General features: G+C 62.7%; 46 protein-coding genes (2 of these 46 only partly in view). 17 read left to right on the top strand and 29 right to left on the bottom strand.

Annotated features, from left to right (window positions below; all coding sequences use genetic code 11):
• The 3 genes from EKO19_RS01330 to EKO19_RS01340 form a co-directional block, all read right to left on the bottom strand.
• A protein-coding gene (locus EKO19_RS01330; RefSeq protein ID WP_157995056.1) for a YcaO-like family protein crosses the window boundary here: on the bottom strand, window positions 1-600 show its 5' portion. It extends 510 nt beyond the left edge of the window; 600 of the gene's 1,110 nt are visible here — the first part of the coding sequence; it begins with the start codon at window positions 598-600; its stop codon lies beyond the left edge, outside the window.
• A gap of 186 nt (window positions 601-786) precedes the next feature.
• The gene (locus EKO19_RS01335) at window positions 787-2,238 is read right to left on the bottom strand and encodes a hypothetical protein (protein WP_129774614.1); all 1,452 of its coding nucleotides are present in this window, start codon (window positions 2,236-2,238) and stop codon (window positions 787-789) included.
• A gap of 56 nt (window positions 2,239-2,294) precedes the next feature.
• The gene (locus tag EKO19_RS01340; RefSeq protein ID WP_129774615.1) at window positions 2,295-4,481 is read right to left on the bottom strand and encodes a hypothetical protein; all 2,187 of its coding nucleotides are present in this window, start codon (window positions 4,479-4,481) and stop codon (window positions 2,295-2,297) included.
• Between the two features lie 295 nt (window positions 4,482-4,776).
• Between EKO19_RS01340 and EKO19_RS01345 the strand changes: the two genes are divergently transcribed.
• Together EKO19_RS01345 and EKO19_RS01350 are read left to right on the top strand one after the other, a co-directional pair.
• The gene (locus EKO19_RS01345) at window positions 4,777-5,124 is read left to right on the top strand and encodes a YciI family protein (protein ID WP_129774616.1); all 348 of its coding nucleotides are present in this window, start codon (window positions 4,777-4,779) and stop codon (window positions 5,122-5,124) included.
• Between the two features lie 9 nt (window positions 5,125-5,133).
• Window positions 5,134-6,354, top strand: a complete 1,221-nt coding sequence (locus tag EKO19_RS01350; RefSeq protein ID WP_129774617.1) for an RNA polymerase sigma factor — start codon at window positions 5,134-5,136, stop codon at window positions 6,352-6,354.
• Between the two features lie 5 nt (window positions 6,355-6,359).
• Here the strand turns inward: EKO19_RS01350 and EKO19_RS01355 are convergent, their stop codons facing one another.
• The 10 genes from EKO19_RS01355 to EKO19_RS01400 all read right to left on the bottom strand — a co-directional run bounded on the left by EKO19_RS01355 (window position 6,360) and on the right by EKO19_RS01400 (window position 20,031).
• Window positions 6,360-7,232: a formylglycine-generating enzyme family protein gene (locus tag EKO19_RS01355; RefSeq protein WP_129774618.1), complete on the bottom strand. Its 873-nt coding sequence runs from the start codon at window positions 7,230-7,232 to the stop codon at window positions 6,360-6,362.
• Between the two features lie 119 nt (window positions 7,233-7,351).
• The gene (locus EKO19_RS01360; protein ID WP_129774619.1) at window positions 7,352-7,708 is read right to left on the bottom strand and encodes a hypothetical protein; all 357 of its coding nucleotides are present in this window, start codon (window positions 7,706-7,708) and stop codon (window positions 7,352-7,354) included.
• A 20-nt stretch (window positions 7,709-7,728) separates the two neighbouring features.
• On the bottom strand, window positions 7,729-9,840 hold the full coding sequence (locus EKO19_RS01365) for a phospholipase C/P1 nuclease family protein (protein WP_129774620.1): 2,112 nt from the start codon (window positions 9,838-9,840) through the stop codon (window positions 7,729-7,731).
• 8 nt (window positions 9,841-9,848) lie between these two features.
• Window positions 9,849-10,454: a carboxypeptidase-like regulatory domain-containing protein gene (locus EKO19_RS01370; RefSeq protein WP_129774621.1), complete on the bottom strand. Its 606-nt coding sequence runs from the start codon at window positions 10,452-10,454 to the stop codon at window positions 9,849-9,851.
• 3 nt (window positions 10,455-10,457) lie between these two features.
• Window positions 10,458-11,429 (bottom strand): hypothetical protein, encoded by a 972-nt coding sequence (locus EKO19_RS01375; protein ID WP_129774622.1) that lies wholly within the window; start codon window positions 11,427-11,429, stop codon window positions 10,458-10,460.
• Between the two features lie 385 nt (window positions 11,430-11,814).
• On the bottom strand, window positions 11,815-12,972 hold the full coding sequence (locus tag EKO19_RS01380; RefSeq protein ID WP_129774623.1) for an acyl-CoA dehydrogenase family protein: 1,158 nt from the start codon (window positions 12,970-12,972) through the stop codon (window positions 11,815-11,817).
• Window positions 12,973-12,975: 3 nt separating this feature from the next.
• Window positions 12,976-15,141, bottom strand: coding sequence for a 3-hydroxyacyl-CoA dehydrogenase NAD-binding domain-containing protein (locus EKO19_RS01385; protein WP_129774624.1), 2,166 nt, complete (start codon window positions 15,139-15,141; stop codon window positions 12,976-12,978).
• A 4-nt stretch (window positions 15,142-15,145) separates the two neighbouring features.
• Window positions 15,146-16,351, bottom strand: coding sequence for an acetyl-CoA C-acetyltransferase (locus EKO19_RS01390; protein WP_129774625.1), 1,206 nt, complete (start codon window positions 16,349-16,351; stop codon window positions 15,146-15,148).
• 11 nt (window positions 16,352-16,362) lie between these two features.
• Window positions 16,363-18,576, bottom strand: a complete 2,214-nt coding sequence (locus EKO19_RS01395; RefSeq protein WP_129774626.1) for a TonB-dependent receptor — start codon at window positions 18,574-18,576, stop codon at window positions 16,363-16,365.
• 102 nt (window positions 18,577-18,678) lie between these two features.
• A complete protein-coding gene (locus tag EKO19_RS01400) occupies window positions 18,679-20,031 on the bottom strand; it encodes an MFS transporter (RefSeq protein ID WP_157995057.1) in 1,353 nt (450 codons plus the stop codon).
• Window positions 20,032-20,141: 110 nt separating this feature from the next.
• Between EKO19_RS01400 and EKO19_RS01405 the strand changes: the two genes are divergently transcribed.
• The 3 genes from EKO19_RS01405 to EKO19_RS01415 are packed head-to-tail and all read left to right on the top strand — an operon-like array spanning window position 20,142 to window position 22,878.
• Complete coding sequence (locus tag EKO19_RS01405; RefSeq protein WP_129774628.1) at window positions 20,142-21,281, top strand: epoxide hydrolase family protein; 1,140 nt, start codon at window positions 20,142-20,144, stop codon at window positions 21,279-21,281.
• Window positions 21,278-22,108, top strand: coding sequence for an alpha/beta fold hydrolase (locus tag EKO19_RS01410; RefSeq protein WP_246038806.1), 831 nt, complete (start codon window positions 21,278-21,280; stop codon window positions 22,106-22,108). Before EKO19_RS01405 ends, EKO19_RS01410 begins: the two co-directional genes overlap by 4 nt.
• Window positions 22,105-22,878, top strand: a complete 774-nt coding sequence (locus EKO19_RS01415) for an enoyl-CoA hydratase/isomerase family protein (RefSeq protein WP_129774629.1) — start codon at window positions 22,105-22,107, stop codon at window positions 22,876-22,878. Before EKO19_RS01410 ends, EKO19_RS01415 begins: the two co-directional genes overlap by 4 nt.
• A 53-nt stretch (window positions 22,879-22,931) precedes the next feature.
• Here EKO19_RS01415 and EKO19_RS01420 read toward each other — a convergent pair whose 3' ends face one another.
• The 6 genes from EKO19_RS01420 to EKO19_RS01445 are packed head-to-tail and all read right to left on the bottom strand — an operon-like array spanning window position 22,932 to window position 30,526.
• Entirely contained in the window at window positions 22,932-23,714 is a 783-nt protein-coding gene (locus EKO19_RS01420; RefSeq protein WP_129774630.1) for an SDR family NAD(P)-dependent oxidoreductase, read from the bottom strand.
• Window positions 23,715-23,720: 6 nt separating this feature from the next.
• Window positions 23,721-25,349, bottom strand: coding sequence for a class I adenylate-forming enzyme family protein (locus EKO19_RS01425; RefSeq protein ID WP_129774631.1), 1,629 nt, complete (start codon window positions 25,347-25,349; stop codon window positions 23,721-23,723).
• A 3-nt stretch (window positions 25,350-25,352) separates the two neighbouring features.
• Complete coding sequence (locus EKO19_RS01430) at window positions 25,353-26,051, bottom strand: SDR family NAD(P)-dependent oxidoreductase (protein ID WP_129774632.1); 699 nt, start codon at window positions 26,049-26,051, stop codon at window positions 25,353-25,355.
• The gene (locus EKO19_RS01435) at window positions 26,048-27,793 is read right to left on the bottom strand and encodes an acetyl/propionyl/methylcrotonyl-CoA carboxylase subunit alpha (RefSeq protein ID WP_217705069.1); all 1,746 of its coding nucleotides are present in this window, start codon (window positions 27,791-27,793) and stop codon (window positions 26,048-26,050) included. Before EKO19_RS01435 ends, EKO19_RS01430 begins: the two co-directional genes overlap by 4 nt.
• A 37-nt stretch (window positions 27,794-27,830) precedes the next feature.
• Window positions 27,831-28,946, bottom strand: a complete 1,116-nt coding sequence (locus EKO19_RS01440) for an NADH:flavin oxidoreductase (protein WP_129774633.1) — start codon at window positions 28,944-28,946, stop codon at window positions 27,831-27,833.
• Window positions 28,946-30,526, bottom strand: coding sequence for an acyl-CoA carboxylase subunit beta (locus EKO19_RS01445; RefSeq protein ID WP_157995058.1), 1,581 nt, complete (start codon window positions 30,524-30,526; stop codon window positions 28,946-28,948). The genes EKO19_RS01440 and EKO19_RS01445 overlap by 1 nt, the downstream gene beginning before the upstream one ends.
• A 132-nt stretch (window positions 30,527-30,658) precedes the next feature.
• Here EKO19_RS01445 and EKO19_RS01450 point away from each other — a divergent pair, with 132 nt between their 5' ends.
• Genes EKO19_RS01450 through EKO19_RS01460 form a run of 3 tightly spaced genes read left to right on the top strand, consistent with a single transcriptional unit; the run spans window position 30,659 to window position 35,433 of the window.
• Window positions 30,659-31,870, top strand: a complete 1,212-nt coding sequence (locus EKO19_RS01450; protein WP_157995059.1) for a cytochrome P450 — start codon at window positions 30,659-30,661, stop codon at window positions 31,868-31,870.
• An 8-nt stretch (window positions 31,871-31,878) separates the two neighbouring features.
• Window positions 31,879-32,670: a nuclear transport factor 2 family protein gene (locus EKO19_RS01455; RefSeq protein ID WP_129774636.1), complete on the top strand. Its 792-nt coding sequence runs from the start codon at window positions 31,879-31,881 to the stop codon at window positions 32,668-32,670.
• Window positions 32,671-32,709: 39 nt separating this feature from the next.
• Window positions 32,710-35,433 carry a LuxR C-terminal-related transcriptional regulator gene (locus EKO19_RS01460; protein WP_129774637.1) on the top strand — a complete coding sequence of 908 codons (2,724 nt, stop codon included), beginning with the start codon at window positions 32,710-32,712 and terminating at the stop codon, window positions 35,431-35,433.
• A gap of 4 nt (window positions 35,434-35,437) precedes the next feature.
• On the opposite strand, the gene EKO19_RS01465 is transcribed toward EKO19_RS01460, so the two are convergent.
• Complete coding sequence (locus EKO19_RS01465) at window positions 35,438-35,845, bottom strand: PaaI family thioesterase (RefSeq protein ID WP_129774638.1); 408 nt, start codon at window positions 35,843-35,845, stop codon at window positions 35,438-35,440.
• 119 nt (window positions 35,846-35,964) lie between these two features.
• Here EKO19_RS01465 and EKO19_RS01470 point away from each other — a divergent pair, with 119 nt between their 5' ends.
• From EKO19_RS01470 to EKO19_RS01505, 8 genes are read left to right on the top strand one after another with little or no spacing between them, the layout of a single operon-like run.
• On the top strand, window positions 35,965-37,128 hold the full coding sequence (locus EKO19_RS01470; protein ID WP_129775948.1) for an acyl-CoA dehydrogenase family protein: 1,164 nt from the start codon (window positions 35,965-35,967) through the stop codon (window positions 37,126-37,128).
• A 1-nt stretch (window position 37,129) separates the two neighbouring features.
• Window positions 37,130-37,570 (top strand): hypothetical protein, encoded by a 441-nt coding sequence (locus tag EKO19_RS01475; RefSeq protein WP_129774639.1) that lies wholly within the window; start codon window positions 37,130-37,132, stop codon window positions 37,568-37,570.
• Entirely contained in the window at window positions 37,567-37,971 is a 405-nt protein-coding gene (locus tag EKO19_RS01480) for a MaoC family dehydratase (protein ID WP_129774640.1), read from the top strand. The genes EKO19_RS01475 and EKO19_RS01480 overlap by 4 nt, the downstream gene beginning before the upstream one ends.
• Window positions 37,968-38,972, top strand: a complete 1,005-nt coding sequence (locus tag EKO19_RS01485; protein WP_129774641.1) for a zinc-binding dehydrogenase — start codon at window positions 37,968-37,970, stop codon at window positions 38,970-38,972. The genes EKO19_RS01480 and EKO19_RS01485 overlap by 4 nt, the downstream gene beginning before the upstream one ends.
• The gene (locus EKO19_RS01490; protein ID WP_129774642.1) at window positions 38,969-39,745 is read left to right on the top strand and encodes an SDR family oxidoreductase; all 777 of its coding nucleotides are present in this window, start codon (window positions 38,969-38,971) and stop codon (window positions 39,743-39,745) included. The genes EKO19_RS01485 and EKO19_RS01490 overlap by 4 nt, the downstream gene beginning before the upstream one ends.
• Before the next feature lie 9 nt (window positions 39,746-39,754).
• Window positions 39,755-40,804, top strand: a complete 1,050-nt coding sequence (locus EKO19_RS01495; RefSeq protein WP_129774643.1) for an aminoglycoside phosphotransferase family protein — start codon at window positions 39,755-39,757, stop codon at window positions 40,802-40,804.
• 5 nt (window positions 40,805-40,809) lie between these two features.
• Window positions 40,810-41,973 (top strand): CaiB/BaiF CoA transferase family protein, encoded by a 1,164-nt coding sequence (locus EKO19_RS01500; RefSeq protein ID WP_129774644.1) that lies wholly within the window; start codon window positions 40,810-40,812, stop codon window positions 41,971-41,973.
• Window positions 41,974-41,982: 9 nt separating this feature from the next.
• On the top strand, window positions 41,983-42,846 hold the full coding sequence (locus EKO19_RS01505) for an SDR family oxidoreductase (RefSeq protein ID WP_129774645.1): 864 nt from the start codon (window positions 41,983-41,985) through the stop codon (window positions 42,844-42,846).
• A gap of 17 nt (window positions 42,847-42,863) precedes the next feature.
• On the opposite strand, the gene EKO19_RS01510 is transcribed toward EKO19_RS01505, so the two are convergent.
• Complete coding sequence (locus tag EKO19_RS01510; protein ID WP_157995060.1) at window positions 42,864-43,556, bottom strand: TetR/AcrR family transcriptional regulator; 693 nt, start codon at window positions 43,554-43,556, stop codon at window positions 42,864-42,866.
• Window positions 43,557-43,609: 53 nt separating this feature from the next.
• On the opposite strand from EKO19_RS01510, the gene EKO19_RS01515 reads away from it, so the two are divergent.
• Entirely contained in the window at window positions 43,610-44,482 is an 873-nt protein-coding gene (locus EKO19_RS01515) for an SDR family oxidoreductase (protein ID WP_129774647.1), read from the top strand.
• A gap of 2 nt (window positions 44,483-44,484) precedes the next feature.
• On the opposite strand, the gene EKO19_RS01520 is transcribed toward EKO19_RS01515, so the two are convergent.
• From EKO19_RS01520 to EKO19_RS01555, 8 genes are all read right to left on the bottom strand, one after another.
• Window positions 44,485-46,617 (bottom strand): PQQ-dependent dehydrogenase, methanol/ethanol family, encoded by a 2,133-nt coding sequence (locus EKO19_RS01520; RefSeq protein ID WP_129774648.1) that lies wholly within the window; start codon window positions 46,615-46,617, stop codon window positions 44,485-44,487.
• 15 nt (window positions 46,618-46,632) lie between these two features.
• A complete protein-coding gene (locus tag EKO19_RS01525) occupies window positions 46,633-48,270 on the bottom strand; it encodes a flavin-containing monooxygenase (RefSeq protein ID WP_129774649.1) in 1,638 nt (545 codons plus the stop codon).
• Between the two features lie 60 nt (window positions 48,271-48,330).
• Window positions 48,331-49,113 (bottom strand): enoyl-CoA hydratase-related protein, encoded by a 783-nt coding sequence (locus tag EKO19_RS01530; RefSeq protein WP_129774650.1) that lies wholly within the window; start codon window positions 49,111-49,113, stop codon window positions 48,331-48,333.
• Window positions 49,110-51,380 (bottom strand): acetate--CoA ligase family protein, encoded by a 2,271-nt coding sequence (locus EKO19_RS01535; RefSeq protein WP_175596922.1) that lies wholly within the window; start codon window positions 51,378-51,380, stop codon window positions 49,110-49,112. Before EKO19_RS01535 ends, EKO19_RS01530 begins: the two co-directional genes overlap by 4 nt.
• Before the next feature lie 10 nt (window positions 51,381-51,390).
• Window positions 51,391-52,515, bottom strand: coding sequence for an NAD(P)H-dependent flavin oxidoreductase (locus EKO19_RS01540; RefSeq protein WP_407676629.1), 1,125 nt, complete (start codon window positions 52,513-52,515; stop codon window positions 51,391-51,393).
• Window position 52,516: 1 nt separating this feature from the next.
• A complete protein-coding gene (locus tag EKO19_RS01545; protein WP_246038841.1) occupies window positions 52,517-54,658 on the bottom strand; it encodes an acyl-CoA dehydrogenase family protein in 2,142 nt (713 codons plus the stop codon).
• Entirely contained in the window at window positions 54,658-56,142 is a 1,485-nt protein-coding gene (locus EKO19_RS01550) for an acetyl-CoA acetyltransferase (RefSeq protein ID WP_129774654.1), read from the bottom strand. Before EKO19_RS01550 ends, EKO19_RS01545 begins: the two co-directional genes overlap by 1 nt.
• A gap of 63 nt (window positions 56,143-56,205) precedes the next feature.
• Window positions 56,206-57,671, bottom strand: the 3' portion of a protein-coding gene (locus tag EKO19_RS01555; RefSeq protein ID WP_157995061.1) for a TonB-dependent receptor. The gene runs 967 nt beyond the window's last position; only the last 1,466 of its 2,433 coding nucleotides appear in the window; its start codon lies off the right edge, out of view; its stop codon occupies window positions 56,206-56,208.

Consider the following 57,671-nt stretch of genomic DNA (forward strand, 5'->3'; position numbering starts at 1 on the left):
GGGCACACATTCGCGCACCGAAGTCAGATCGACCACGGGAACACGATCTCCTTGCCCCACCGTGGCCAACGCCACTGCACGCGAATAGGCATCGCGCTCAATACATTCCAACAGGGCGAATACGAGTGCTTCCTCGAGCGTCGCCCCAGCCGCGAGTCCGGTAGTGTTGGCCGCGCACAGGCGCACCGCGCTCTCGCTCGGTTGATAGGGAAAGAACACCGCGTTGGCGGGCACCCATAGAAAATCGCCGTCGATCGTCCGGCCTTCGCACCAATCCACTGTTTCGGTGCCGCTGAGTCCATCAGGAAGGATCAGCGCCTCGGGAGACAAGACTCGACCATCGAGAGCGCTCGCCGGCGCCGTGCGAATCGCGACCCGCCCGCGGGGCTCGGCGCAATAGCGTTCGAGCGCTTCCGCGAGCGCCCCTACACGAGCATGTAACTCGTTGCTGCCTTTGCCCGTGCTGACACTGACAGACTCACCGATCGGATCCCTCCGCACGGCACTGGCGGTTGCAATCCCAATTCCATCGAGTCGTGTGATGCTGCCGGTCCGTGCCACACCGAAAGTGGGCGCGGACGATTCCAGGATGGCTGCCACGCGCTCGATTGGCAGCGCGCGGCACCAGCTCTCAGCTCTTGGAGGGAGGGGCACCGGCACCGCCCGGCGTCGCACCCGCTCGCTCGATCTGCAACCACTTTTCGGATTGCTGTGTTGCCGACCGAGGCTGTGAAAGCGGCGCGGGTGTCACGGCCCGGGTTTGCGAAAAAGAATGGTTTGACCTGTTCACGAGCTTACTCCTGTAACTGCCGCTGCCATGGTATGCGCAACGACCATCTCCGGATTCCACAAATTGTTCATCAGCATGCGCTGATAGTAAGCGGCCTTGGGATCGAACACCTCCGGTTCCAGCCGGACCGACACACTCTCCCCGAGCAGGGCCTGTGCCTGAGCCATGTACGGCTCCAGTTGCATGCCGACCTTTTCCTGCCGGTAGCGCTCGCCGACTCTCAGAAAATCTTTCAGCCGCTGCCGTAGCGGAGCATTTTCCTGATCTCTGACCCGCGACACCAGCAACTCGCCCAGCAGTCCGCGTTCACGCACATCGACAGCCCAATCCTCGATCGCATGCGCGATGTCCAGACCGCCAGCGCGGCGGAACACCCACTCGCTCGACGGAAGGGCGAGCAGAACCCAGCGTCCCAAATAACTCCGCAACGCGCCTTCGTACGATTCGAGCTCGAAATTGAAGCGTCCAGCCCGAATCACGGCGTGATCCATCGTTTCGAGCACCGACTGCAGAGCTTCATCCTCGTTGTGCGCAGAGGCTTCGGTCCGCGGCTGCCGCTCCTCCGCGACATCGTGACCGTCCCAGCTCCAACCCACCGTGGCAACTTTGCCCAGCTTGCCAAGGCGGTAAGCGGCGGCGACGCGCATCGCAGGATATTCGAGGCTCGTTTTGTCCAGCAGCTCCTTGGCCTGGCGCAAGAGCTTGCGCGCCGTCATGCGATCCATCTGCGAAGCGGGCGCGAAGGAATAATGATGAGCCAGATCGATGGCACCGGAGGCCCAGAGAATGGCCTCCGCGCCCGAGGTCATCTTGTCGGCGAGCAGCACGAACTCCGGCCCGGTTTCACGACGGCTGTTCGGATCCGGATACTGGAAGTTCACCAAGCAATTCGTCAGCCGTTTGCGGCGGTCGCTGCCGGGCCAGGTAGCTGCCAGCGAAGTGAATACTTTCTTGTCACGAGTTTCCGATCCACCGTCATCGTGCACCAGCGTACGAAGCATCGCCTCGTAGTGCTCGTCGGCAACGGTTCGAATACCTGTGCCACGAAGCTCGGCCAGTGCCAGCAGAGCCGCGTGCCGCAAGTGAAAGCGCGGACGATCGTGTGGATGAAACGGCTGATCGCCGGACGGACGCAGCGATTCCAATGCCTCTGTCAGACTCGGTATCGGGGGGACGGGCTCTTGCTTGCTCGATTGACCGTCAGTGGCGCCGATACGCTCACGCCCTTTCGGCGTGATCTCCATGAATCGCTCGCGACCTTGTCTGGTCTCCGTCGCCCAGCCGTTCTCCATCAACTGCTTCGACAGCCGCGAAATCATGGAGCGCGTTGAAGTGTTGTCCTCGCCGTAGATCTCCACAGCCAAACGGCTCTTGATGCGACTGCCACGCGCCAGCAACCGAAGCGCGCGCTCGCATTGCATGTTCAGCGTTTGAGTTTCGGCCACCATGCCGGAATGCTACGGTGTGCCACCCCTGGAGTCAATCGTGAGTCAACTATCATCAACTATTCTAAAGTATGTAAAACTGACGACGCCGAGGCTGGGACTTCGAGCGGATGCCAGACATTAAATGATTGAATGTAAAGGTAATTCGCCGCCAGCTCTCGAGCCAGGCGCCAGACCCGAGGCACCCCCTTCGCCACGACGGCAATGCGTTGGCGTGGCACGCAGGAATCGACAATGGTCAAAAGGTGACCCGAGTCCCCAGCGGCATCTTCGATCCCAATAGTCTGCAGACGCTCATGCAGCGCTTGCTCGAGCCTGCGGCGACTCGGGCGCTTTGGAAGCGCCATGGGTTTCTCGTCACGCACGTACTTGAGGCGATAAGGCGCCCAATGTCGTGCCACGCAGGTGTGCTGAAGCAGCGGTGCCCGGGACGACCAGGGTGTGCGCGGCAGGACCCAATTCCGTTCCAGCAACTCCGTTTGCTGTGGACGCCGATCCCACAAATCCGCCAGATAACGGTCAGCGGCCCAGATCACCTGAATGGCCTCGTTGCGATTGAGCTCCGCGCCAAGTCGCCAGCCGCGGTCTTCCTCCGCCATGGAGTCGTCCCTCGCTACCGGGCGGTTCCCGATCAATTGTGCGACCTGGGTCAGCAGCGAGGCGACGTCGTCCGTCACCAATGGATGTTCGATGTCGAGCAAATTTGCGGTCGGCGTCTCTTCCTCCTCTGGACAGACACACGAGACCAACCGGGACAGCATGCCGATCACCGTTCGCCCACCGATGGCCGGCAGCACGGACTGGATGCGACTGCGCAAGCGTGTTTCGAAGTTCGTTTGCATACCGTCCTGGTCGACCGGGTCGTCCGTCGTTTGCTCGAGTTGCGCCAGCCGCCGCCACTTTTCCTTCGCCGACTCGATGACACTCCGTTCGAAACCCATTTGCGTCAGCGTGACCCACGACGCGGCAACCGCCTCCCGCCCCCACATCGCATGCGTCTGTTTCTGCGGCCCATGGCGCACGACGATCGCATCGAACTCCCCCGAGGATTCGCCCTTTGCAAATCGCACGTCGAACGTCTCAGGATGTGGCCTGGGCTGATCGGCGTCGATCGCGGCGGTGTCTCTCGGCTCCCACCGGGCCGGCCCAGCTCGATATTCCGTGCGCGGATCGCGCATCAGCAATTGTGCCGCGAGAAATTTGCTCACCCTCCAAGCGGGACTGACGAGCGCCCCTCCGCCTTCGCGATTGGTCAGGACCACGGAGGTCGTGGCGCGCCGTGAGTCCAGCAAACGCCAGAGGGCACGGTCCCATGCAATTCTCTTGTATCCCTCAGTCACGTCCAGATCCGTTCCAAGGCGCGCCCGCTCCTCGACTTCCTTGATTCGATGGTCGATCTCAGCGGCAAAAGGCTCCATATCCAGCAAGCAGTCCCGGAGATGATGATGACGGAAGCCCTTCACTCGCACGCGCAGCAGGTCTGTCAGCCCACCATCGCCCGTGCCCGAAATAAGATATTGCATCTGACGGCCCGTCGGTCGTTCGCGCTCCAGCGTGTCGTCGAGCCAGTACAGGCTCGCCTCGGTATCCCGTATGCGGGCCTCGCTGCCGAAACCCGTCGCAATGATCACCACATCGAAGACATCGCATCTGGCAGCTTCCCTGGCATCGTCAGTCAAAGGAACCCAAGTGACGTTCCACTCCCCGCCGCAGCTATGCACGCGAACGCCGCGTGCAATCTGGTGCCCGGGGTACTTGAGGCGCTTCCTGGAGCTCCGCGAACCTTGCAGTGCTTCGAAGGAGAGATACTTCTGATGCAGCAGCTCTCCTATGTCGCTTGCATAGCCCGCGTACCAGTTCATCACCGGAAAGTTGGTGCCGGTACATTTCCATCTGGGATCGGGCCACCAGCGAAACAGATTGGGATGGAGCCATCGCGTGCGGCAGCCACGCAGATTCCATAGCAGATCGTTGGACTCGATCACCGTTACCACGGCCTCCCGCGTAATCGCATACGCGGCAGCAGTGAGACCTGCGGCGCCACCACCCACGACGCAGACGCGATTTCCGCGCGCGAGTCTTCCCTCAGCAAACAGAGAATGAACCAGATTCAATGCTCGAGCCTGCTGAGACGACACCGCGATCCGTTCGCCCACGCACAGCGAGCCGATGACGAACACGCCCCGGTAGCCCTGATTGGTTTCGTCGGTGAGCTCGTACAGATCCAAGACGTCTTTGGTATTCATATTATTTATCGTCCCGCCAGGTCGCCGAGCCCGGGATCGATATATTTCACCACAGACCCGAGCGATGAGTCGGGAACATTCTGGGACCCGAGGGTCTCGTCGTAAAACCCGTTGGTAGCAGCGAATTTCTTGCTGTCGCCCGGTCACGGATGCGGAGCGCAAGGCCCTGATTGAGTATATGAAGACTTTGTAGCCAAATTTGTCCTCGGCGACCCGACGGTGTCGATTTGCGTCGACGCCGTTCGTATAGGCAGGTCAGGCGATATCGGATCGCCTTCAACCCGAGGACCCGACCGTGAAGCATTATCTGTTGAGCATCTATCAGCCCGACGGCCCGCCGCCCCCGCCGGACATTCTCGAACCCATCATGCGCGACGTGAACGAGGTGATCCGCGAAATGAAGGCGGCCGGCGCCCTCGTGTTCGGCGGCGGCCTGTACCCGGCATCGACGGCCACGGTGTTGACGTTCAAGGACGGCAAGATGCTGACCACCGATGGGCCGTACATCGAAGGCAAGGAACACCTCGGCGGCTTCGACATCATCCAGGCGCCCGACCTGGATGCGGCACTCGAGTGGGGCCGCAAACTGGCACGCGCCATCACCCTGCCCATCGAAGTCAGACCGTTTCAACACAACGGCTGACGACGAGCGATGGCGCTGTCGCAAGCGGACATTGCCCGCATCTTTCGCGCGGAATACGGACGCGCGGTGGCGGTGCTGACGCGCGCATTCGGCAACATCGACACTGCCGAGGAAGCCGTGCAGGACGCCTTCGCCACTGCGATCGAACGCTGGCCCAAGGACGGGCCACCGCCGAGCCCCGCGGGCTGGATCATCACGACCGCACGCAACCGCGCCATCGACCGCCTGCGTAAAGACAGCTCGCGACAGGAGCGGCATGAGCAGGCGGTCCTGATGCAGTCGAAAGAGCCGATCGATGAGGACGACCCCGTGCACGACGATCGCTTGCGCCTGATCTTCACGTGTTGTCATCCGTCGCTCGCGACCAATGCGCAGGTGGCACTCACCTTACGATTGCTCGGCGGTTTGACCACGCCGGAAATCGCCAAGGCCTTCCTGATTCCCGAAGTCACCCTGGCACAACGCCTGGTGCGCGCCAAAGGAAAGATTCGTGACGCCGGCATCCCCTATCGAGTCCCCGAAGCGAGCGAACTCCCGGCCCGCCTGGTTCCCGTGCTCGCCGTCCTGTATCTGATCTTCAACGAAGGTTACGCGGCGACTTCCGGCACCGGGCTCACGCGCGGCGAGCTTTGCACGGAAGCCATCCGGCTCACTCGCGTGCTGCTGAGTGAGCTGCCGGATGAACTGGAAATCCAAGGACTGCTGGCGTTGATGCTGTTGTCGGACGCTCGCCGCTCAGCGCGTGTAGATTGCGATGGCCAATTGGTATTACTGCGGGATCAGGATCGCAGCCGATGGGATCCCACACCGACCCTCGAGGGCTTGAGGCTCGTCCAACGCTGCTTACGTCACAATCGACCCGGGCCTTACCAGATACAGGCAGCAATCAATGCGGCCCACGCCATCGCCGCCCACACCGACGAAACGGACTGGGCTCAGATCGTTCGACTCTACGATCAATTGCTGGCGATCCAGCCGACGCCGGTAGTGGCGTTGAATCGCGCGGTGGCGGTCGCGGAGGTCGATGGACCTCAGGCAGCGTTGCAACTGATCGATGCCCTCACTGCCGAGCTCGACCGCTTCTATCTGTTTCACGCGATCCGTGCCGACCTGTTGCGGCGTCTCGATCGCAACGAGCATGCAGCGGCATCGTACAGAAACGCCATCGAGCGCTGTGAGAACGAGGCGGAAAAGGAGTTCTTGAAACGCCGCCTCGCCGAGCTGAGCTGAGGCGATCAGTTCAGATCGCGGGCAACGCGGAAGCCCAGGCCGAAGTAGCGACCCTCGACCGGACTGCGCAGGCGATAAGTCGTTCGTAACAAACGACCCGGATCGCCCCAGCCACCGCCACGCACGCCGCGCCGATCGGTCAGCGAACAATTGGCGGTACGCGCACTGCCATCGGCGGAAGCGCCGTTGTAATTGTCGTTATAGCAATCCTCCAGCCACTCCCAAGCATTGCCTTTAACGTCGTACAGACCGAGCGCATCCGGTGCAAAGCTGCCGACCGGCGCGGTGGTCAGCCAACGATCCTTGCCCTCGGCGAGCGAAGTACAGCAATGCGCTTCGGCACCGTAGTTGGCAGTGTCATGACTGACTGAAACCTTACCGGCCTGCGCGATGTACTCCCATTCGGCTTCGGTGAGCAACCGATAGTGCTTGCCTGTGCTCTTGCTCAGCCACTCGACGTAGCGCTTGGCATCGTTCCAGTTGATACACACCACGGGATGATTCGATTCCTGCGGGTAGCCTGGCTGGCGCCAGTTCCACCCGGCCTTGTTCTCCCATTTGCCCTGCCACTTGCCGTCTTCGTAACCGTGGCAACTGTTGCCCGCGTCGTGGCCGGTGCTGTCGATGAACTTCGCGAACTGCCCGCGCGTGACTTCATAGACACCCACCGCAAAGGGCCTGGCGATTGTTACCCGATGCCGGGGGCGCTCATCATCTTTCGCCTCGGCGTCGCCATCGGCGGCTCCCATCTCGAAGCTGCCCGCGGGCACCACCTTCATCTCGGGACAATCGGCGCAGTCACGAATCACCTGCGACGCATCGGCATGCGCGACCGACGACAACGCTACGATCAGCATCGCGAGCCAGCAATGGCGCATCGAGCTCTCCCCAGGATTCGTGGTGTTCTACGACTGGGAAGTGTGGTCGCGCGGCCCACTGGTATGGGTGCAAACGGCTACGGGCTGGTGATGGCTCGGCACCAGCCGCGCGCCCTCAGCTACGAGCGGTAGTCGACCAGGATGCGATTCGACTCGATCTGCCACGTCGCAGCGTTGCAGTTGCCATAGACGGTGACTCCCTTCCCAGCGATTACCGCCGCCAGCACCATCGCCAACCAATCCTTTTCCTTATTCACGGGAGGCGTGATGAGCACCGAGGTGGCACTGCAGCTCGAGCTGCGCCCCGGGACTGTTATCGCGATCCCGCCGTTGTTCACCTGAAGCAGGATCTGTCCGCTCGACGATTGCTCGATCAGATCGAAGCGCTCGCTGACCCGGTCGAACCAATCCGCCGCCGACGCCGGCACGGAACCGAGCAGGCCGAGCGTGGCGGCGAAAGAGATAATGGCTTTCATGCTGAACCTGTGATGAAGAATCATTGGATGGAGATCCAGGACGTACCGCCACTCAAGTAGTGCCGACCCGCCCGGTCATTCCAGAACACACTGCCATTGCCGCTGCAGGTGAAACCCGGCGTGCCCCAGGTCGTGATCGTCGTTTGCAGCACCACCTGCTGATGGGTACCGGCAGTGACAGTCACAGGCGAGCTGGTGTCGCCAACGCCCGGGCTGAAGTGCAGCGTCCCCGCCGGCGTTCCATTGACGGTGATGCTGGTATAGCCCGTGTTACAACCGGCACCGCTGGTCGCCCCGACACCGAACGTGATGGAAATTCTGTCCTGGATACGATCCGAGTTCGTGAGCGTCTTGTTCGGGCAGGACACCGACGCGGTCCAGAGCGTCGCCGGGTCTGTGTTACCCGTGACCCGGATGCGGAACTTCGATGTGCCGAGCGAGGCGGGATTGAACTGATACGTCCAGTTGCGCCAGCCGCTGACCATATTCGTGGTCGTGACCACCAGCGTCTGCGCGGAATTCTCGGCGCGAATCTCGAACTTGTCCGGAATCTGGTAGGCCTCGAACTCGATCTGCACCGGCCCCGCCTCCGACCCCATCTCCATCAGCTGATTGAAGCCCTCCGACGAACCGCCCGCGGACAGGGCCTGGCCGCAAGGAACGGGGGGCGCCGAATAGTCCGTCACCCTGCCGGCGGTACGCAGCATCGACTCGCTGCCGATGGTTCCTACGAAGACGGCAACGACTTTGCTTGCAGTGTTCGGCGGTTCTGCCAGCGCCGGTGTCGACTGGCCCGCGGCCACCGTACCTCCCCACGTCCCGCCGGAAACAGGGAAACGCTGACCAGTGGTGGTCTGGTAGTACAGCTCGAACTGGCCGCTCATCGTTTCCGCCGCTTCATTTCTAATGACCCAGCCCGGCCCGGACGCCGCGCGGCTCACGCTGAGCTTGCCCGCGAAGAAATGATTGATCAGCCCCGCGGAAAAGCTGACGGCTCGTGGCAACAGCACGGGATACTGCTGTTCATAGACATAGGAGTTGACTCCGAACAGCATGCTGAAGCCACTGTTTTGTAACATCCGGTCGACCAGCGATTGGGTCGCCAGCACCCGGTTGGGTTGGGAACCGAACGCGTATCCATCGTAGATCGGCCCCGTCACCACCTGCATGGGACCGGTGAGAGTATTGGTGTCGCGCAACCGGATCGTGACAGTTCGCGTCTCGATGGTCTTGCCCTGACCGTTCGGCAAGGGAAACTCCGGATTCGCCAGCACGGTGCTGCCGTTGGATTGAAAGCCGGTGCTCTGACTGACGAAGTTCTGAGAGGTGTACTCCGCCATCCCCACATACATCGGCGAGCCGGCCCCCGAAGTAACCCAGTAGTCGCGCGCACGCGCAAAGCTCGGCACCGGATAGGGATTGTTGTTGACGATCGAGGCGATGTTCACCCTGGCGTAGCCTTCGGTGTAGGCCTCGATCCAGGCGCGCTCGGGAGGATTGATGGGAGAATGAGCTTCGTTACGTGTGTGCGCCGGCTGCGCCATATCCTGCACGTGATGCACGACGTGGCCGAGCGTCTGTAACACCATGCCCATCGAGTTGTCGCGATCCGTGGGATTGGGCTGAATGAGTGCTGCATACAAGTTCGCCTGCGCATCCCGATATGAGAAGTTCTGTGGCCGGCCGCCCGCCGCGAGACACGACACGTATCTGGTGGTCACCTGCCCGTTGTCCTCCAGCGCCCAGTCGGGCGACGGGTGCCCGAGGACACCGCCCCACTCGAGCGCCCGCCCGCCGTGCTGTGGATCGAAGAAATGATTGAATGGGCGCGTCCAGTCGGAGGGGCAAAGGCCCGCAGTGTGATAGTCCTCCGCTGCGGCACCGTATGCCACGACTTCGCGAGGAAGTCGCACGCCTCCAGTGACGGGCACACCGTCGACGGTTATCTCGCGATAGGTACCCGAGGGATTGAAACCAAGGTCCGTCAGCAGCGACGGATCCGACAAGCGCGAGCGATCGAAGGCCAGTGCTGTCAGGGTGGTATGCGTCGACGGCTCATAAGCGAGCGCCGTACCGACCGTGCCGAGCACACCCACAGCGACCCAGTTCATCCATGACAGAGTTTTTTTCATATTGAAGCTCAGTGCGTATCGGTCGTACACCAATAGCTCCGCAGCGGCAGATCGCTGCGGACGCCGGCCGCATCGAACTCTGCCCTGAGTTGCACCAGTGCATTGAATAAGCGCGGCGCCGCCCGCCAGTCGCAACGGTCACCGCCGAGATTCACATCGAGAGGCGTCCAGAAAGTGCTCATTCGGGACGCATACTCCGCCGGGGCCCCCTCGACTCTGCGCATCAGCAGAGTCCGCGCATGCGAGTCATCCTCAGTGTTCGCTTCACGAACGACCACCAGAGGGTCGTAGCCGCTCTTGAACACCCGAACGGTCGGCTCGGAGAGTGCAACCGTGGTACCAGGAGGCGGACGCTTCGGCCCCCACGCGGGAATTTGGAAGCGGCCGCGCGCGTCGGTCACGCGTTCGAAAATCGCCAGCTGTCCCTGCGGGTAACCTTCCATTCCTTTGATCTGCCAGTTCACCAGTACGATGGCATCAGCAAGCGGCGCGCCAGTCCCCTCATCGATCACCTGGCCCTCGATCGGTCCGGAGCACCATGCTTTGGTGCAGCCACTCAGGCCGAGCAGCACACAACCCAGCAAGCTGGCCACGGCTCCGACACGAGCCCCCATGAATCAAAATTCCTCGAGTTGCCAGCGATTGCTCGACTTACGAAACACGATCACATGCAGATAGGTGCTGCCGCTGTAGGTCTGCGTGACGGCATATTCGGCAAAGTTGTCATCGGTGCTCACTTCGCGCGGCTGACCAAGTGTCGAAGTGAAGGTCGTAACCGCGGAGCCGAGATTGGTGAGGCCCGCCATATACTTTGCCTGCGTGACCGGCGAAATGAACTGTTGCGCCGACGTAAGATCCCCTGCGTCCAACGCCGCGCAGAACGCACGCCACGCCATCATGACTCGATCCTCTTCATCCTGAGGCGCAGCAAACAAGCCATCGACGCTGGCGGCAAACACCGTATCGATCGTGCCGTTGGTCCGTAACACCAGATCCGCGCGGCCGTCTCGATTCGTATCGACCAACGACACACTGTGGGTCGAGCCACTGATATCCACGCCGAGGTTGGCGACGGAAAGCTGTTGCAACAGGACTGGTGCGCCCGTCGACGAAGACGTCACGATGACGAAATTCGGTGCCCCGCTGGTCCGACCTCGCAACAACATCGCATTGTTGCCGTTGCCCAGCACATCGCCGAACACCAGATCGTGGCTGCTTGCCTGCCAGGCCGGGTGGTTGAGCAGAGCCGGGCTGGGATTGGTCACCAGCGAGTAAGACCCACCCGATGACAGCAACACGAACGTCGGACTGGCCGATTTGATCAGGATCGGTACCAGCACATCGATGTCCACGAACGCCAGATTGACCTTGGCCTTGACCAGCAGATCCGGAGTTCCATCGCCATTAACGTCCCCCATGGAGACGAGATACTGTGCGCGCTGTAACGCGAACTGGTATTGCTGCGGAATGGCTTGGGCATGCAGCGCGCGGAGCGGCAGCAAAACCGCGAACACGGCGCCCGCGATGACCACACTGCTTCCCAACCGCGCCAGCCATTTCCTGTGTGATGTTTTCAGCTTGCCTGCCATGGTGCTGGATCTCGAATTGTTGACGCGCCCGATCGATTCCCGACCCCAAAAAATCGGCAGCCGCGATCCGCCCGCGAGTGCGAGCCCGCCACGACTTGGAAACGATCAAGGGAGCTGCGCGGTGACCTGGTCGACGCCCTTCCCTAGCTCAGATCCATCATCCCTGACTTCGGCCCGCGATTGATTTTTCTGTATTCAGTTTGGAATCGTTGCCGAGCCGCTGTCAATATTCTTTGCGCCCCGGCCATCGAAATCAGGGATTCACCGAAAGAAACATCGCAGGATGTAGAGCGATCAACGGACGCGTTGACAACGGCACGCGGCTGTAGCAAGTTCGCTGCCTCGTCTCAGTGGAACAAGAGCGCAGCGCTCGGAGGCAGGATCGCTACTTCAGCTTCCGCTCATCCAACCCCAGGCTGCGCCCGATGATCTCCTTCATGATCTCCGAGCTGCCGGCGAAAATCCGGGACACGCGAGCTTCGGTGTACATCCGGCTGATGCGGTACTCCTCCATGTAGCCCGCGCCGCCGTGGAGCTGGACGCAGGCGTCGACGACCCGGCCTTCGACCTCGCTGGCCACCAGCTTGGCGCCCGCGACTTCGTCGGCGGTCAGGCGGTCGGCGTTGTATTCGAGCACGCATTGATCGACGAACGTCTGTGCCGAATCGATCTCGGCCCGCAGGCCGGCCATCACGAAGCGGCTGTTCTGAAACATTCCCACCGGTCGGCCGAACGCGCGACGATTTTGGATGAACTCGAGGGTGATATCGAAAGCAGTCTGCGCCGCCGCCATCGAGTCGATCGCCGCGATCAACCGCTCGCCGACCAGAAACTGCTGTAAGAATCCGAAGCCTTTGGTGGCATCCCCAAGTACGTTGCGCTTGGGCACGGCGACGTTGTCGAAGAACAGCTCGGACGTGTCCTGCGCTCTCAGCCCCATTTTGTGCAAGCGATTGCCGCGCTTGAAACCGGGCATGCCGGCTTCGACGACGAACAGTCCGATGCCGTAGCGCTGATCGGGCACGGTGCGAGCGGCGACGATGATCAGATCGGCCAGCTGGCCATTGGAGATATAGGTCTTCGAGCCATTGAGCAGCCAGTGCTCGCCCTGATCCACCGCGGTTGCCTTCATACCCGCGAGATCGCTGCCGGCGCCCGGCTCCGTCATGGCGACGGCGAGGATCGACTCGCCGCTCGCGCACTTGGGCAGCCAGCGCAGCTTCTGCTCCTCGTCGCCAAGCCCGTCGATGTAGGGCGCGACCAGCCCGGAGTGCAGGTTGATATAGAAGCCCGGCTCGCCGTGCCGGATGTTTTCTTCGTAGACGATCTGCTCGTAACGAAAGTCCTCGACGCCGGCGCCGCCGTACTTCTCGTCGGCCCACATCAGCAGATAGCCCTGCTCGCCGGCCTTGGTGTAGGCCCAGCGATCGACGTGACCCTGCTCGCGCCAACGCTCGCCGTGCGGACCTATTTCGTTACGAAAGAAACGACGGACAGTTTCCCGGAATGCATCGTGCTCGGGTTCGAAGATCAACCGGCGCATGGTTCAGGCAGCAGCGGTGCGCGGTAACGCAGTTTCATAGAAAGCCTCGCCCTGTTCCGCTCTTGCTCGCAGCCAATCGGAAGGCGCGAAGCGAGCGCCATAGGTGGACGCCATGCGTTCGGCCTCAGCGACGAACTTCTCCATGCCCACGGTCTCGATGAAGGACAGCGGACCACCGGTCCACGCCGGAAAGCCCCAGCCCAACAGCGCGCCCACATCCGCATCGGCCGGATGCGTAATTACGCCCTCTTCCAGACACCGCGCGGTCTCGAGCGCCTGGATGTACAGCAACCGATCGCGAAGCTCTTCGACGCCGGGCTGTTTTCGCGCCGGCGGAAACGCGGCCGACAGGCCGGGCCACAGGCGTTTCGGCGCGTCCTTGGGATAGTCATAAAAGCCGCCGCCATGACGCCGCCCCGGTCGCTTGATCTCATGGAGCATGCGTCTCATCACATCGTACGCGCACGGCCGCTTGAAGTTCGCACCGAGCGCGGCCTCCGCTTCCTGCACGATCTTCCACGGCAGCTCGATAGTCACCTCATCGAGCAAGGCCAGCGGACCGACCGGAAAGCCGGCAGCCATCGCCGCATTCTCGATGCGCGCGGGCTCGATGCCCTCCTCCAGCATGCGCATGCCTTCGTGAATGAAGGTCTGAAACACCCGGCTGGTATAGAAGCCGCGTGAGTCGTTCACGACAATCGGAGTCATGCGCAGCTGCCCGACGAAATCGAGCGACTTCGCGAGCGTCTCCTGACTCGTACTTGCGCCGACGATCACCTCCACCAGTGGCATGCGATCGACGGGAGAAAAGAAGTGCAGCCCGATGAACTGCGCCGGCCGGGACGACGCCTCGGCCAGGCGGCCGATCGGCAGCGTCGAAGTATTGCTGCCGAAGATCGCTGATGCGCCCAACACCGCCTCGGCCCGCTGGGTAACCTCGGCTTTCACCCCGACATCTTCAAAGACAGCCTCGATCACCAGCTCGCAGCCCGCCAGAGATTCATAACTCGTCGTCGGCTTGATCCGCGCCAGTATGGCGTCAGCAGCGTCTCTGCTCTGCTTGCCGCGCTCAACTGCTTTGTCGAGCAACTTCACCGAATACTGCTTGCCCTTCTCGGCCAATTCGAGCGAGCTATCCAGTAGCACAACTTCAACGCCCGCCTGCGCCGCGACGTATGCGATGCCCGAGCCCATCATGCCGGCGCCGAGCACACCGAGACGAGTAACGGCCGACTTCGCCACGTCACGCGGCCGCCGCGCGAGCTTGCTGGCCTCGCCGCGATTCACGAACGACGTGCGGATCAAATTTCTCGCCACCGGATCACAGAGCAATCGCGCGAAGTGCTTGGACTCCAGCTGCAGCGCCTTGTCGAACGGCAACAGCAGGCCCTGGAACAAACAATCGAGGATGGCGATAGGCGCGGGAAAGTTGCGTCGAGTCTGAGCCGCGATCTGCGCGGGACGCTCGCTCATCACCTTGACGACCGTGGGATTCAGCAAGCCATTGCTGCTTCGATAACCTTTGACATCCCACGCACGCACGGGATTGGACGAATTCAACAACCAGCCGCGAGCGGCGGACAACAACTGCGCGGCCGGCACGACTTGATCGACCATGCCCAGCTGCAACGCTTCCGTCGGCGGGACACTGCGCCCGTCCAACAACAACGCCGCTGCCTTTTCCAACCCGACCATGCGAGCCAATCGCTGCGTGCCACCGGAGCCCGGCAGCAAACCCACCGTCACTTCCGGCAAACCGACCACGGCCTTGGGATCATCGACGATGACGCGATGATGACACGCCAGCGCCAGTTCATAACCGCCGCCCAGCGCCAGTCCATTGATGGCGGCAACGAACGGCTTGCCGCACGTCTCCAGCCGGCGATGCATCTGAACCGAGGGTTTCTGGCTGAATGCATACGCCTGTTTGAGCGTGAGCGCGCCGCCAGCAATGCCGAGAATGTATTTCAGGTCCGCACCCGCCATGAACGCAGGTTTGGCCGAAGTAATGATGGCGCCCTTGATCGATGCGTCCGCGGCGACACGCTCGATCGCGGCGATCATGTCGTCGATGAACTGCGGCGACACCACGTTCATCGGCTTGTCCGGCGCCTCCAGGGTGATCAAAGCGATGCCATCGGCATCCACGTCGAGCCGTAACGTCTTCATCCCGTCAAACCCTTTCGATGATCGTGGCAGTGCCCAGGCCATTGCCCGCGCACAGAGTGATCAAGGCCGTGCCCAGCCCGCGCCGCTCCAGCTCATCCAGCACGATGCCGAGAATGATGGCGCCAGTGGCCCCGAGCGGATGTCCCATCGCGATCGCGCCGCCATTGACATTGACCTTTTGCGGATCGAGATCGAGCGCGCGGATGTATCGCAGAACAACGGCGGCAAACGCCTCGTTGATCTCGAACAGATCGATGTCCTTCAGCGACATCCCGCAGCGCTTGAGCAGCTTATGTGTCACAGCCGACGGCGCCGTGAGCATGATGGTCGGCTCGCTGCCGATGGACGTGAATGCCTTCACTCGCGCACGCGGCTTCAGGCCGGCGCGTTCGCCAAAGCTCTTGTTGCCCACCAGCACGGCTCCGGCACCATCGACGATGCCGCTGGAATTGCCGCCATGATGTACGTGTTGAATGGTCTCGATCTGCGGATAGCGTTGAATGCCGACGGCATCGAAGCCCATCTGACCCAGACCGACGAACGAGGGCTTGAGCTTTGCCAGGCCTTCGCGAGTCGTCTCGGGCCGCATGTGCTCGTCACGATCCAGCACCACTTCGCCGATGAGATCGCGCACCGGAACGACCGCTTTGCTGAACCGTCCCTGCTGCCAGGCCAACGCCGCGCGCCGCTGACTTTCCACGGCGTAATCGTCCACGTCTTCGCGAGTGAAGCCATCCAAGGTCGCGATCATGTCCGCGCCGATACCCTGTGGCGCGAAGTAGTTGTGATACGCGAACCAAGGATCGGCAGACCAGGCGCCGCTGTCCGCCCCCATGACGGTGCGTGACATGGACTCAACGCCGCCGCCAATCGCCGCATCGGACGCGCCCGTCATCACTTGCGCGGCCGCCGCGTTCACCGCTTCCAGCGCCGAGGCGCAGAAACGATGCACCTGCTGACCCGCGACGCTTTGCTCATATCCCGCCGCCAACACCGCCGCCCGGCCGATGTTTCCTCCCTGCTCGCCTACCGGCTGCGCGCAGCCAAGCACCACGTCGTCAACGAGCCCCGTATCCAGACCGTTGCGTTCAGCCAGTGCCTGTAGCACCTGCGCGGCCAGCTGCACTGAAGTGATCTCATGCAGCGAGCCGTCGGGTCGCCCGCGACCTCGCGGTGTGCGGGCGTGATCGAAAATAAATGCGTCAGTCATACTCTCATCAACTAGAAGTCGTACCCGATCCGCAAGCCGTACGTGAGCGGCGCGCCGATGAAACGGTTGGCGCCGAGCGCGCCCAGTGTCGAACCCCAATAGGAATATTCTTCCTTGGTCAGGTTCTTGCCGAACAGCGACACCTTCCACTGGTGGTTCAGGCTCACGTAATCGATGCTCGCATCGACCAGCGTGTAGGCCGGACCGGAGACCGTGTTGGCGTCGTTGAAGAATTCCTTGTCGGTGTACGAAACACCGCCGCGCAATGACAGCTGCCCGATCTGATCCAGATCGAATGTATAAGCTGCGCTCGCGGCGAACGTCTGTTCCGGCACTCGCACGAAGTCCAGGCTGGTATCGAAGCCCGCGACCGCCGAATCGTAGCTGGCGTCGGTGTAGCCATAGCCCGCGGTCAGCACCAGGTGATCCGTGGCCTGAGCCACCACATCCAGCTCGATGCCTTGAATGGTCGCGTCGGCCACGTTGAACGTGGATTGCACCACACCGTACACCGGGTCGACACCGAGCACCGTACGCTGCAGATCCTTGTACTTGTTCACGTAACCGGCAGCGTTCAACCGGACCGTGCCATCGAACAGCTCACCCTTGTAGCCGAGCTCGAACGCATTCACCTCTTCCGAATCGAACGGTTCGAAAATCACGTTGCCGCGCAGACTGTAGCCGCCGCTGCGGAAGCCGCGCGTCGCGCTGCCATAGACCAGGTGGCCGTCCGCCGGCTTGAAGCCGAGCACGACCTTCGGCGAGAAATCGCTCCAGGTATGCTCATCGCTGGGGCCGTAGTTGAACGTGCAATCGCCGAAGCCGTAGATCGAACGGTCGGCGCACAACGTCAGCGCCGAACTGAACGGCACACTCTTCGCTTCCTTCGTTTCCTCGGTGTAGCGGCCGCCGAGCGTCAAGGTCCAACGATCGGCCAGCTTGATATCGACTTCGCCGAACGCCGCGTACGACTCCTGATCGAGGTGAGCGCGCGTCACCGTCAACGTGGCGTGACGATTGAGATCGCGACCTTCGGAATGCGTGTAGTCCTGCTTGAAGTAGTACAGGCCCGCGGTGAAGTTGACGCGGCCGTCGTATTCGGAGGAATAGAGCAGTTCCTGGCTGAACTGGTCCTGGTCGAAAGCGATCGATTGATTGAAGTAGCTGAACTGCGAACCGTCGAAGTCGGTAGTGTTCTCGACCTCGACTTTGCGCACGCCGGTGATGGACGTGATCTTGCCGGCCAGCGCTTCCCAATTCATTTCCAGCACGCCGAAGTTCACTTCGATGTCGGAGTAGCCGGGATTGTCGAGTTGCACGTCCCAGAAATTGCGAGGCTGGCGGAAGCCGTCGTTGTACGGGCCGTTACCCGGCACTTCCCAACCGACCGCCGCGGTGGAGTCGCCGTCCTGCTGGTAATTCTCCAGGATCAGCGAGGCGGTGAAGTTATCGGTCGGCGTGGCCAGGATCGTGCCGCGAATCAAGGTCGAGTTGTTCTCGCCGAAGTCCTTGCCGTTGGCGAGATTCTTGTAATAGCCGTCGAGATTGCGATCGAGCACGGCGAGCTTCACCGCCAGCTTGTCCTTGATCACCGGCCCTTCGATCTTGCCGGAGATATCGAAGCGACCGTAGTTGCCGACGACAGTCTGCGCGGCCAGATCGAAATCACCGGAAGGACGAGCCGTGCGAACCAGTACCGCGCCGCCCGTGACGTTGCGACCGAACAGCGTGCCCTGCGGTCCCCGCAGAATTTCCACCGACTCGACATCGAACGTATCGAGCATGGCGCCGTAGTTGGAGCCCCAATAGACGCCGTCTTGAATGATGCCCACCGCCGGCTCGTCCGAAGCGGTCGTGCCCGACACGCCCATGCCGCGGATGGTGAAGTTCTGGCCACCGACCTGGCTGGTCGGCTTCAGACCCACGCTCGGCGCGAGCTTGCCGATGTCGTCGAGATTGTCGGCGAACACGGCTTCGAGCTGTGCCGCACCGAATGCCGAGATAGCGAGCGGCGTATCCTGGACCGCTTCATCGGCGGCGCGTTTGCGAGCGCTCACCAGGACTGTTTCCAGCAACACCGACGTCGACGCATTGGCAGATTCCGTAGTGCTCTGCGCATGCGTCAGATTGACCGGGGCCATCGACACGGCCACTGCCGCTGCGGCGAGCTTCCAGGGGGCGCCGCTGACGCGCTGCTGGAAATGACGTTTGTTGTATTGACTCATCCCCCACACCTCGACGATTCGTGACTTTGTATCGGATATGAAACTAGGCCCTCCCTGCCGCCAGTAAACCTACCCAAAGATAGGCCAGGAAAGGGGACAGATTTAAAAATCCGTCCCCACTCGACTCCGCTCCAACGCGCGCCGATAGTGCGGTAACGCCGAGAACAACAGGACCGCGGCGCCAGCCGCACTGATCGCGCAAACGACAGCGAGCGACAATCCCACTTTCGACGGATCGCCGAACACGCGATCGGTGACGACGGCCACCACAGTCGGCGCCGCGCCCAATCCGATCACGGACAGAACGAACAAATAGAGCGACGCCACGATGCCTCGCATGCGATTGGGTGTCGCCAATTGCAAAGCGGTCGCCGACATCGCCTGGGGCAGACTGAAAAAGAAAGTGCCGCCCGCCGCCGCGATCAGCGCGCCTGAAAATCCCGGCATCAACGGCAGGATCGCGGTGAAGATCACCAGGCCGATGCACGCGATGGCAGCGACCCGAATGGGACTGTCAGCGTGACCCCGCCGCGCCAGCCATCGATCCACGAACGGCCCGCTGAGCACGCCCGCCGATCCCATGATCAACACCAGCACGCCATATCGCAGACCCACCGTCGTAGGATCGGCACCATGCGCACGCATCAGGAACGATGGCATCCACGCCGGCAACGCGTAGAGCACGATGACGATCAACGCCATGCCCAGATAGAACCGCACGTAGAACGCACGCCCCTGCCATAGAAACTCGATCACTTCCCGAATCGAGAAACTCCGGTCCCGAGTACCGATGGTCTGCGCGCCGCGCGACGGTTCGCGAATCGTGAGCAAGGCCATGGCGAGAACGACGCCGGGCAAACCGATCATGACAAACGTCAGTTGCCACGGTTGCAGATGGGCCAGCATCGGGGCGAGCTCACGCAAGGTGCCCATCGAACCGATCACCATGCCGCCGGCGATCATCGCAAGCCCGCCGCCAATGTACGGCCCCATCAGATAGATGCTCATTGCCCGGGGCAAGCGCTCGCGATTGAAGTAATCCGCAATCAATGACCACGCCGCCGGAGCGAGACAAGCTTCCGCCGCGCCGACCGCCGCACGCGCCAGGAACAGTTGCCAGTAATTCTCGGCCAGTCCGCACAGCGCCGAGAAAATGCTCCACGTGCCCACGCCGAACACCAGGATGTTGCGTCGATTGCCAACATCGGCCCAGCGGCCGAACCAGGGCGAGAACGCGATGTACGAGCCCATGAACGCAATTCCCTGCAACAGGCTCAGCTGCGTGTCCGTCAGCAGCAGGTCGCGCTTGATGTCCTCCACCAGCAGGTTCAGCACCTGCCGGTCGATGAACGCCACCGTATACGCGAACGTCAGCAGGAACAGCACGTACCAGGCATAGTTGCCGCGATCTCGCGTCGGCACGAGCGCGGCTTCGGTGGGAGTGATGGAGCTCAACGTGCGATCCACAGCTGGAAACCCAGCCTTACCATGCGGATTGCCGCCGGTCCCGGTCTTCTATCTTTAGATAGGCAACAGCGACGATAGGGCTTGGCATGGTGGCCACGATGCCGGAACCGCTGAAAATCCACGTTGCCGATGAGGAGCTGCGCGACCTGAAGGCGCGGCTGTCCCGCCCCCGGTGGCCGGACCAGCCCGAGGCGGCCGCCGCTTGGCGCCAGGGGACGGACCTCTCCTATATAAGAGAGCTGGCCGCTTACTGGCGCGACCGCTATGACTGGCGCCGGCGCGAACAGGCCCTGAACGAGCTGCCCAATTACAGCGCGTCGCTCGACGGCATCGATCTGCACTTCGTTCATCGACCCGGCGTCGGCCGCTCGCCGCTGCCGCTGTTGTTGTTGCACGGCTGGCCGAGCTCATTCATCGAGTTCGAGCGGGTCATTCCCATGCTCACCGATCCCGCTCGTTTCGGTGCCGACCCGGCCGACTCGTTCAGTGTGGTGGTGCCTTCGCTGCCCGGGTACGGCTTGTCGTTTCGCCCGAATCAGCCGCGCTTCGATATTGCGCAGATTGCCGCCACGTTGACCAAACTCATGCGCGAGACGCTGGGATATCGACGCTTCGGCGCGCACGGCGGCGATTGGGGCGCGCACATCGCCACGCGACTCGGTCATGCACACGCTCAAGCGTTGATGGGCATTCATCTCACCATGCTCGTTCTACCCCGCCCGCGATCGGTCGAAACGGACGAGGAACGCGCCTATGTCGATACAGTGGCCCGCTGGAATCGCGAAGACTCGGGTTACGCCGTGATCCAGGGCACGCGTCCACAAACGCTGGCCTATGGCTTGACCGATTCGCCGGTCGGACTGGCGGCGTGGCTGGTGGAGAAATTTCGCGAATGGAGCGACTGCGACGGCGACATCGAGCGTCGCTTCGACAAGGACACGCTGCTGGACACGATCACGCTCTACTGGCTCACCGGCTGCATCAACAGCTCATTCGGTTTATATCACTCGATCCGGCACGCCAAGGCGACTGAGCCGACGCGTATTGAAGTCCCCACCGGTTACACTCGCTTTCCCGAGGGCGCACTGCATCCGCCCCGCTCGCTGGCCGAGCGCGCTTACAACATTCAGCACTGGAGCGACATGCCCGCCGGCGGACATTTCCCTGCCATCGAAGAACCCGCCGCGCTCGCGCAAGAGATTCGCGAGTTCTTCCGACCCTTGCGCACGTTCAAGTGAAGACACAACGTTTCCAAGGCCACGGCCTGCAAATGACCGCCGACGTCGGCGGCGATCCCGCATCCCCGGCGGTCGTGCTGCTCCATGGTGGCGGCCAGACTCGGCACGCCTGGGGCAGCACCGCGCGCGCGTTGATCGACGCGGGTTGGTACGTCGTTTCGCTCGATCTGCGCGGGCATGGCGACAGCGAATGGGATCCGAACGGCGACTACTCTCTCGACCTGCAAGTGGAAGATCTGCGCTCGGTGCTGAAGCAGCTGCCATCGCGCCCAGCGCTGGTCGGCGCATCGTTGGGCGGGCTGGTCTCGCTGCTCACGGTCGGCGAAACGCAGGAGCTGGTCGCGAGCCGGCTCGTGCTCGTCGATGTGACGCCCATGCTCGATCCCGAGGGCGAGGCGCGCGTGCTCGGGTTCATGACTGCGTATCCGCAAGGTTTCGCGAGCATTGAAGAGGCGGCGGATGCTGTCGCTGCTTATCTGCCACATCGCCCGCGTCCGTCGAGCACGGCAGGTCTACAGCGCAATCTACGGCTGCGGCCGGATGGTCGTTACTACTGGCACTGGGATCCGCGACTGTTCGATCGCCTGCGCGCCAGCCCGCAATTTCAAGCTGCCCGCTATGAAGCGGCCGCCAGGAATGTGCGCGTGCCCGCCCTGCTCGTTCGGGGCCAGCAAAGCGAGCTGGTGTCGCCCGAGAACGTGAAGCATTTTCTGGACCTGATACCCAGCGCCCGATACGTGGACGTCGCCGGTGCCGGCCACATGGTAGCCGGCGACCGCAACGATGCGTTCAGTGCCGCCGTGCTGCAATTTCTGGAATCCTCATGAGCCTCGAAAACAAACGCGTCGGCCAACTCGATCTCGCCCGCCATGGCGCGGTCACGCTGCTGACCATCGATCGGGTCGAAAAACACAACGCGCTCACTGCGGAATTCTGGGGCGATCTGCGACGCGTGCTCGGTGAGCTCGAAGCGGATCAGCAGACGCGGGCCATCGTGCTCACTGGTGCTGGCGACAAGGCGTTCTGTGCCGGCGGCGATATCGCGGGTTTCGCCTCGCTCACGACATTGGAAAGCAAGCGTGCGTATCAGATCGATGCAATGAATGGGTTCGCGGCGTTGGAGAACTGTCCGCTGCCGGTGATTGCAGCGGTGAATGGCCTGGCATTGGGTGGCGGATGCGAGCTGACGTTGGCGTGCGATAGCGTGCTCGCTTCCGATCGCGCGACCTTCGGCATGCCGGAGGCGGCGCTTGGATTGGTGCCAGGCTATGGAGTGCTTCGAGCACCGCATGTCATCGGCCGGCAGATGACCAAGCTCATGGTGATGGCCAGCGAAACCCTGGACGCTCAGCAAGCCCTGCAGGCAGGGCTCGTACAGCGAGTCATTCCGCATGCAGAGCTGTTGCCTAAGGCATTGGCACTGGCTGAGAAGGTCGCGAGCAACTCAGCGATGGCCCATGCCGTCGGCAAGCGGCTGATCAATCGTGGCATCGAGCGCGCGGAGTTTGATTACTCCGTCGAGGCGCTGACGGTTCTGCAAAGCTCCGCCGAAACGCAGCAGCGGGTGCGAGCTTTCATCGATCGGCGCAAGAAATAGCTCACGCCGCCGCGACCTGTCTCGCACGTCACCGGCACCCGCCGTCGTCTCTGTCACACGTCGTGCGCGCTACCTGAGCCGGCCATGGTCATGAACATCAGGTTCGCGCCGCCATCGACCATCAAATTCACGCCGCTGATGAAGCTCGCCCGCGGCCCGAGCAGAAACGCAATCGCTTGAGCCGTCTCCTCAGGCTGCGCAATCCGATGAAGCGCAATCGCACGCTCTCGTTTGGCACGCTCGACTGAATCGGCATAGACCTTGGCGGTCATCGGCGTGAGCGTCGAGCCTGGCGAGACGCAATTGCACCGGATGCCATCGCCGCCCCACTCCACCGCCATCTGCTGAATCAACATGACCAGCGCCGCCTTGCTCGCGCTGTACATACCCAACGGCGGCGTGGGCATGATGCTCGCGAGCGATGAAGTCGCAACGATCGAGCCACGCGAGGCTTTCAACAACGGCCGAGCCGCCTGGGCGAGCAGCAGCGTCGCGCGAGTATTCAACGCAAGCACCTGGTCATAGTCGGCGACCGACAGCGACGCCAACGGCCCGACCTTGATCATGCCGGCGTTACTCACCAGCCCGTCCAACCCACCAAACGCCTCATTCGCCTTGCTCACAATGCGCGCCGGCGCTTCAACGTCCAATAGATCCGCAACCCCGGTGACAACCTCAGCGCCGTCATCGCGCAGTTGAACGGCAGCTGTCTCCAACGCCTCCGCGTTCCGCCCGGTGATGAGCAACTGCGCCCGTCCATTCCACGGCTCAGCGGCAAGCAGCCGCGCCGTCGCCAGGCCGATCCCACTCGCACCGCCAGTGATGATGATTCGCATGACGCCTCAAGCCGCAGGCGTTCGCAGCTGCTCGCGCAACTTGAACTTCTGAATCTTGGTCGCGGACATGGGCCACTCGGTGACGAAGCGCACTTCGCGCGGCACTTTGAAACTCGCGAGCTTGCCTTTGCAGAACGCGATCAGCTCGGCAGCCTCAGCCTGCTTGCCCGGCAACAGCTCCACGAACGCAACCGCCACCTCACCATAGTAATCGTCGGCCTTGCCGACGACCTGCGTCATCTTCACTGCCGGGTGACGCCCGAGAAAAGCTTCGATCTCCGCGGCGGCGACGTTCTCGCCACCGACTTTGAGCATGTCCTTGATGCGGCCGAGAAAGTAGACAAACCCTTCCGCGTCGAGCATCCCGCAATCGCCCGTGCGCACCCAACCACCGTCGACGATGGTCGCTTCGGTCGCTGCCTCGTCCTTGTAATAAGAATGGAAGGAGTTCGGCCCACGAAACTGAATCTCGCCTTGCCCGCCAGCCGGGGCTACGTTGCCTGCCTCATCGATGATGCGCACTTCGACGCCTTCGATCGGCGTGCCATTCGTGCGCAGTCGCTTCTCTTCAACCGCATCGGCGCGAGTGAACGACACATACCCGCAAGCTTCGGTCATACCGAAAAGCTGAAGAGTCAGAATGCCTGGTGGCAGATACTCCTGCATCAACTTGTGAGTCTCATGTGGAGCGACCGCCACCATGCTGCGCGCATTCGCGAACGCCGCCTTGTCGTAGTCCGGTTCACGCAGCACCGGCAGGATCAGCGTGAAGAATCCCGGATACAGATGCTCGATGCGATGATTGCGAATCAAGCGCAGCGCCGCTGCGGCCTGGTGATGAATCGAAGTCGCAAAGGCAGCGCCGCGCGAGACGGCGGTCGCCGTGAGCCCAATGCCGCCGACGTGAAAGCACGGCATGGGCACCCACACCTTCTCACCCGGCTGCAAATTCACGGCATACGGATATGTGTTCACCCATGTGGCATAGATGCCTCGATGGGTCAGCTGACACGCCTTCGGCGCGGCGGTCGTTCCCGACGTGAACAGCATCACCGCGATGTCATCGATCGTCGCAGACGCCGCGCATTCCTCCAGCGCCGCATCGGACACACCGCTGCCTTCCGCCGTGAAAGACGCCAGCGACAGGAACGGCACTCGCTCGCTGTTTCCCACCAAAATGATGTTTTCGAGATGCGGCGCGCTGGCCAGCCGCAAGCGACCGTTACTCCGCCCTTCAGACAGATCCGGCAGCGTCTCCCACAGCAAGTCGCCAAAGTTCACATGCTCATCGATGCGATCCGTGGTGAACAACAGGCGAATGTCCGAGAAGCCCACCGCATACTTGAGCTCATGACTCTTGTACCGCGCATTGATCGTGACCGTGATGGCCCCGAGCAACTGAATCGCAAAATGCACGACAAAGAACTCGGGGCAGTTCGGCATGAACACGCCGATCCGATCGCCTTTACGAATGCCGCGCGCGTACATTCCCTTGGCAAGCGCCGTCGCCCGGCTCAGCAGCTCCTGGTATGTCAGCGTCTCTTCATCGACGATGATACAAACACGCTCACCATGAATGGCCGCCTGCTGTCGCAACAGCGCGCCGTGCGGAAGAGAATTGACGGGTCTGCTCATTGCTTACAATCCGCCATTCACATCGACAGTGCTGCCGGTGATGTAGCTCGCCTCGTCGCTGGCGAGAAATGCCACGACGTTCGCGATTTCCCGCGGGTGCGCGGCACGTTTCAACGGCGTGGTCTGCAAATACTTTTCCTTCACTGCGGGCGGCAAGGCCTTACCCATGCCCGCATCGATCAGCGCCGGCGCGATGGCATTGATGCGAATGTTGTGTTCCGCGAGCAGCCGCCCAAACGTCGCCGTCATGTTGATGACCGCCGCCTTCGAGGCGCCATAGTCGATCTGCGAACTGCCGCCGCGACCCGCGATGGATGCGATGTTGACGATGTTGCCACCGCCCGTGTCCTTCATCTGCTTCGCGACCTGCTGGCACAGGTACATCACTGCGGTCACGTTGACCGCCATGGTGCGCTGGATCTGCTCCGGCGACAGGTCCCACATCGACACCGGATTGTAGTAAGCCGCATTGTTCACCAACAGCCGCAGCGGCCCGATTTCGCGACGGATCTGATCGAGTGTCGCGCTCAGTGTGGCGAGGTTGGAGAGATCGCTCGAATAGTGCTGCCAGGGGCCCGCAGAGCTCGGAGCACGCAAATCCAGGCCGACGACTCGATAACCCTCATTGGCCAACCGGGAGGCGATGGCCGCGCCCAGTTCGCCACTGGTTCCGGTGACGAGCGCATTTCTGTCCGAACTCATGATTCCCCCGAAGAAAGCCGCACCAACAAACTGCCACGAGCGGTCACGTCTCCTGCGACCACGAGCACAGCCTCCACTATGCCCGCCCGCGGCGCGACGACCGGCAGTTCCATCTTCATCGCTTCCAGAACGACCAGCACGGCGCCTTTGGCGACAGCCTCGCCTGCTTTGACACACACCGCCACCACCGCTCCAGCGATGGGCGCCACCGGTTCTGTTTCCGACTTTTTCTGATCCGTGACTCGAGCCGTGCCGCTCGCTGCCTGCACCGTACGCTGCTCGCGTCGCGGGCCAAAGACGGCAATCTCGATCGCTCCCTGAGTCGTCGATAAGCGCACCCGGCGCTCGTTGCTGGTGCCAACCGACGCGGCACTGTTCGGTGTTTCCGGACGCGTCGCCTCCTCCGGACGCCAGCTGCGTTCCGCCGAGCCGGTGTCGTGCGTGACGGCGATGAACTCCGGCTGGCCCAGCACTTGTCGCAAATAGGGCGCGGTCGTCATGACACCGCTCACATTCAACGCACCCAATGCGGCGCTCAGCCGAATGCGGGCGGTCTCGCGATCCGGCCCCCAGGCCTGCACCTTACCGAACATCGAGTCGTAATGACCGACTACGGTATCGCCGGCCTCGACGCCGAAATCAAGTCTGAGCCACGGCCCCTGCGGCAAGGACATCGCATCGATGCGACCGGGTCGAGGCTGAAACCCTTCCCACGGATCTTCGGCCGCGATCCGGGCTTGCATGGCGTGGCCATGAATTTCTACGTCCTCTTGCGAGAAGCGCAGTGGTTCGCCGCGAGCGATTCGGATCTGCTCGGCGACGATATCGATGCCCGTGACCAATTCAGTGACGCCGTGCTCGACCTGCAGGCGCGTGTTCATCTCGAGAAAATAGAACCGCTCGGCGGCGACGTCGACCAGGAACTCGACGGTGCCAGCGCTGCGGTAGCTCACGTCTTTCGTTAGTCGGATGGCGGACATCGCCACTGCTTGCCGTAAAGATTCGGGCAAGGCCGGGGCCGGCGCTTCTTCGATCAACTTCTGATGTCGGCGTTGAACCGAGCAATCACGATCGCCCAGATGCACGACGTTGCCATGCGCATCGGCGAGCACTTGCACTTCAACATGACGTGCCGATGCAATGTAACGCTCCAGATAAACCTCGGCCCGGCCGAACGCGGCATTGGCCTCACGCCCCGCGGATTGCAGAGCCGTCGCGAGTTCGTCGGGCCCGCGCACGATGCGCATGCCACGACCGCCACCGCCGAAGCATGCCTTCACGACCAGCGGATAGCCGATTTTCTCGGCGATATCCATGGCACTGGACGCGTCTTTAATCGTGCCCGATGAGCCAGGTAGCAGCGGCACTCCGCTGCGACGGGCGGCATCGCGAGCTGCAACCTTGTCACCCATCTGCGCGATGGTGCCCGGCTGCGGGCCTACGAAGATCAGGCCCGCGTCGATGACCGCTTGCGCGAACTCGGCATTCTCACTGAGCAGACCGTAACCGGGATGCACAGCATCGGCTCCAGACTCGCGCGCGACCGCGACGATCTTGTCGATGTCGAGATACGACTCACGCGCCGGCGCGGGACCGAGTCGATGAGCTTCGTCCGCGAGCCGCGTGTGTAATGCGCCAGCGTCAGCGTCGCTGTAGACCGCGATGGCTCGAACGCCAAGCTCGCGACAGGCCCGAACGATGCGCACCGCCACTTCGCCGCGATTGGCAATCAGAAGCTTCAAACCGATCTCTCCAATACCTGCCGCGTGTATGCGAGCATCAGAACAATCTCTCCAGCACCTGCGGCGTATACGGCCGCAATTCATCGAATCTCTGCTCGCGCACCTTGCGCGCCCATTCATGGTCGGCGAGCAGCGCTCGCCCGACCGCGACCAGATCGAACTCGCCTGCTTCGAGCCGTTCGAGCAAGCTGTCGATGTTCGCAACTTCGGCCTGCTGATTGAGTGCTCGGTCCCCGCGAGTGACCAACTCTTTAGACAGCCCCACACTGCCAACAGTCATCGCCGGTTTCCCAGTGAGCCGCTTGGCCCACCCCGCCAGATTGAGCGTCGAGCCAGCGAACTCCGGTTCCCAATAGCGCCGCTGCGAGCAATCGAACGCGTCGACGCCAGCCGAAGCCAACACCTGCAACAACTCACCCAGCTCTTCCGGCGTGCGCGCCAGCTTCGCGGCGTAGTCCTGCTCTTTCCACTGAGAGATACGGAACATGAGCGGGAAATCAGCGCCAACCTCGCGGCGAATGGCCTGCAACGTCTCAACCGCAAACCGCGTACGGCCCTCCAGATCACCGCCATACTCATCGTCACGCCGGTTGATCGGCTCCCAAAAGAACTGATCAAACAGATAACCGTGCGCACCATGAATCGCCACGCCATCGAATCCCAACTCGCGCGCAGCCAGCGCCGCACGGGCAAACGCTTCAGTCACACCTCGAATCTCTTCCTGACTGGCCGGCGGTGCCACCGCACGCTTGTCCGGCAGAAACAGCCCCGACGGACTCACACTCGGCAAATGTTTGTTCGGATACTCCTGCGATGGCCGCCTGGAGACACCGACGTGCCAGAGCTGCGGCATGATCCTGCCGCCAACCTCATGCACCTCCTCCACCACTCGGCGCCACGCAGGCAGAGCGTCGCCATGAAACTGAGGCACGCGCACCGAATAGGACGCGACCGGATGATCCACCGTCGTCCCTTCAGTGATGATGAGTCCGCAATCGTTAGCCGCACGCCGCCGGTAATAAGCCGCGACATCGGCGCCCGGCACGCCTTCCGGTGAATGCCAACGAGTCATGGGCGCCATGACGACGCGATTCGGCAGTCGCAGTCCGTTCAGCGTGAACGGTTGAAACAGCGCGTCGACCGGCCGGCTCATCACCAGCGCCCCGTCACTCGCACCGGCCGATCTCCCCAGGCAATGTCGATGGCTTGCGAGATCACATCGCGGGTCTGCGCCGGCTCGATCACATCATCGAGCGACAGATGCGCGGCGGCTTCCCAAGGCTCCGACTCGGTCACCCATTCTTGAATCAGTTGTGCCGCAAGCTCGGCTGCCGCCGCCTCGCCCTGCTCCCTCGCCACTTGATCCAAGCGGCGTCGATATACCGTCTGCACGCCGGCCTCCGGCGCCATGAATCCCATCTCGGCCGTCGGCCACGCGAATTGAAAACTGGGATGGGTCGGTCGTCCGCCCATCGCGAAATGACCGCCGCCGTAGGCTTTGCGAATCACGACACCGATCTTCGGCACCTTGGCATCGGCAATGCGCGACACCAGCTTCTCGTACGCATGCAGGATGCCGTTGCGCTCGGCTTCCGTACCGATCAACAAGCCAGGCACATCGTGCAGAAACACCAGCGGCAGGTTGAACGTGTCGCACAGATGCACGAAATCGTGTTCCTTACGCAGCGCATGCGGATCGAGCGCGCCGGCACCGATCAACGGCTGATTCGCCACGATGCCCACCGGGTGACCATCGATGCGCGCCAACGAACAAATCAAACTCGGCCCCCACTCCGCGCCCCACGGCAGAATGCTGGCCTCGTCGGCAATGGCCTCGATCACCTGATTCATGTCGTACGCGGACTTCGAGCCGGTCGGCACGATCGTTGTGAGATCGCCAGGCGGGCGTGCCGGTGCGCGGGCCGGTGCAACCGGCGCGGGCAACGACGCATTCGCGGGCAAGAAGGAAAGAAAGGCGGCGATCGCATCCATCGCCTCGCGCTCGTTATCGACCGCGAGCAATGCATTGCCAACGATGAGCGCCGCGGCCGGCCCACCGAGCTCCTGATCGGTGACTTCCTGAGCAATCGCCGCTGAGACCACCGACGGCCCGGACAGCGCGACCGAGCCGGTCTTCACCATCACCACGAAATGCGCCGTCGATGCATGCAACGCCGAGTCGCCGTACGACGGCCCGAGAATCGCCGCCGCTCTGGGCACCGGCGCCTGGCCTTCAGGCGATTTCACAAACGTCTTGAAATCGAGCGGCAGATGGCTGAAGCGCCAGCCCATCACATCGGGAATGCGCCCGCCGTCGGCATCACACAGCAGTACCAGCGGAAAGCCGAATCGTTGCGCCATCTCGATCAGCCGGCCCTGCTTGCGCATGCTGGTGGGCGCCGTCGTTCCGGCGAGCACGCTCGAATCGATGCCAACCACCCCGACCCGCCGGCCATCGAGCCGTGCAAAGCCGGTGACGACCGCGTCGCCCGGCACATGCCGTTCGGTGCGTCGTTCCGGCAGGCCGAGGGCGCCGATCTCAAACCACGATCCGTGGTCGACCAGCATCGCGACCCGCTCACGGACCGGCAGCCGGCCCGACGCCCGATGCCGCCGCAAGCCCTCTTCCCCACCCATTTCCCGCGCGCGCTGTTGTCGGGCGCGCAAATCGTCGACTTTCGCCTGCATGCCGCCCGATTCGGGGCGATTCACGCTGTTATCTGACCTGTTCATGGAGGTGGACGCTAACCGCAGGCCCGCAAAAGGAGGGCCTATCGTTCGATAGGTGCCCCTCCCAGGCCCGGATCGCAGGCTGTGCTCCAGCATGGCGGACCATTGTCCGCCGGCATGCGAACAGGGGATACGATGAGCTGCCCGATCACCATGCGATCGCTGGAGAACGCCGACCCGTTTCCGGCTTACGAGACGCTGCGCGCGCAGGGCCCGGTGGTTTGGGACGAGTCGCTCAAGGGCTGGCTGGTGCTGGACTTCGAGCTGTGCCGGCACGTCGAATTCAACGAAGCCAGCCAGTTCCGGAACATGTACGCCGACGCCGACCCGCTCATCGTGGAGCTGAAAGGCGGCGCCGCCAACATCACGGTATCGCAAGGCGAGCAGCACTCGCGCATGCGCCGCTTTCACCAGACCCTGCTGTCGCCCAAGGCGTTGCAGTCCTATCGCGACCAGATCGTCACCCCCATCATTCAGGCCATGCTCGAGCGCGTGCTCGCCAAGGGCGGCTCGGCCGATCTCGCCGCCGACTTCGGCGATGAAATTCCGCCGCGAGTCATCTGCGCCCTGCTCGGCATGCCGTGGCAGGACGAAGGACTGATTCGCAAGACGCTCGAGCTCAATGAAGAAATCATGAAATGGATCGGGCGCGGCTACTACGACGAAGCCAGCGTGCGCGACGCCCGTGCCGCCTCCGCCGCCATCAACGAGATCCTGCTGCCCTTCATTCGCGAGCGTCGGGAACGGCCCCAGGACGATTTCATCAGCCGCGTGTGGCGCGAAGCTCCGCACGAATACGGCGAGCTTTCCGAAAGCGATGCGCTCGCCATTTGTCGCGAGCTGTATCTCGGCGGCGCCGACACCACCGTCCACGGCATCGCAAACTCGCTGTACTTGCTGTTGTGGAATCCGGAGATGCGCGCGGCCGTCGAGCGGGATCGCGAACAGATCGCCGGTGTGATCGAGGAAGCGCAACGTCTCTTCGGCTCACCGCAATGGCGCTATCGCCGCGCCAATCAGGACTGCGAGCTCGGTGGCGTCGAGGTGAAGAAGGATCAGATGATCGTGCTGCTGCATGGAGCCGCGAATCGCGATCCCAAACGCTTTGGCGAATGCCCTGCCGCGCCGGACCTGGCGCGGCCAAGACTGCGCGATCACCTCACATTCAACTACGGCCCGCGCAGCTGCGTGGGCATGGGGCTGGCGCGCATCGAAATGAAAGACGCGCTGAATGGCGTGCTCGATCGCCTGCCCAATGTCCGCCCCGATCCGAACGCCGAGCCGCCGCGCTTCGCCAATCTATTCATGCGCTCGTTCCGTCCCTTGCACGTGCGCTTCGACAGCTGAGATCTCGAATGAACAAGTTCGTGGCGCTGATGCGCCGTTACGTTTACGACTACACCAATCGCCACGACTTCGCGGTCTGCGACGAGATCATGGTGCCCGGCTACACCCTGCACATGGGCACCTATGACTTGACTGGACGCGACACTCATTACAAGCCCGCCACCCACAAACAATTCCAGCAATTTCCGGGACTGAGCCTGACGGTCAACGAGATCGTCACCAATGGTTCGCGCTTGAGCCTGCGCTTCTCGGAGCACGGCGCATCGATGCGTCACAACGGTGCGCTCGCTTCGTGGGCCGGTATCGGCTTGTACAAATGGGACGGTGAACGATTGACCGAGAACTATGTCGAACAGGACTACTACTCGCGACGCGAACAGCTCGCGAGCGGTCAACCGAAGCCGGTCGAGTCGCCCGCGCTCGCGCCTTGGGATACGACACCGCAGCCGGAGAATCGCGAGGCGGAGAACCTGGTTCGAAAAGTGTTGAGCAATGGTGATCTCACGGCAACACCGGGCATCGAGTTCGACGACGCGTGGACGGGCGCGCCACTGCAGAAAGTGTTGCAACCTGACGGCGCTGTAATCGACGACCTGTTCTCGGCGGGCGACAAAGTTGCGTTTCGTATCACTCAGTCGGGCCGACTGCTGGCGGATTTCGCGCCGGCCGAGCAGGTGGGCACGCCTGCGTTCCTGCACATGACCGGCATCGTCACGGTGCGCGACGGGCGGATCGTCGGCGGTCGCGTGATTCGAGACCGACTCGGATTGTATCGAAGGCTTCATGCCAGCCAGCACTGAGGCTATGATGTCCAAAACACGGATCCGGGGGGAGCCGTTGTGGGAATTATTCGAACGCGGCTGACGCCGCCGACCGAGCCCGCCAGTCTGATCGCCAGGCCGCGGCTGTTGAAACGGCTCGACGAGATCGAGCACACCGGCCTCACTGTCGTGCTGGCGCCCGCGGGTTATGGCAAGACGACACTGCTGGCGCAGTGGTATCGCACGCTGGTCTCGTCGGGTCGCGCATGCGGCTGGCTCACCGCCGATCCTTCCGATGGCGATACGGTCGGCATGCTCACGTACATCGCGGCCGCGCTGTCCGACGCTGGCGTGTCGCTCGAGCCGCGCCTCGAACGCATCCTGCGTACCGATGTCTTTCCGTCGAGCGAATTCCTGACGAACGTGATCATCGAGGCGCTGGAGCGCAACGGCGGCACCGTCTATCTGTTCATCGACGATGCTCATCTGCTCGCGCCCGAACCCATTCATGCGCTGGGCCGCCTGATCGAACAGGCGCCGCCGACGACCTGTTTCATCACCGCGTCGCGTTCGCTGCCCGATCTGCATCTGGCCCGTGCCCGGGCGCGAGGCCACTTGCATGAAGTGCAGGCCGAGGATCTGAAGTTCACGCCCGACGAAACGCGGCACTTCATCACCGAAGGCGATCATTCGCCGCTCGATGAACAGGACTTGTCGACGTTGCAACTGCGCACCGAGGGCTGGATCGCCGGTCTCAAACTCGCCACGCTCGCGCTACGTCGAGGCACCGCGCCGAAGGAATTGCTCGCCACGTTCAGCGGCAGCAATCGCTCGGTTTCGGATTTCTTCGCCGAAGAAGTGTTCTCGTCGCAGCCCGAATCAGTACGCGAGTTCCTGCTCAAGACCTCGGTGCTGGATCGCTTTTGTCCCGCGCTATGCGAAGCGGTGACCGGTCAGCCCGATGCGCGCCGTCAGCTGTATGAAATCGAGGAACGAGGGTTGTTCCTGTTGCAGCTGGACCAGGAACGCCACTGGCATCGCTATCATCATCTGTTCGCGACGTTCCTGCAGCGCCGTCTGCATGAGTACGACGCGCTGGCGCATCGCGATCTGCATCTGCGTGCGAGCGACTGGTTCTGGGAAACCGGCTCGCCGGTCGATGCGATCGAGCACGCGCTCAAAGCCGAAGCACCGGAGCGCGCGGCCGAGCTGCTGGAGCGACGCTGCCAGGAACTCACATACGTCGGCAAGATCCGACTGGTCGCCAAATTCGCGGCGCAGATTCCGCAGGCGATCCTGCACCGATATCCCGGCGTACTGCTGACCGTGGCTTGGCGCCAGACGCGCGCCCTGCACTTCGAAGAAGCCGACGAGTTGATTCGCATCGCTGGCGAGCGCCTGGACCAGATGGCTGCCGCGAACGAAGTGCCGCCCGCAGAGCTGCGCCGTCTGCGCTATCTGCATTTGCATCGTGAGATGGTGCTCACCGCCGCGCGCGATCGCATGGCCGACGTGGAACGTCGCTGCCAGCATCTGCTCGATGAGTATCCGGAAGAACAGCATCCGTACCTCAAGGGCACGATTTACGGTCATCTGCTGGCCGCCCGGCGCGATCAGTTCAAGCTGTCGGACTACGAGAAGCTGTTCGCGACCTCGCAAGGTTTTTTGAAACGCTCGGTCTACAGCTTCGCGGCCGTGGGTTTGCAGGCCGGCATCGGTCCCTTTCAATTTCTGGCCGGCAAGACCGCGGCCGCGCGCGCATTGCTGGAACAGGGCCGGGATGAAGGCGTTCGCTATAGCGGCCGCCATTCCTCGGCGACCGCTGTTTGCTCGCTGCCGCTGGCTCAGCTCGTGTACGAAAACAACGAAGTCGATCTGGCGGCGGAACTCGTCGATGAGGCCATGCCATCAGCGGTGGGTTACGGATTCGTCGATCAACTGGTCTCCGCGTTCGTCACTCGCACGCGCGTCCTGCATGCTCGGAACGACATCTCCGGCGCTTTCCAGATATTGGACGATGGCATGACCATCGCCGTCGAGCGCGACTTGGAGCGATTGAAGCTGGCGTTGCTGGCCGAGCGGGTCCGGCTGTTGATCGAGACCGGACAGCCCGACGAAGCCACGCGTCACGCCGCACTTCATGGAATTTCCGTGACGGATCGCGCTCCGACGCCGGGCGATGCCGTGACCACCCGCGATGAATATCGCGCCATCATCTGGGTGCGCGTGGCCTGCGCGACCGATCATCTGTTCGAAGCGACGACGGTGGCCCGCCAGTGGCGCAGCTTCTGTGCGGCCCGTGGCGCGACGCTGTCCTTGGTCCGTTGGGACATTCTGCTCGCTTGCATCCATTTCACCAGCGGCAACAAGCTCGCCGCTCAACGCGCGCTGCGCGAAGCACTGACGCACGGTGCGAACGTGCGCTGCGTTCGGAGCTTCCTCGACGAGGGTGCGATCATGCGCACTTTGCTCGAAACGGTTGAGCCGTCCGAGTCGACCCATCCCACCGACGCGTTCGCCGATGAGTTGCGGAGCCTGTTCGACGGCGGCGATCATCGTCCGCAACGCGCGCCGGATGACGCTACGACCGATGAAGGCCTGTACGGTCGTTTCAGTCAGCGCGAACGGGAGATTCTGAGCCTGGTTGCCTCAGGCCTGCGCAACAAGGAGGTCGCGGAGCGTCTCGGCATGACCGAGGGCACCATCAAGTGGTACCTGCAACAGGTCTACGACAAGATCGGTACGCGTCGTCGGCAGCGCGCGGTGGAACGAGCGCGGCAATTCGGGTTGATCGCCTCGTGAGATCTCAACGAGCCGCCGCGTAAACGCAGCGGCCGGTCGCCAATAACTTGCCCGCCGCGCTGTGGACTCGGACGTCCACCGTGACGATCCTCGACCCGGCTCGCAGCATCTCGGCCGTGATCATGAAATCGCCCTCGATGGCGTTGGCGTGAAAGTCGACGCGCATGTCGATGGTCGGGCCGCTCTGCCCTTTCGCCGCCAGGATGACCGCAAACGCACTGACATCGATCACGCAGGCGAAGATGCCTCCGTGCGTCATCCCCTTCCCACCTTCGAGCTCGGCGCGCCAGGGCATGCGCAACTGTGCACGTTGCGGTGAGGCTTCCACCGCCCGGATGCCCAGCCAGCGATTGAACGACGCCGAGGCCAGGCGCTCGTTGATCGCCTCCAGAGTCAGGACTGATTCGCTCATGATTCGGATTAAACAGCAATCCTGCCGCGGGCGGGAGCGCTATCTTTCGATAGGTGATGGGCCCCCACCGCCGCCTCGACACTGCAACCCTCGAAACTACGCAGGTCGGGAACAGCGTGTTGAACTTCGAACTATCGGAAGAACATCTGGGCTTCCGCGACATGGTCCGTAAATGGGTGGACAAGGAAGTGCCCAAGAGCTGGGCACGCAAGCTGGAGCAGGACGAACATAGTTATCCGTTCGAGCTCTGGGACAAGTTCACCGAAGCCGGCTTCCACGGCATCGGCATCGACGAACGCTACGGCGGCCAGGGCGGCGACCTGTACATGCAAATGATCCTGGCCCGCGAGCTGGCGCGCTCGCTCGGCGGCCTGGCCTGGATCTGGGGCATCACCTCCTTCGCCGGCGGCAAATCCATCGGCGTCTACGGCACGCCCGCGCAGAAAGAGAAATTCCTGCCACAGATCACCGCCGGCAAGCTGCGCGCCGCGATCGCTTTCACCGAACCTGGTGGCGGCACCGACGTGCTCGGCGCGCTGCGTACCGAAGGCGTGCGTGGCGACGGCGGTTGGATCATCAACGGCGAAAAGATCTGGAGCTCCTCGGCTCATGTCGCCGACTATCTGCTGCTGCTCGCCCGCACCGATCGCAATGTGAGCAAGCGCCATCACGGCGTGAGCCTGTTCTGGATTCCCACCAAATCCCCGGGCGTGAAGATCACATCGCTGCCCAAGCTCGGCATGCGCTCGATGGGCTCGTGCACCGTCCATCTGCAAGATGTATTCGTTCCCGACGAGCTGGTGCTGGGCGAACCCGGCAACGCCTGGTACATGCTGCTGCCGACGCTCAACAACGAACGCATCATGGTCTCCGCCTTCTGTCTCGGCGTGCTCGATGGCGTGATGGAGGATGCTCTCGACTACGTCAAGCAACGCAAGGCGTTCGGCAAGTTCATCGGCGAATTCCAGGCCTTGCAGCACTACATCGCGGACATCGCCATGTGGCGCCAGCAGGTCGAGCTGATGATGCTTCATTGCGCCTGGCTGCAGACCAACGGTCGCAATGCTCACATGGAGTCGAGCATGCTGAAGGTGACTGCTTCCGAATATGCGAATCGAGCTGCCGACCTCGGCATCCAGATTCTCGGCGGCATGGGCTACTCGGCGGAGACCGACATGCAGCGTTACTGGCGCGACTCACGGCTGTGGCGCATCGGCCCGATCACCAACGAGATGGCTCGCAACGTGATCGCCGAAGGCCTCGGCCTGCCGCGCTCGTTCTGACATGAGCGGCGAACAACCGCCGGCCGTTGCTGGTACACGCCTGCCCGGCGGCGAATATCGGATCACGGCCGAAGAGAACCGCACTCTGTGCGAAGCACTTCATACGCAGCCAGCGAGCGACGGTCGCGCGCACGAGATCTATTCGTACATCGCCACGCAATCGGGTATGGGCCTGAGCGTCGACGGACTGCTGGCGATCTGTGAGTTCGACGCCGCGGACGGCCCGATGCTCGGCAGCAGCAACGCTCGCTATCTCGGCGCGCTGCGGACCGATGAAACTTATCGAGTGAGCGGCGAGATCCTCAGCCTCAATCGCAAGCAAAGCAAAAAGCTCGGCATCATGGATGTGCTCGAGTACCGGCTCACGATGACGCGCGCTTCCGGAGACCCTGTGTTGGAAGTGATCAATATCTGGATCCTGCCCCGGCGGGCACTCTCATGATCTCGCTCGGCGACGCCCTGCCCGCGTGGCGCATCGAAGCCGTCAGCCCCGAGAATATGCGACGGCTGGCCGAGACGCTACGCGATCCCAATCCTATTCATCTCGATCCCGCGGCGGTGGCCAAACTCGGTCTCGGCGATCGAGTGATCAATCAAGGCCCGGCGAACCTCGCGTACATCATCAATATGCTTCATGCCGCGTTTCCTGGAGCACAGTTGCTCCAGCTGGACGCCCGCTTCCTCGCGAATGTCTTCGGCGGCGACGCTGTCGAGGCCGGTGGACGGGTCACTGCAATCGCCGACGATGGCACACGCATCAGTTGCGACACCTGGCTCAACGTCGACGGACGCGGCCCCGCAGTCAGTGCTCAGGCACAGCTGCTCCTTGGAGCGAGCAAATGAAAGCGTTGATGCTGACCAAGACCGAAGGACCTGGCTCGGTCGAACTGCAGGATATCGATCAACCGACGCCGGCGCCCGGCGAAGTGCGGGTCGCGCTTCGAGCGGCGTCGCTGAACTATCGTGAGCTGTGGATCAGTCGCGGCCAATATCCCGGGATGAAGTTGCCTTCCGGCCTCGGCGCGGATGGCGCGGGCGTCATCGATGCCGTCGGTGCTGGCGTCGATTCGACACATGTCGGCCGCGAAGTCGTGCTCTACCCTGGCCAGGGCTGGGGCGACAATCCGAAATATCCCAGCAAGCATTTCGCGCTCTACGGCATGCCGCTCCCCGGGACGCTCGCCCAATGTATCTGTGTGCCGCTGGAGAACGTGCTGGATAAGCCGGCGTCGCTGAGCTTCGAAGAAGCGGCTTGTTTACCCACTGCGGGACTGACTGCGTGGCGCGCGTTGCGGGTGAAGGCCAATCTGATCTCCGGCGAGACGGTGCTCATCACCGGTATCGGCGGCGGTGTCGCCGTCGCGGCTTGCGTGTTCGCGGTCGCCATGGGCGGCAAGGTGTTTGTAACGAGCAGCGCCGAGGAGAAGATTCGTCGAGCTGAACAGCTCGGCGCAGCAGGCGGTGTCGTCTACAAACAGGATAAGTGGGGCAAGGCGCTCGGCAAGCTCGCGGGCGGCATCGATGTCGTCGTCGACGGCGCAGCCGCCAGCTCACTGTCACAATACGTTCGCTGCCTGAACATGGGCGCGCGTGTCGTGATCTACGGCTCGACCGGCGGTGTCGACGCTCAATTCTCCACGCCCGATCTGTTCCTGCGTCATGCGACGATCCTTGGCACCGCCATGGGCACGCCGACGGATTTCAGAGAAATGATCGCGTTCGTCGCACACCATCGGCTGCGCCCGATCATCGATAAACGCTTCCCGCTGGCACAGACACGAGACGCATTGCTCGCACTCGAAAGCAGTCACGACATGGGCAAGATCGTCGTCAGCATGTCATGAGCGCTCTATTCGACATCCGCGGCAAAACCGTTCTCATCACCGGCGGCGTGCACGGCCTGGGCCGCATGATCGCCGAGGGCATGCTACGGGCCGGCGCGAAAGTGTATGTCACCTCTCGCAAAGCCGACGCGGCAGCTGCCGCCGAATCCGAGCTGCGACAGCTCGGCGACTGCGTCGCCCTCACCGCCGATCTGGTGAACGCCGAAGCCACCGTCGCACTCGCCAATGAAATCAAATCGCGCGAGCCTCGCCTGCATGCCGTCATCAACAATGCCGGCAAGACCTGGGGCGCGCCGCTGGACCACTTTCCCGACAAAGCCTGGAATCCGATCTTCGCGGTGAACGTGCAGGGGCCGTTCACGCTCGTGCGTGAGTTGCTGCCGATTCTGGCAGCGGCCGGCTCCGAGGAAGATCCGTCGCGAGTGATCAACATCGGCTCGCTCGCGGGCGCCGTGGTCGAACGCATCGACGCGTTCTCTTACTCAGCCAGCAAGGCGGCGATCCATCATCTATCCCGAGTGCTCGCGGCGGAGCTGGCGGAACGTCACATCACTGTGAACGTCGTCGTGCCCGGCTACTTCCCCACGCAGATGACGGCGCACATTCGCAGCGACGAGGATCAAACCCACGAGCTGCTGGAGCGCATTCCCCTCGCTCGCCTCGGCCATGCGGACGACATCGCGGGCCTGTGCATTTTCTTGTGCTCGCGTGCCGGCCGATACATGACCGGCGCCGAGCTCTACGTCGACGGCGGCATGAGCGGTTGTCGCTGAGGAGATCCGATGGCGCAACGCTTGCCCGCCTCGCTGGACGACATCACGGCCGAGTGGCTGAGCGCCGCGCTCGCCTCTCGCTATCCGGGTGTCAAAGTCAACTCTGTATTCTTCGGCACGCAGATCGCCGGCACTGGCATGAAAGTCCGGCTGCTGCTCGATTACAACGCTGCCGGTCACGCAGCCCGGCTGCCCGCCACGATGTGGATCAAAGGCGCGCTGCATGAGTACGCCAGGAACATTCGCGCTGCGTTTCAGCGTGAAGTGCTGTTCTATCGCGAGGTCGCGCCGCTCGGCATCGTTCGCAGCCCCAAGGCCTACTTCGCCGAGAGTGACGAAGAAGCCGGTCAGGGCATCGTGCTCATGGAGGACCTATTGGCGAGCCACGCATCGTTCGGCGATCCCGTGCACCCTGCCCCGCCCGAGCTGGTCGCGAGCACGCTGCGCATGGAGGCACAACTGCACGCGCGCTGGTGGCAAAGCCCCGACTTGAAACAATTCGGTGAACGTGGCGGCTCGCTGCGAACCGACGGCGTGATCGATCGACTCATGGCGCCAGTGAGCTGGAACGCCGCCATGTCGATGCCACGATCGCGCGGCATCCCGCAGGCACTACGCGATGGTCCGCGTGTGCACGATGCGATCCACAAGATGCTCGCGATGAACGATCGACTGCCGGAGTGTTTGCTTCACGGCGATCCGCATCTCGGCAACATGTACTTCCCGGTCGAAGGCGGCATTGGATTCCTGGACTGGCAGCGAATGATGCGCGGTCCCTGGATCTGGGATGTGGCGTACACGCTGTGCGGCTTCCTCAGCGTTGCCGATCGACGCCGTCACGAACGCGAGTTACTTGCCAACTATCTGGACGAGCTCCGCAAGGCCGGTGGCGACGCGCCGGGCTTCGAAATCGCCTGGCAGTTGTATCAAGCTCAGCTGTTCTACGGCATGGTCTGGTCGGTGGTGCCACCGGGCACGCAGCCCGAAGACGCCATCGAGAGTGTTTGCACGCGCTTTGCCGTAGCGATTGCCGACCACGACGCGTTTCAGGCGCTCTAGTCTCCATGAACCATTCAACCAGGCGCGGCGGCCCTCTCAGCGGCGTCCGCATCATCGAAGTTGCCGGTCTTGGCCCCGGTCCTTTCTGCGGCATGATGCTCGCGGACATGGGCGCCGACGTGCTCACCATCGAACGCAGCACTGCCAACGATACGCGCCAGGAGCCGCTGACTCGAAATCGCACTCGCCTCGCGCTCGATTTGAAGAACCCTTCGGATCGTGAAGTGTTGTTGGAATTGGTCGAGCACGCCGAGGTGCTGTTCGAAGGCTATCGCCCGGGCGTGGCCGAGCGGTTGGGCTTCGGACCGGACGTTTGCTTGAAGCGCAATCCCAAGCTCGTCTACGGGCGCATGACCGGCTGGGGACAAACCGGTCCGTTGGCCAACGCCGCCGGCCACGACATCAACTACATCGCCCTGACCGGTGCCTTGCATGGAATCGGGCGCAATGGCGAGAAGCCGGTGCCGCCGCTCAACCTGGTTGGCGATTTCGGCGGCGGTGGCATGATGCTGGCATTCGGCATCGTCTGCGCGCTGCTGGAAGCGCGACGCTCCGGACAGGGGCAAGTCGTCGACGCCGCCATGGTCGACGGCGCCATCGCGCTCATGGCCATGAGCATCGGCTTCAAAGCGGGCGGCACTCATCCCGATGGCGTCGGCAGCAGCATCTTGTCGGGCGCTGCCCACTACTACGACACATACGAAACCAGCGACGGCAAGTACATCAGCATCGGCTCGCTCGAGCCACAGTTCTTCGCGTTGCTCATGCAGAAGCTGGAGCTGACGGATAGCGATATGGCGCGGACCGGCATGACCAGTGCCCAAGGCTTCGATGCGAATGTCTGGAAGACGATGAAGCCGCGCGTGGCGGAGATCTTCCGCAAGCGGACGCGCGATGAATGGTGTGCGCTACTCGAAGGCACGGATGTTTGCTTCGCGCCCGTGCTGTCCTTGTCCGAGGCGCCCTTTCATCCGCACAACCAGGCGCGTCAGGCGTTCGTTGATGTCGCCGGTCAATTGCAGAACGCGCCCGCGCCTCGCTTCAGCGGAACGCCGACCGATCACCCGCGACACGCTCAGCAGGGATCGCAAGCCCTCGGAGCGTTAGGTGAACGCTGGGCGCTGCCTTCGTCGGCCATCGACAGGCTGGTCGGCGCCAGCCGGCTCTAGAGCACGAGCATGAGCCTGAAAGGCAAAACGCTATTCATCACCGGCGCCAGTCGCGGCATCGGCCTCGCCATCGGTCTGCGCGCGGCTCGGGACGGCGCGAATATAGTGATCGCAGCCAAGACGTCGCAGCCCCATCCGAAGCTCGCAGGCACGATCCACAGCGCGGCCGAGCAGATCGAAGCGGCCGGCGGTCGAGCGTTGCCCGTCGTTGTTGACGTGCGCGATGAAGCATCGGTGCGAGCCGCTATCGATGCGGCGGTAGACCGCTTCGGTGGCATCGATATCTGCGTCAACAATGCGTCGGCGATCAGTCTGACCGGCACACTCGAAACCGACATGAAACGTTACGACCTGATGCATCAGGTCAACGCACGTGGCACTTTCCTGGTCTCGCGCTTGTGCATCCCTCACTTGCGGGCAGCGGTGAATCCGCATGTATTGGCGCTGTGCCCGCCTCTCGACCTGCGCCCTGAATGGTTTGCCGCGCATCCGGCTTACACCGCATCGAAGTACGGCATGAGCCTTTACATGATGGCAATGGCTGCGGAATTTCGTGACGAAGGGATCGCGTTCAACGGGCTGTGGCCGCGCACGACGATTGCAACGGCAGCGGTAAAGTTCGCTCCGGGCGGCGCGGAGTTGATGGATCGCTCGCGCACACCGGAGATTCTGGCCGATGCGGCCCATGCGATTTTCTGCCGCCCGGCGCAGTCGGCCACCGGACAGTTTTATCTGGACGACGAAGTTCTGTATGCCGAGGGCATCACCGACTTCAGCGGGTATTCACGCAATACCGCTGCGGAGCTGGCCGTCGACCTGTTCGTCGACCCCGCCGCGCCGGCGCCGCCAGGCGTCCGCGTCGGTATGCCGTAATGATCGAGCAAATGATCTCAGCCGACGAGCGCCCGCAACTCCCGAATCGTTGCGAGCAGTTCTTCCGGCGGATCCGGAATGAAGCCGGCAATGCTGGTCAGCATACCAATCTTCAGGAACGTGGCGAGCTTCTGCTCCGGCAGCCGGCCGTTCATGGCATCGTCGATGATGGAATATTCGGCGTTGGCAATCAGCGTGTGCAGGAAATACAGCTCGGTCTTGCCGATGCGGTTGCGCTCCCCGGCGACCAGATGGTCCAGGAACGGCGTGACGTGCGAGATCGCGATGTCTCTGAGAATCCCGTAGATGCCGCTGTCCAGGCTCGACGAGAAATACACCGGCGCCAGCTGTCGCGAGTATTCCCGTTTACGCTTGATGATCCGGGTCAGCCGGTCGATACGGCTCAGAATCTCCTCGATGCTCTGCGGACCGGTGCCCGCGCCCTCGGCGGCGATGGATTCGTAAAAGAACTCCTTGATCGCCGTGCCGATCATGGCCTCACGATTGTCGAAGTGCAGATACAACGTGCGCAAGGCGACGTTGGCGCGCTCGCTGACATTCCTGATCGTCGCCGCGCCGATGCCGCTCTCCTCCACGATCGCCAGCGTGGCGGCGATGATGCGGGCGCGCCGCTCCACCATCGCTTTGGATTGATAGGTTCGAGGCACCTTGCGGGCCACACTGCCTCGGCTTTTCTTGGTTTTTTTCACGACGGACTCCGGCATACGGATCGACTCAGCTCGAAAGTTCAGAGGACCGCATCATGAAAGCAGCGATCGACCGAAGACTGGCGGTGGTGACCGGCGGCTGTGGCGGCATGGGCATCGCATGCGCCCGCGAATTCGGCAGGTCGCACGATCTGCTGCTCACCGACATTTCAGCGGACCGACTCGCGCAGACGCAGTCACAACTCCGCGAGGAAGGATACATCGTACGCGACTGCGTGGCAGGGGACCTGGCTGACGCCGACGTGGTCGGCAAGCTCATGCAAGCCGTCGATTCACACGGTCGTCTCGGTGTGCTCCTCCATACCGCGGGCGTATCGTCCGGCATGGCCGAATGGCACCGCATTCTGCGCACGAATGTGATTGGAACGCGGCTGCTGCTCGGGGCGATCGAGTCGCGCCTGTCGATGGGCTGTGTGGGCGTGCTCATCGCTTCTGTCGCAGGCCATCTCGCTCCGGCCGATCGCGAGGTCGATACCCTGCTCGCATCGGACACGCCGCCGGAAGAACTGCTCAGCAAGATGGAGCGGCATCTGCAACGGCTCGCAGCGGCACAGGGACAAAACGGCTCGTTCGTATATTCCGGCCTGAGCGGCCCCGCATATGGAGTATCGAAGCGGGCGACGATCCGCGAGGCCGCGCTACGTTCCGCGGCCTGGGCGGAAAAAGGCGCCCGCATCGTCTCGATCTCTCCAGGCATCATCTGGACTCCGATGGGTCGCTACGAGGTCGAGCACGGACAGGCCGCGAGCATCGTGCTCGAGCAGACGGCATTGCGTCGCTGGGGCACGTCGATGGATATCGCGCGGGCAGCTCGATTTCTGGCGTCAGAGGATGCGTCCTTCATCACCGGCACTGACCTGCGCATCGACGGCGGCATGGTTCCCGTTCGCCTCGGCGAAGGCTATTGAGTCTACTCGCTTTGCTGCTTCTGAAGCACTCGCGCGGAAGAAATTACGTAGGCCCGGATCGATTCGACCTGCTCGGCCGTCAAGCTGCCGGCAAATGAAATCATGCCGCGCGATTCGAGCGCGCCGTTCAGAACGACATTTGCAAAAGACGCCTGATGGCCCGTCATCGGCGAGCGTCGCAGGTCGGGCAGGATGCCCGTCGACAGCAGCGAAGCGCCGTGGCAACGGCTGCAATAGCTGGAATATAAGCCCCGCCCTTCATCGATGCGTGGCTGCGGCCACTGCTCGGCCGTCGGTGTCGCGGGTGGCAGCGGCACCGGCGTGTACGCAGGCAAACGCACGCCACCCTTGAGTTTGAAAGCAAGCACACGACCATTGGGCGCGGCAAACGCGGGCTTCAGTGCGGGCAGCGCCAACGGCACCGCGCCTCCATAACCAGCCATCACGGCGATGTACTGCTCACCGCCAACACGATACGTCACTGGCCCACCAATCACGCCGGTCTGCACGTCGTAATGCCAGAGCCGCTCACCGTTGCTCGCGCGAAATGCCTGGAGCTGCTTGTCGGCCGTGCCCTGGAATACGAGATCGCCCGCGGTCGCGAGGACACCGCCATTCCACGGGCCGGTATGTTCGACGTGCCAGGCTTCCTTCTGCGCAACCGGATCCCACGCGATCAGACGACCTTTCAACATCGTCGCAATCGTCGCGCGCTGTGCGAGATCGTCGGGTGCGCCGAGCAGGCTGAAATCGATGCCCGTGTTGAGCGTTTTCGGACGCGCCTCGAAAGCGGGATCGTCGCGGTAGGCCATCGGCAGTTCCTGTGCAGGAATATATGCAAGCCCGGTCGCGGGACTGAAGGCCATCGGCTGCCAGTTGTGCGCGCCCGCTCCGCCCGGCTGCGCAACGAACGTCGCGTTCTCATAACGAGCTTCGGGCACTTCCTGCGGCCGGCCCGTCTCCAGATCGATGCCCGTGGCCCAGGTCACCGGCACGAAGTTGCGCGCCGATAACAATTTGCCGCTCTCGCGATCGATGACATAGAAAAATCCATTCTTCGGTGCCTGCAACAGCACCTTCCGCTTGCGACCTTCGATGACCAGGTCGGTGAGTGTGATCGATTGATTGGCGTTGTAGTCCCAGGTCTCGCCGGGATTGACCTGGTAGTGCCACAGATATTCGCCGGTGCTCGGCCGCAGGGCGATGATCGAACACAGAAATAAATTGTCGCCTTTGCCTTCGGAGCGGATACGACGGTTCCAAGGCAAACCGTTGCCTGTGCCGACGTATAGCTGATCGAGCTCCTGGTCGTAAACGATCGAGTCCCACGCGGTACCACCGCCGCCGTACTCGTGCCACTTGCCGAACCACGTCGGCAGCGCCTTTTCGGCCAGCACCTTATCGGACACTGCGCCATCGGGACCTTTCGCCGGATCGCCGGGCACGGTATAGAAACGCCACGCGAGCCTGCCTGTCTCAGCGTCGTATGCACTCACATAACCGCGCACTTGATAAATGTCCGCGCCGCCATTGCCGATGATGACCTTGCCCTTCACTACGCGGGGCGCGCCGGTAATCGTGTAGGAGGCCTTCGGATCGGTGGTCTCGACGGACCACACCACTTTGCCCGTGCTGGCATCGAGTGCGACGAGCCGGCCGTCGAGCGTGCCAACGTAGACCTTGCCTCGATAGACCGCGACGCCTCGATTCACCACGTCGCAACAGGCTTTGATCGCCGTGGCGCCGGGCACCTGCGGATCGTAGGTCCACAGCGCCTTGCCGCTCGCCGCATCGAGCGCGACCACTTTGCTCCATGCAGTCGACGTGTACATCACGCCGTCGACGACGATGGGTGTGGCTTCCTGGCCGCGATTGGTGTCGAGATCGTGGAACCACGCCAGTTCGAGCTGCGCGACGTTGCCAGCGTTGATCTGCTCGAGCGAGCTGAACCGCTGTTCGTTATAGGTTCGTCCATAACTCAGCCAGTCATCCGCATTCGACTCCGCACTCATCAGGCGCGCATCGTCGACGTTTGCAACTGTTCTGGGCGCGGATGCGGATGGAGCCTTTTGCTGCTGGCACGCGCCGAGCAGTGTCACGACGATGAGCGCCGCGCAGCTTCTTGTGATGTTCATGATGAATCTTCCGGATCAGCTGAAGGCGAAGCCTGGATAGCCCTGGCTGCGCTCCTGGTCGCAGCGCTCGCGATAGGTGAGATAGCCGCCGACATACGCGAGGATGGCTCGCGGCTTGCCCGGAACATTCGCTCCGACGTACCAGCTGTTGGCATGCTCCCAAAGCGTCCCCTTGACGAGATCGTTGACGTGACGCGTCCATAGTTCTTCCGCCTCACGCGTTGCCTCGCAACGCTGGAAGCCGTGCTTCTCGCAATGGGAGATCAGGGCTGCGATCCACTCGACTTGCATCTCGTTCGTCATGACGACGTTGGTCAGCACCGACGGACTGCCCGGGCCGCCGACCATGTAAAGATTCGGGAAACCGTGCACGCTGATCCCAAGATGCGAGTGTGGGCCGTGCGCCCAGCCCTCCTTCAAGGATTCGCCGCTCGTGCCGCGCAGATCGATGCTGGTCAGCGCGCCCGTCAGCGCGTCGAAGCCCGAAGCCGAGATCAGTACATCGAGCTCAATGGTGCGACCGCCGACCACGACGCCCTCAGGCGTGAAGCGCTCGATGGGCTCGGACTTGATGTCGATGAGCTCGACGTTGTCGCGATTGAATGTCTCATAGAAATCGGTGCCCACGGTGCAACGCTTCGTGCCATAGGCATAGCCGCGCGGCGTCAGCTTGTCGGCGATACGAGGATTCTTGACGATGGTGCCGATCTTGCCCCGCAGGAAGTTGGCCGCTTCCTCGTTCACCTCGGAATCCGCCATGGCATCGCAGAACGCCCAGCCCACGACGCCGCCACCGTTCGCATAACGCGCCTCGTAGATCTCGCGCCGACGCTCCGGCGTGAACTCGCCGGCCTTCCTAAACATTGCGTCGTTGATCGTGTCGTCGAGCATGATGTCGCCGCCGCCCCAGCGCAGGCAGTTCTGCAGCCGGTGCCGGGTCAGCTCGCGATTCTTTTCCCACCACTCGTAATCCGCCTCGGTCAATGGACGGTTGCGGGCGGGTGCATAGAAGTTCGGCGTGCGCATCAGCACCGTCAATTGTTTGCATTGTCCAGCGACGATGGGGATGGCTTGCACCGCCGACGAGCCGGTGCCGATGATGGCCACGCGCTTGCCGGCAAAGTCGGGTGAGCGCTCGGGCCAGCGGGCGGTGTGGATCACCAATCCCTTGAAATCCTTGAGGCCGGGGATGTCGGGCATGATCGGCGTCGTGATCGGGCCGGCCGCGGAGAAGAAATGTCGCGCGCGGTAGGTCTCGCCCTGCTCCGTGCGGATCGTCCACAGATTCTTCCGGTCATCGAAGACGGCGGAGACGACGCGGGAATTGAAGCGGATGTCGCGCCGGAGATCCAGCTTGTTCGCCACCCAACTCAGGTACGCCTGAATCTCGTCGCGTTTCGCGTAGCGCTCGCTCCATTTCCAGCCTTCATCGAGCAGCGGCGAGAACGTGTAGCAATACACGAGGCTTTCGACGTCGCAGCGGGCGCCTGGATAGCGGTTCCAGTACCACGCGCCGCCGACATCGGGCGCGGATTCGACTGCCAACACCTTGAGGCCGTTCTCGCGCAAGCGATATAGAGCATGTAATCCTGCGAAGCCCGCCCCCAGCACGAGAGCATCCAGAACGGGTTCAATCGACGACTCTTGAGACATGCAGGTTCTCTCGACAATAAGCAATCTGTGTTATTGGGCTCGGCTGCTCAGCTCGGTCGCTCAGCTCGACCACACGGGGGCGCGGCGCTCGACGAATGCCTTCGCGCCTTCCTGGTAGTCGCTTGCCGCAAGCACGTGCTTGACGGCATCGTCCTGGGTGGCGCGGAGATCGGCTTCGCAAAGATCGGCTGCGTGTCGCGTGACACGCAGGCTCTCGCGAACCGCAATCGGTGAATTCGCAGCGATGCGGCTTGCGATGGCCAATGCCTCGTCGCGCACCGCGCCCGGCGCGGCAATACGGTTCACCAGACCGGCCTCGTAGGCGCGCTTCGCACTCAGCGGCTCGCCAGTCACGACCATCTCGATCGCGAGCGCCCGAGATAGACAACGAGTGATCCGGTATGCACCTCCGGCTCCGGCGATGAGTCCACGCTTGACCTCAGGAAGCGCGAAGCTCGCCGTTTCGCAGGCCACGACGATGTCGCACGACAATGCGATCTCCACGCCTCCGCCTGCGGCCGGCCCCTGTACAGCGGCGATCCATGGCTTTGTTTTCTTCGCGTACACGAAGCCCGCGAAGCCACCGTCCGGCGTGACGGTCTCCCACATCTTTCCGGCGGCTACCGCTTTGAGATCGAGGCCCGCACAGAAAATGTCTCCGGTCGCCGCGAGCACGGCAACGCGGATCGACTTGTCTTCTTCGATCTGCTTCGTGAAGCGCTCGATCGCGAGCGCGACAGCACCGTTCACGGCGTTGCGCGCGGCCGGCCGGTTCAACGTCACCAGTGCGATGTGCTCGCCGATGCGCTCGAACTGGACCTCATCTTCGACTGCGTTGCTCATTCCACGGATCTCCAGATAACCAATCCATCCAGCGCCTCGATCTCATTGCCGCGCACGAGCAACGGATTGACCTCCAGCGAATCGAGCTTGGGACCGAGCGCTAGCGCAGCGTTGCCGATGTTCACGATGACGTCGGCGAGACGATCGAGGTCGGTCGTGGCCGAGTTTCGAAAGCCTTGCAGGAGTTTTCGGCCCCGCAGGCGGGACAGCATGTCGAGCACTTCCCTGTGCTCGACCGGCAACGCCGCGATGGCAACGTCCGCAAGCAGTTCGACCAGCACACCGCCCAAGCCGATCGTGATCGTGGGGCCCCAGGTCGGGTCGCGCCGCACGCCGACGAGCAGCTCCACTCCACCCTGTCGCATCGGTGAAGCAATCACGCCTTCGATTCGCACCTCGGGCTTGTGGGACTTCACCGCTTTCAGTATTTCGTCGTAGGCCGTGGCTGCATCGGCGGCGACGACATTGAGACGCACGCCGCCGACCTCGGTCTTGTGCGCGATGTCGGGCGAAAGGATTTTCAACGCCAGCGGCCCGGTCATGCCGAGCGACTGCGCGTCGGCACGCGAGCGAATGATCTTCGCCGGGATTACTGGCACGCCGTGGGATGCGAGAAAGTCGAGCACGGCTCGCTCGTTCGAGAGGCGAGGTACGAGCGTGGCGCCGGGCTCGTTCGAACGACCAGGCGTGGCGCTGCGTGTTTTCGAGAGATCCAGTCCGGCCGCGGTGGCTCGATCATTGGCGGCCGGCAACAGCAGCGGTTGCGATGTCGCTGCGAGTCGTTGCGACCACCACGCCGCCTTTGCAACGGCTCGCAACATCGGATCGATGCCACATACAACATGCGGCAGGTCGTGTTCTGCAATCATGCGTCGCGTGACGTCGGTGAGCGTCTTGACGGTCGTCAGCACCATGACCGCGGGCTTGTCGATGGTCTTCACCGCTCGTCCGATTGCAGCCAAACCCGCTGGCAATGCCACCGCCCCTTCGACGGTCGGGACACCGATATTGACCCCGACGATGCCAATGCCGGGCGCGGCAGCCGCCACAGGAATCAGCCGCTCCAGCAAAGAAGGATCTCGGACCGCCGCGCCTGTCACATCCAGCGGATTCATCGACGACGCAAAGTCCGCAATCAGAGTCTTCAGAACAGCCGTCGTCTCGGCAGGAAACGCAGGAACACTGGCGCCGGCAGCCTCCGCCCCGTCGGCAACCAACGTGCACGCGCCGCCCGAGATTGAAATGAACCCCAACCCCGACGCAGGCAGCGGGCCGGTCGCCGCGAGCAGGCCCGCAGTGACAATCAAATCCTCTACGGAATGCACGCGGATCACACCGAGCCGCTCGCAGATAGCATCGAAGACTTTGTCGTTGCCAGCGAGCGACCCCGTGTGCGCCTTCGCAACCTCACCCGCAAGCTCGCTGCGACCGATCTTGAGCATCACGATGGGTTTGCGTCGCTCGCGGCATCGCCGCGCAGCCTGCGCAAACACAGCCGGATTGCGGATCGATTCGGCGAACACGGCAATCGCGCGAGTGTCCTCGTCATCGACGAGATAATCGATGACATCGGCGAGACTCAGCTGCGCCTCGTTGCCGGTCGCCGCGACGAAGCTGGTGCCGATGTTCTGACTATGCGCGAACTCATTCAGCTCGCTCGCGGTCGCCCCACTCTGCGACACGATAGCAATGCGGGGCGCCAGCAATGGCAGGACCGCCGGCACAGACGACACCGGGGTGCGCGCGCTGACGTTGTTATAACCGAGCGAGTTCGGGCCCCAGATGTTCATGCCGAGCTCGCACGCCTTGTCCAGCAGTTGCTGCTGTAACACCGCGCCCTGCTCGCCGATCTCCGCATAGCCCGAAGTCAGGATGGCGGCATTGCGAATGCCCGCAGCGGCGGCGTCCTCCAGCGCCTCGATGACTGCAGACTGCGGCACGAAGATGAAAGCGACGTCGATGTCGCGCCCGATATCGCGACAGGATCGATGCCCTTTGACGCCCATGACGTCGACACCGTTGCGATTGACGGCGCACACATAGCCATCGAACGCGAAGTCACGCAGGTTCTGCATGATGAAGCCCGTCCACGCGGACTTCTCGGTCGCGCCGACGAGCACGATACTGCGCGGCCGAAACAGCTTGGTCAGCCGATGCTCGCGTCCATGGGAACTATCTGCGCGGTCGCTAGCAGCGTAGCCGCTGTCGGCACGCGAACTATCCGGGCTGGAGCTGCCGACGCTGGGTTGATCAATGCTGGCATTCATCTCGCGCTCCTCAGCTCTCGATCGTCGCCGCCAGGCGCTCGACCGCATCCGCGAACTCCTGCTGGAACTCGCGAACCACCGCGGCGGCGGGACGCACGGCATCGATGAGGCCAACACCCTGGCCCACCCAATAGCTCACGAGATCCTTCGCGGCCTCGTTGCCTGCATCCGCCGCCTTGTCGATGCGAGCGAACGTTGGAATGCTGATCATGGCCATGATCGGCATCGGCAACGCTCCAGGGCTGTCCGGCCCGTCCCACGCGTCGTGCCAGCTCGATTTCAATTGACGGCTCGGCTTGCCGGTGCGCGACTTCGAACGGATCGTGTCGCGCGAACCCGCTGCGATCATCTTCTGCTTGAATGTTTCAGACGTTTCCGCCTCGGCAGTCGCGAGCCACACCGAGCCGGTCCACGCACCGGCGGCCCCCATCGCCATGCAGCCTGCCATCTGCGCGCCGTTCATGATGCCGCCCGCGGCGAGCACGGGAACGTCGCGAATCGGTTTGATCGCACGAAGTACTTCCGGCACGAGTACGAGAGTGGAAACTTCACCGCAGTGGCCGCCCGCCTCCGCGCCCTGCGCGATCAGTAAATCCACACCCGCCTTCACCTGGCGGACCGCATGTTCCTTCGCACCGACGAGCGCACCGACAGGAATGCCATGACGCCGCGCGCGCTCGATCATCGATGGCGGCGCGATGCCCAGCGCATTGACGATGAGCCGGATCGGATGACGGAACGCAACGTCCATGAGCGCCTCGCCCACTTCCGGCAGGGTTGCCGGCGGCAGCTTGTCGACAACATCTTCGGGCTGCACGGTGATGCCATGTTTACGCAGCAGCCCCACGGCGAAATCGATGTGCTGCTTCGGTACCTGCGCAGCGAGTGAGGCCATGTCCGTTGCCGGCCCGAACGACTGATGCTCGGGCACGAGAATGTCGATGCCGTACGGCATCCCGTTCACATGCTCATCGATCCATTTCAATTCCCGCTCGAGCGATTCCGGTGTGAAGCTGCTGCCACCGAGCACCCCGAAGCCGCCGGCGCGACTGACAGCGGCAACGACATCTCGACAATGACTGAAAGCGAACAGCGGAAACTCCGCGCCGACCAGACTCTTGATGGGTTCCATCACTTCACCTTCCCATTCCCAGACCACGCTGCGCGATGATGTTTCGCTGGATCTCGTTACTGCCGCCGCCAACGACGTACATGATGGTGCTCCGGAGCAGCAGCTCGATATCGCCGTCGGCCGGTACTTCGGACGAGCCCTGACCGAGCAGCGCCACCGAACCGAGCAGATCGAGCGCCGATTCACACACTGACTGCGCGAGCTCACTCGCAAAAACTTTCGCCATCGCCGCTTGCGCAAGCTGCGCCGGACCCACCGACGCAGGCGCAAGCGACTGCGCGACCAGCAAACGACTCGTGACCATCTCCGCAGCGAGCTGCCCGATGCGATCGCGAGTCAACGATTCCTGCTTGAGCTGCGGCCGCTGCCGCACCGACTGAGCGATCGACCCGAGCAAGGCCTGCACTCGAATGGCGAGGCCGCCCATCGCGATCCGTTCGTTAGCAAGCGCGCCCGCCAGGATCGCCCAACCTGCGTTCTCCTCGCCCAGTCGCGAATCGACCGGGACACGCACATTGTCGAAGAAGATGCTGCAGAACTTCTGTCCATACATCGCTTCCATGGTATGGATCGTGATGCCGGGCGCGTTCATGGGCACGATGAACAAGCTGATCCCCGCATGTCTCATCTTTGGATCAGGATGCGTGCGCGCGGCCAACAACATGTGCGAAGCGCGCTGACCATCGGTGGTCCAGATCTTTTGCCCGTTCACGACGTACTCATCGCCATCACGAACCGCGCGCGTCCGCAGGCTGGCGAGATCGGAACCTGACTCGGGCTCGCTGTAGCCGAGGCAACCGGTCACCGTGCCGGCGCGCATGCCTGGCAGCAGCGCCTCTTTCAATGTCTGCGAGCCGTGCGCGATGACCTCCGGTGCCATGATCCGGCAACTGCAGATCAGCGAATGATCGGTGGCGCCGGCTTTGAGCAGTTCCTCGGCGTAAGCGAGTTGTTCGAAGGGTGTTGCGTCGAGACCGTCGGCGGCTTTTGGCCAGTTGAGCGTGCTCCATCCCGCACGACCCAGTCGCCCGGCGAACTGGAGATCCCAAACACGCTCCCCGACCGGGCGGGCCCGCGATGCGTCCCGCTCTTGCGACGACCAGTTCTTCGCCAGCCACGCGCGAAAGCGCGCACGGAACGACGCGACAGGATCATCGGCGTGACTGAAGAGCGCATCGACGCCCGGGCCATCTTCGGCCAGAACAAAATCGGCAAGTTCTGCCCTCGCCTTGCCCACGCCGCCAAGGCGTACCAGATCCGCGTGCACACGCCGGAACAAGGCTGGCGCTGGATGCTCTTCAGAAAAGCCGATGGCGCCGAAACAATGCTGGGTCTCCAACGCGACTTTACGCAACGAGCCGGCAGCAAATGCGGTTGCGGACGCAGCCAGCGCACGCCAGTTCGCAGCGCCCTCATCGTGCGCGCGACCTGCAGCGGCGAGTTGCAAGCGACAGCCTTCGAGCGCCATGTGGCTGTTCGCCATCTTGTGCTGAATCGCCTGGAACGATGCGATGGGTTGCCCGAACTGCTTGCGCTCCTTGCCGTAACGAAGGAATGACTCGAAGCCTTCCACCGCGGCACCGTAGGCGCGGGCCGCCCAGCCGAGCCGCACGATGGCCAGGAGCTCGGCACATTGTTCATGCGTCAACTGACGCGCGCGTGCCGGCGACCACAGATGGAGATTGGCAAACCCGGGCACGAGTGCCGGCGTCGATTCCAGCGATGCGCCCTCGGCATCGCGCTTCACGGCACACAAATAATAGTCGTCGGTGAGTACCAGCCACTCGTCCGCGTCAGCTGCCCCTTCGACAAAGCGTGCGACGCCCAGCACCCGCTCCGGCTCGAATACCAGATTGCCGGAATGTTCCTTCCTGCCGAAGGTCCCAACGGCCAGCGCCAGGCGAGAGTTCGACCCAGTCAGTCCGCGGCCGTAACGGTTTGCAATCGACGATTCGAGCACCGGCAGCACCGACGCGCGTCGGCCCAGCTCAGTCATCACGACCAGCAAGTCCGCGAGGGAATCGGAATGTTCGCCGGAGAAGAACCCGGTGAGCCCCTGCTCGATGACGTTGGACCAGAGCGCCTCCCCCGCCAGCATGCGCCGGACGGATTCTGCGAGCAGCTCCGTGTGCTCGTCCCCCTGCATCACATCCGCCTCCAGTAGCGATAGCCGTCGTCCGCCTTCACGCAGACACCACGCGCCCCCACAGGCTCGACCTCCCCCGACACGAGGAACTCCAGCCCCGCTTGATCGTCCTGGGGAACGCGACACACGAAGCGTCGCTCGTCGGGCGCACGCGCAACGATGGTGCCGAAACTCGGCCGCCCATCGCGTCCGTACGGCACGGAATAGGCTTCGATGCGCCCCGGCCCCACGTACTCTTCATCGAATGCCGGCGCGGGTCCGCGAAGACGCTGTGCATCCAGCTCGAAATCGAAGTCTCGCGGTAACGTCGCTGCGGGTTCGCGAGACAGCACGATCGAATGGTTGTGGGTCGCGAAGCCGCCGTTCGCGAAAATAAAGCCGTGCTTGCCACCCGCCCGCAGCTTGCGAGTCATCATGACGATGGCGTGCATCATGCAATTGCCGATAGGTCCGCCGCCGAAACTGAGCCCGCCATACACGCTCGGCGAACGCTCGAGCGGCCAGTCGAGAACACGTCGAGCCATCTTCGCGACGCAGGGGAAACAGTTATACAACTCGACGTAGTCGAGGTCGGTGGCACGCAGTCCATTGAGCTCCAGCGTCTTACCGATCGAGACTTCCATCGCTCGGGAATGAACATAGGAATCACGGGCGAGGAAGTCTTCGCTTTCGCTGGCCGCCGCGCCCGCACCGACATGGACGATGCGATCCTCGGCGATGCCCATGCGACGCGCACGATCCAGACTCGTGACGATCACGGCAGCACCCTGGTTCACCGCGCTGTTCGCAACCATGAGCTTGGTGTATGGAAACGTAATCATGCGATTGCGGTCGGACACCGTCGCAATCTGTTCGGCGGTCAGCGGCTCGCGGATAAATGCTTCATCATTTTCGGCAGCGGCACGCGAGTACGCAGACCACATCACGCCGGTTTCATGTCGCGCCTCTGCGAAGCTTTGCCCCCACGCAGCCCGCGTGGCCGATTCATACAACGGGTAAACGTCGGTCGGCGTCGTCAGTCCGTACTTGCGCAAGAAAGGTTTGACGGTCGCGTCGAGCAACTCTCGCATGGCATTCTGGGATTTTCCGGTCTCCGCGGCGCTACGTTTAGCGGCTGTTCGTAGCGCTTCGCCGCCAGCCAGCGCGGCGACTTCGACCTCTCCGGAGGCGATCAGATTGGCGGCATGATTCAAAAGAAAGACCGGCCCGTCGCCGCTGGGCTGCGGCGTGAGCAACGAAGACCTGGGCGCCAGTCCCGCCGCCTCGATCAGATGCGGCAGGAACGGCTCGGTGCCCGGCCACGGCGCAACGCTGCCACTCATGTGGTTCTCGACACCGAGGAAATCGAGCTGCGCCAGCACGCCGCCGCCCGCATCACGATCTGCGTTTGCCAGTGCGGCCTGCATCAGGTCGATGACGTCGAGGTCGGTCAAATCGTTTATCTGACCGACGCCGACAATGACCGGAACCCTGCTCGCTTGCATCGCTTGTCTCATGTAGCCGGCACCGGGAGGCGCGGAACCCTCGCCTCCTGATGCCATCGTCGCTCAGAACTTGAACTGCCCCTGGAACAGCACCTGGCGGCTGCGGTTCGCGAGCCCGAGCAACTGCACGGTCGATCCCACCGCTGCCGGCGAGCCCGGCTTTTCGGCGACATACGAGGTATAGAACTCGTTCGACAGATTCTTGCCGATCAACGAGAGCTGCCAACGCTCGTCCGCGGGACCGAAGCTCAGGTTCGCATCGAACAGCCAGAAGGCCGGCTGGTCGCCGAACGGATTGCCGTTGTCCGCAGCGATGTAGTCGTCGCTGAAGCGCGCGTTGCCGGCGATCGTGAGCGTGTAATTGGAACCGAGCGGCAGCTTGGCGTCGAAGCCGGCGTTGGCCGTGAAATCCGGCGCGCGCGACAACGCTTGACCCGAGCGCTGCCACGAGAATGTGCCGTTGCCATTGGGCACGTTGCAGCCCTGCGCCGCTGTCTGGCCACCCCAGCACTGCGCGAGATAGTCGTCGAAGCGGGCTTTGTTATATGCCGCCCCGCCGTTGAGCGTCAGCCAGTCGAGTGGCTTTGCGGACAGCTCAGCCTCGATGCCTTTGATCGTGGCCGACGCCGCGTTCGAGATGATGAAGCTGGTGGTCGCGGCGTTGAACGCCGTGACTTGCAGGTTGGTGTAGTCGTAGGTGTAGACGTTGCTCGTCAGCACCACGCGGCCATCGAGCAATCGCGACTTCACGCCACCCTCGAAGCCGTCGATCTCTTCGGACTTGAAGCGGATCGAATCGACGGTGATGGTCGCCGGCACCAGATTCGTGCTGATGCCGAAGCCACCGGATTTGTAACCCGTCCGGTAACCGACATACGCGGTGAAGTCTTCGGTGGGCCGCCAGGTCAGCGTTGCCTCGGGCGACAGGTTGTCGTCCTTGAAGTCGTCCGTGAACATCTTGCCTTGTGGCGCGAGCGCCGTGCCCGACAGCGGCGGATGTACCCATGCGTTGGTCATCCGCGAGTCCTTCTCCTCATGCGTGTAGCGAACGCCACCCGCCAGTTCCAGATGATCCGTGATGTCCCAGGTGAGCTGGCCGAATGCGGAGATCGTCTCGCCGTCGGTGCTGCCCGGCTTCTCCCAGGTGTGATATTTCCCGGTGGCGGCATCGACCGGCAACGGCGCGATCAGCACGGTGTTGGTGAAATCGAGCGTCGTGTCCTGATAGTACGCGCCGAGCATGAAGTTGAGCGGCGAGTCGAACTTCGAGAACCAGCGCACTTCCTGGCTCAGCGATTCGAACTTCTCGTGCTCGGCCGCGTCGTACGCCATGTAGACGGTGCCGTCGTAGTTGTCGAAATATTGGGTGTCGCTGTTGAAATAGCCCGTTACGAACGCCGCGCCAAAGCGATCGCCCACGTAATTGATGGCCAGACTGCCCAGCGCCATCTTCGTATCGGTGTACGGAAACTGTTCGGCAACCGGCCAATTGTTCGCATAGCCATTGGGCAAGCCGCCGTTCGAATACC

The sequence above is a fragment of the Peristeroidobacter soli genome (genome assembly GCF_004138485.1).
Taxonomy (GTDB): domain Bacteria; phylum Pseudomonadota; class Gammaproteobacteria; order Steroidobacterales; family Steroidobacteraceae; genus Steroidobacter; species Steroidobacter soli.

Coding starts and splice junctions, on each gene's coding strand:
- EKO19_RS01370 (WP_129774621.1), bottom strand. CDS start 10,454: ATGGGGGCTCGTGTCGGAGCCGTGGCCAGCTTGCTGGGTTGTGTGCTG.
- EKO19_RS01335 (WP_129774614.1), bottom strand. CDS start 2,238: ATGGTGGCCGAAACTCAAACGCTGAACATGCAATGCGAGCGCGCGCTT.
- EKO19_RS01475 (WP_129774639.1), top strand. CDS start 37,130: ATGAGCGGCGAACAACCGCCGGCCGTTGCTGGTACACGCCTGCCCGGC.
- EKO19_RS01505 (WP_129774645.1), top strand. CDS start 41,983: ATGAGCCTGAAAGGCAAAACGCTATTCATCACCGGCGCCAGTCGCGGC.
- EKO19_RS01365 (WP_129774620.1), bottom strand. CDS start 9,840: ATGAAAAAAACTCTGTCATGGATGAACTGGGTCGCTGTGGGTGTGCTC.
- EKO19_RS01545 (WP_246038841.1), bottom strand. CDS start 54,658: ATGCAGGGGGACGAGCACACGGAGCTGCTCGCAGAATCCGTCCGGCGC.
- EKO19_RS01490 (WP_129774642.1), top strand. CDS start 38,969: ATGAGCGCTCTATTCGACATCCGCGGCAAAACCGTTCTCATCACCGGC.
- EKO19_RS01430 (WP_129774632.1), bottom strand. CDS start 26,051: ATGAGTTCGGACAGAAATGCGCTCGTCACCGGAACCAGTGGCGAACTG.
- EKO19_RS01525 (WP_129774649.1), bottom strand. CDS start 48,270: ATGTCTCAAGAGTCGTCGATTGAACCCGTTCTGGATGCTCTCGTGCTG.
- EKO19_RS01350 (WP_129774617.1), top strand. CDS start 5,134: ATGGCGCTGTCGCAAGCGGACATTGCCCGCATCTTTCGCGCGGAATAC.
- EKO19_RS01440 (WP_129774633.1), bottom strand. CDS start 28,946: ATGAGCCGGCCGGTCGACGCGCTGTTTCAACCGTTCACGCTGAACGGA.
- EKO19_RS01495 (WP_129774643.1), top strand. CDS start 39,755: ATGGCGCAACGCTTGCCCGCCTCGCTGGACGACATCACGGCCGAGTGG.
- EKO19_RS01425 (WP_129774631.1), bottom strand. CDS start 25,349: ATGAGCAGACCCGTCAATTCTCTTCCGCACGGCGCGCTGTTGCGACAG.
- EKO19_RS01515 (WP_129774647.1), top strand. CDS start 43,610: ATGAAAGCAGCGATCGACCGAAGACTGGCGGTGGTGACCGGCGGCTGT.
- EKO19_RS01385 (WP_129774624.1), bottom strand. CDS start 15,141: ATGAAGACGTTACGGCTCGACGTGGATGCCGATGGCATCGCTTTGATC.
- EKO19_RS01500 (WP_129774644.1), top strand. CDS start 40,810: ATGAACCATTCAACCAGGCGCGGCGGCCCTCTCAGCGGCGTCCGCATC.
- EKO19_RS01390 (WP_129774625.1), bottom strand. CDS start 16,351: ATGACTGACGCATTTATTTTCGATCACGCCCGCACACCGCGAGGTCGC.
- EKO19_RS01550 (WP_129774654.1), bottom strand. CDS start 56,142: ATGCAAGCGAGCAGGGTTCCGGTCATTGTCGGCGTCGGTCAGATAAAC.
- EKO19_RS01530 (WP_129774650.1), bottom strand. CDS start 49,113: ATGAGCAACGCAGTCGAAGATGAGGTCCAGTTCGAGCGCATCGGCGAG.
- EKO19_RS01465 (WP_129774638.1), bottom strand. CDS start 35,845: ATGAGCGAATCAGTCCTGACTCTGGAGGCGATCAACGAGCGCCTGGCC.
- EKO19_RS01450 (WP_157995059.1), top strand. CDS start 30,659: ATGAGCTGCCCGATCACCATGCGATCGCTGGAGAACGCCGACCCGTTT.
- EKO19_RS01355 (WP_129774618.1), bottom strand. CDS start 7,232: ATGCGCCATTGCTGGCTCGCGATGCTGATCGTAGCGTTGTCGTCGGTC.
- EKO19_RS01405 (WP_129774628.1), top strand. CDS start 20,142: ATGCCGGAACCGCTGAAAATCCACGTTGCCGATGAGGAGCTGCGCGAC.
- EKO19_RS01415 (WP_129774629.1), top strand. CDS start 22,105: ATGAGCCTCGAAAACAAACGCGTCGGCCAACTCGATCTCGCCCGCCAT.
- EKO19_RS01420 (WP_129774630.1), bottom strand. CDS start 23,714: ATGCGAATCATCATCACTGGCGGTGCGAGTGGGATCGGCCTGGCGACG.
- EKO19_RS01340 (WP_129774615.1), bottom strand. CDS start 4,481: ATGAATACCAAAGACGTCTTGGATCTGTACGAGCTCACCGACGAAACC.
- EKO19_RS01375 (WP_129774622.1), bottom strand. CDS start 11,429: ATGGCAGGCAAGCTGAAAACATCACACAGGAAATGGCTGGCGCGGTTG.
- EKO19_RS01360 (WP_129774619.1), bottom strand. CDS start 7,708: ATGAAAGCCATTATCTCTTTCGCCGCCACGCTCGGCCTGCTCGGTTCC.
- EKO19_RS01485 (WP_129774641.1), top strand. CDS start 37,968: ATGAAAGCGTTGATGCTGACCAAGACCGAAGGACCTGGCTCGGTCGAA.
- EKO19_RS01380 (WP_129774623.1), bottom strand. CDS start 12,972: ATGCGCCGGTTGATCTTCGAACCCGAGCACGATGCATTCCGGGAAACT.
- EKO19_RS01455 (WP_129774636.1), top strand. CDS start 31,879: ATGAACAAGTTCGTGGCGCTGATGCGCCGTTACGTTTACGACTACACC.
- EKO19_RS01535 (WP_175596922.1), bottom strand. CDS start 51,380: ATGAATGCCAGCATTGATCAACCCAGCGTCGGCAGCTCCAGCCCGGAT.
- EKO19_RS01445 (WP_157995058.1), bottom strand. CDS start 30,526: ATGAACAGGTCAGATAACAGCGTGAATCGCCCCGAATCGGGCGGCATG.
- EKO19_RS01395 (WP_129774626.1), bottom strand. CDS start 18,576: ATGAGTCAATACAACAAACGTCATTTCCAGCAGCGCGTCAGCGGCGCC.
- EKO19_RS01520 (WP_129774648.1), bottom strand. CDS start 46,617: ATGAACATCACAAGAAGCTGCGCGGCGCTCATCGTCGTGACACTGCTC.
- EKO19_RS01480 (WP_129774640.1), top strand. CDS start 37,567: ATGATCTCGCTCGGCGACGCCCTGCCCGCGTGGCGCATCGAAGCCGTC.